Origin of the sequence: Herminiimonas sp. KBW02, assembly GCF_003852535.1 — a bacterium.
In the GTDB taxonomy this organism is placed as follows: Bacteria; Pseudomonadota; Gammaproteobacteria; order Burkholderiales; family Burkholderiaceae_D; genus Oxalicibacterium.
The window spans coordinates 57672-115342 of record NZ_QAJP01000007.1 but is presented as its reverse complement, the minus strand read 5'-3'; the positions used below and the strand labels follow the sequence as shown (position 1 = coordinate 115342).

At 54.6% G+C, this 57671-nt stretch carries 51 protein-coding genes, 1 tRNA gene and 1 other RNA gene (1 of these 53 only partly in view); 15 read left to right on the top strand and 38 right to left on the bottom strand.

What is annotated here, in order from left to right; genetic code table 11:
* The 15 genes from galE to epsL all read right to left on the bottom strand — a co-directional run.
* Positions 1–355, bottom strand: the beginning of a protein-coding gene (gene galE / locus DBR37_RS12560; protein WP_124574827.1) for a UDP-glucose 4-epimerase GalE. The gene continues 677 nt to the left of window position 1, outside the view; the window shows 355 of its 1032 coding nt (coding positions 1–355); its start codon is at positions 353–355; its stop codon lies beyond the left edge, outside the window.
* A 244-nt stretch (positions 356–599) separates the two neighbouring features.
* On the bottom strand, positions 600–1790 hold the full coding sequence (locus tag DBR37_RS12555; protein WP_233588379.1) for a WecB/TagA/CpsF family glycosyltransferase: 1191 nt from the start codon (positions 1788–1790) through the stop codon (positions 600–602).
* Complete coding sequence (locus DBR37_RS12550) at positions 1780–2967, bottom strand: glycosyltransferase family 2 protein (RefSeq protein ID WP_124574826.1); 1188 nt, start codon at positions 2965–2967, stop codon at positions 1780–1782. The genes DBR37_RS12555 and DBR37_RS12550 overlap by 11 nt, the downstream gene beginning before the upstream one ends.
* A complete protein-coding gene (locus tag DBR37_RS12545; RefSeq protein WP_199739110.1) occupies positions 2964–4208 on the bottom strand; it encodes a glycosyltransferase family 4 protein in 1245 nt (414 codons plus the stop codon). Before DBR37_RS12545 ends, DBR37_RS12550 begins: the two co-directional genes overlap by 4 nt.
* 11 nt (positions 4209–4219) lie before the next feature.
* Positions 4220–4807 (bottom strand): serine O-acetyltransferase, encoded by a 588-nt coding sequence (locus DBR37_RS12540; RefSeq protein WP_124574825.1) that lies wholly within the window; start codon positions 4805–4807, stop codon positions 4220–4222.
* Complete coding sequence (locus DBR37_RS12535; protein ID WP_124574824.1) at positions 4807–6234, bottom strand: Atrophin-1 multi-domain protein; 1428 nt, start codon at positions 6232–6234, stop codon at positions 4807–4809. The genes DBR37_RS12540 and DBR37_RS12535 overlap by 1 nt, the downstream gene beginning before the upstream one ends.
* Before the next feature lie 20 nt (positions 6235–6254).
* On the bottom strand, positions 6255–7229 hold the full coding sequence (locus DBR37_RS12530; RefSeq protein WP_124574823.1) for an acyltransferase: 975 nt from the start codon (positions 7227–7229) through the stop codon (positions 6255–6257).
* Positions 7226–8665, bottom strand: a complete 1440-nt coding sequence (locus tag DBR37_RS12525; protein WP_233588368.1) for an O-antigen ligase — start codon at positions 8663–8665, stop codon at positions 7226–7228. Before DBR37_RS12525 ends, DBR37_RS12530 begins: the two co-directional genes overlap by 4 nt.
* 4 nt (positions 8666–8669) lie before the next feature.
* Entirely contained in the window at positions 8670–9746 is a 1077-nt protein-coding gene (locus DBR37_RS12520) for a glycosyltransferase family A protein (RefSeq protein ID WP_124574822.1), read from the bottom strand.
* 12 nt (positions 9747–9758) lie between these two features.
* Positions 9759–10778, bottom strand: a complete 1020-nt coding sequence (locus tag DBR37_RS12515; RefSeq protein ID WP_124574821.1) for a polysaccharide pyruvyl transferase family protein — start codon at positions 10776–10778, stop codon at positions 9759–9761.
* Between the two features lie 16 nt (positions 10779–10794).
* A complete protein-coding gene (gene epsG / locus DBR37_RS12510; RefSeq protein ID WP_199739109.1) occupies positions 10795–11697 on the bottom strand; it encodes a chain length determinant protein tyrosine kinase EpsG in 903 nt (300 codons plus the stop codon).
* A 44-nt stretch (positions 11698–11741) separates the two neighbouring features.
* Positions 11742–13154 (bottom strand): chain length determinant protein EpsF, encoded by a 1413-nt coding sequence (gene epsF / locus DBR37_RS12505; protein WP_124574820.1) that lies wholly within the window; start codon positions 13152–13154, stop codon positions 11742–11744.
* 13 nt (positions 13155–13167) lie between these two features.
* On the bottom strand, positions 13168–13956 hold the full coding sequence (gene epsE / locus DBR37_RS12500) for a polysaccharide export protein EpsE (protein ID WP_124574819.1): 789 nt from the start codon (positions 13954–13956) through the stop codon (positions 13168–13170).
* A 29-nt stretch (positions 13957–13985) separates the two neighbouring features.
* Positions 13986–15389: an undecaprenyl-phosphate glucose phosphotransferase gene (locus DBR37_RS12495; RefSeq protein ID WP_124574818.1), complete on the bottom strand. Its 1404-nt coding sequence runs from the start codon at positions 15387–15389 to the stop codon at positions 13986–13988.
* Complete coding sequence (gene epsL / locus DBR37_RS12490; protein ID WP_233588367.1) at positions 15379–16608, bottom strand: XrtB/PEP-CTERM-associated polysaccharide biosynthesis outer membrane protein EpsL; 1230 nt, start codon at positions 16606–16608, stop codon at positions 15379–15381. Before epsL ends, DBR37_RS12495 begins: the two co-directional genes overlap by 11 nt.
* On the opposite strand from epsL, the gene DBR37_RS12485 reads away from it, so the two are divergent.
* Entirely contained in the window at positions 16598–16969 is a 372-nt protein-coding gene (locus tag DBR37_RS12485) for a hypothetical protein (protein ID WP_124574817.1), read from the top strand. The genes epsL and DBR37_RS12485 overlap by 11 nt on opposite strands.
* Before the next feature lie 329 nt (positions 16970–17298).
* On the opposite strand, the gene DBR37_RS12480 is transcribed toward DBR37_RS12485, so the two are convergent.
* The 6 genes from DBR37_RS12480 to DBR37_RS12455 form a co-directional block, all read right to left on the bottom strand.
* On the bottom strand, positions 17299–17757 hold the full coding sequence (locus tag DBR37_RS12480; protein WP_124574816.1) for an EVE domain-containing protein: 459 nt from the start codon (positions 17755–17757) through the stop codon (positions 17299–17301).
* A 166-nt stretch (positions 17758–17923) separates the two neighbouring features.
* Positions 17924–18102, bottom strand: a non-coding RNA gene (gene ssrS, locus DBR37_RS12475) — 6S RNA.
* Between the two features lie 37 nt (positions 18103–18139).
* A complete protein-coding gene (locus tag DBR37_RS12470; protein WP_124574815.1) occupies positions 18140–18451 on the bottom strand; it encodes a cell division protein ZapA in 312 nt (103 codons plus the stop codon).
* The gene (locus tag DBR37_RS12465) at positions 18448–18663 is read right to left on the bottom strand and encodes a DUF904 domain-containing protein (RefSeq protein WP_124574814.1); all 216 of its coding nucleotides are present in this window, start codon (positions 18661–18663) and stop codon (positions 18448–18450) included. Before DBR37_RS12465 ends, DBR37_RS12470 begins: the two co-directional genes overlap by 4 nt.
* A 161-nt stretch (positions 18664–18824) precedes the next feature.
* On the bottom strand, positions 18825–22094 hold the full coding sequence (locus tag DBR37_RS12460) for an exodeoxyribonuclease V subunit beta (RefSeq protein ID WP_233588366.1): 3270 nt from the start codon (positions 22092–22094) through the stop codon (positions 18825–18827).
* A gap of 35 nt (positions 22095–22129) precedes the next feature.
* Positions 22130–24817, bottom strand: coding sequence for a PD-(D/E)XK nuclease family protein (locus DBR37_RS12455; RefSeq protein WP_124574813.1), 2688 nt, complete (start codon positions 24815–24817; stop codon positions 22130–22132).
* A 286-nt stretch (positions 24818–25103) separates the two neighbouring features.
* Between DBR37_RS12455 and trxA the strand changes: the two genes are divergently transcribed.
* The gene (trxA, locus tag DBR37_RS12450) at positions 25104–25430 is read left to right on the top strand and encodes a thioredoxin TrxA (protein ID WP_012078487.1); all 327 of its coding nucleotides are present in this window, start codon (positions 25104–25106) and stop codon (positions 25428–25430) included.
* Positions 25431–25538: 108 nt separating this feature from the next.
* Positions 25539–26804, top strand: a complete 1266-nt coding sequence (rho, locus tag DBR37_RS12445) for a transcription termination factor Rho (protein WP_124574812.1) — start codon at positions 25539–25541, stop codon at positions 26802–26804.
* Between the two features lie 91 nt (positions 26805–26895).
* On the opposite strand, the gene DBR37_RS12440 is transcribed toward rho, so the two are convergent.
* On the bottom strand, positions 26896–27504 hold the full coding sequence (locus DBR37_RS12440) for a trimeric intracellular cation channel family protein (RefSeq protein ID WP_124574962.1): 609 nt from the start codon (positions 27502–27504) through the stop codon (positions 26896–26898).
* A gap of 207 nt (positions 27505–27711) precedes the next feature.
* Between DBR37_RS12440 and DBR37_RS12435 the strand changes: the two genes are divergently transcribed.
* From DBR37_RS12435 to DBR37_RS12425, 3 genes are all read left to right on the top strand, one after another.
* Positions 27712–27978: a type B 50S ribosomal protein L31 gene (locus DBR37_RS12435; RefSeq protein WP_124574811.1), complete on the top strand. Its 267-nt coding sequence runs from the start codon at positions 27712–27714 to the stop codon at positions 27976–27978.
* Between the two features lie 180 nt (positions 27979–28158).
* A complete protein-coding gene (locus DBR37_RS12430) occupies positions 28159–29898 on the top strand; it encodes a glycosyltransferase family 39 protein (RefSeq protein ID WP_124574810.1) in 1740 nt (579 codons plus the stop codon).
* A gap of 119 nt (positions 29899–30017) precedes the next feature.
* Positions 30018–30102 (top strand) — tRNA-Leu (locus tag DBR37_RS12425).
* A gap of 202 nt (positions 30103–30304) precedes the next feature.
* On the opposite strand, the gene DBR37_RS12420 is transcribed toward DBR37_RS12425, so the two are convergent.
* The 8 genes from DBR37_RS12420 to DBR37_RS12385 form a co-directional block, all read right to left on the bottom strand.
* Positions 30305–30934 carry a hypothetical protein gene (locus DBR37_RS12420; protein WP_124574809.1) on the bottom strand — a complete coding sequence of 210 codons (630 nt, stop codon included), beginning with the start codon at positions 30932–30934 and terminating at the stop codon, positions 30305–30307.
* A gap of 35 nt (positions 30935–30969) precedes the next feature.
* Positions 30970–31278: a hypothetical protein gene (locus tag DBR37_RS12415; RefSeq protein ID WP_124574808.1), complete on the bottom strand. Its 309-nt coding sequence runs from the start codon at positions 31276–31278 to the stop codon at positions 30970–30972.
* A 67-nt stretch (positions 31279–31345) separates the two neighbouring features.
* Positions 31346–33313, bottom strand: coding sequence for a PhoX family phosphatase (locus DBR37_RS12410; RefSeq protein ID WP_124574807.1), 1968 nt, complete (start codon positions 33311–33313; stop codon positions 31346–31348).
* Positions 33314–33321: 8 nt separating this feature from the next.
* The gene (locus tag DBR37_RS12405; protein ID WP_124574806.1) at positions 33322–34122 is read right to left on the bottom strand and encodes an energy transducer TonB; all 801 of its coding nucleotides are present in this window, start codon (positions 34120–34122) and stop codon (positions 33322–33324) included.
* Entirely contained in the window at positions 34119–34562 is a 444-nt protein-coding gene (gene tolR, locus DBR37_RS12400; protein WP_124574805.1) for a protein TolR, read from the bottom strand. Before tolR ends, DBR37_RS12405 begins: the two co-directional genes overlap by 4 nt.
* A gap of 11 nt (positions 34563–34573) precedes the next feature.
* Positions 34574–35287, bottom strand: coding sequence for a protein TolQ (gene tolQ, locus DBR37_RS12395; RefSeq protein ID WP_124574804.1), 714 nt, complete (start codon positions 35285–35287; stop codon positions 34574–34576).
* Positions 35288–35369: 82 nt separating this feature from the next.
* Positions 35370–37358 (bottom strand): phytase, encoded by a 1989-nt coding sequence (locus DBR37_RS12390; RefSeq protein WP_124574803.1) that lies wholly within the window; start codon positions 37356–37358, stop codon positions 35370–35372.
* A gap of 16 nt (positions 37359–37374) precedes the next feature.
* Entirely contained in the window at positions 37375–39822 is a 2448-nt protein-coding gene (locus DBR37_RS12385) for a TonB-dependent receptor (protein ID WP_233588365.1), read from the bottom strand.
* A gap of 248 nt (positions 39823–40070) precedes the next feature.
* On the opposite strand from DBR37_RS12385, the gene DBR37_RS12380 reads away from it, so the two are divergent.
* From DBR37_RS12380 to DBR37_RS12370, 3 genes are read left to right on the top strand one after another with little or no spacing between them, the layout of a single operon-like run.
* Complete coding sequence (locus DBR37_RS12380; protein WP_124574801.1) at positions 40071–40253, top strand: hypothetical protein; 183 nt, start codon at positions 40071–40073, stop codon at positions 40251–40253.
* 35 nt (positions 40254–40288) lie between these two features.
* Positions 40289–41206, top strand: a complete 918-nt coding sequence (locus DBR37_RS12375; RefSeq protein WP_124574800.1) for a GGDEF domain-containing protein — start codon at positions 40289–40291, stop codon at positions 41204–41206.
* A 9-nt stretch (positions 41207–41215) separates the two neighbouring features.
* Positions 41216–42250 (top strand): AraC family transcriptional regulator, encoded by a 1035-nt coding sequence (locus DBR37_RS12370; protein ID WP_124574799.1) that lies wholly within the window; start codon positions 41216–41218, stop codon positions 42248–42250.
* Positions 42251–42323: 73 nt separating this feature from the next.
* On the opposite strand, the gene DBR37_RS12365 is transcribed toward DBR37_RS12370, so the two are convergent.
* The 5 genes from DBR37_RS12365 to DBR37_RS12345 form a co-directional block, all read right to left on the bottom strand.
* Positions 42324–42974, bottom strand: a complete 651-nt coding sequence (locus DBR37_RS12365) for a response regulator (protein WP_124574798.1) — start codon at positions 42972–42974, stop codon at positions 42324–42326.
* Positions 42975–42997: 23 nt separating this feature from the next.
* Positions 42998–43546, bottom strand: a complete 549-nt coding sequence (locus tag DBR37_RS12360; protein WP_124574797.1) for an Hpt domain-containing protein — start codon at positions 43544–43546, stop codon at positions 42998–43000.
* 5 nt (positions 43547–43551) lie between these two features.
* Complete coding sequence (locus tag DBR37_RS12355; RefSeq protein WP_158610249.1) at positions 43552–46191, bottom strand: ATP-binding protein; 2640 nt, start codon at positions 46189–46191, stop codon at positions 43552–43554.
* Positions 46192–46910: 719 nt separating this feature from the next.
* Complete coding sequence (hmpA, locus tag DBR37_RS12350; protein ID WP_124574795.1) at positions 46911–48113, bottom strand: NO-inducible flavohemoprotein; 1203 nt, start codon at positions 48111–48113, stop codon at positions 46911–46913.
* Between the two features lie 86 nt (positions 48114–48199).
* A complete protein-coding gene (locus DBR37_RS12345) occupies positions 48200–48658 on the bottom strand; it encodes an Rrf2 family transcriptional regulator (protein WP_124574794.1) in 459 nt (152 codons plus the stop codon).
* Between the two features lie 165 nt (positions 48659–48823).
* On the opposite strand from DBR37_RS12345, the gene DBR37_RS12340 reads away from it, so the two are divergent.
* Positions 48824–49084, top strand: coding sequence for a hypothetical protein (locus DBR37_RS12340; RefSeq protein WP_124574793.1), 261 nt, complete (start codon positions 48824–48826; stop codon positions 49082–49084).
* Positions 49085–49139: 55 nt separating this feature from the next.
* On the opposite strand, the gene DBR37_RS12335 is transcribed toward DBR37_RS12340, so the two are convergent.
* Positions 49140–49520 carry a YkvA family protein gene (locus DBR37_RS12335; protein ID WP_124574792.1) on the bottom strand — a complete coding sequence of 127 codons (381 nt, stop codon included), beginning with the start codon at positions 49518–49520 and terminating at the stop codon, positions 49140–49142.
* 133 nt (positions 49521–49653) lie between these two features.
* Here DBR37_RS12335 and DBR37_RS12330 point away from each other — a divergent pair, with 133 nt between their 5' ends.
* On the top strand, positions 49654–50571 hold the full coding sequence (locus tag DBR37_RS12330; protein WP_124574791.1) for a 5'-nucleotidase: 918 nt from the start codon (positions 49654–49656) through the stop codon (positions 50569–50571).
* A gap of 199 nt (positions 50572–50770) precedes the next feature.
* Here DBR37_RS12330 and DBR37_RS12325 read toward each other — a convergent pair whose 3' ends face one another.
* Positions 50771–53083, bottom strand: a complete 2313-nt coding sequence (locus DBR37_RS12325; RefSeq protein WP_124574790.1) for an NADP-dependent malic enzyme — start codon at positions 53081–53083, stop codon at positions 50771–50773.
* Positions 53084–53450: 367 nt separating this feature from the next.
* Between DBR37_RS12325 and DBR37_RS12320 the strand changes: the two genes are divergently transcribed.
* The 4 genes from DBR37_RS12320 (at position 53451) to DBR37_RS12305 (ending at position 56777) form a co-directional block, all read left to right on the top strand.
* A complete protein-coding gene (locus tag DBR37_RS12320; protein WP_124574789.1) occupies positions 53451–54656 on the top strand; it encodes an FAD-dependent oxidoreductase in 1206 nt (401 codons plus the stop codon).
* 122 nt (positions 54657–54778) lie between these two features.
* Complete coding sequence (gene thiL, locus DBR37_RS12315) at positions 54779–55747, top strand: thiamine-phosphate kinase (protein ID WP_124574788.1); 969 nt, start codon at positions 54779–54781, stop codon at positions 55745–55747.
* Positions 55744–56268 carry a phosphatidylglycerophosphatase A gene (locus DBR37_RS12310; protein WP_124574787.1) on the top strand — a complete coding sequence of 175 codons (525 nt, stop codon included), beginning with the start codon at positions 55744–55746 and terminating at the stop codon, positions 56266–56268. The genes thiL and DBR37_RS12310 overlap by 4 nt, the downstream gene beginning before the upstream one ends.
* Before the next feature lie 14 nt (positions 56269–56282).
* Positions 56283–56777, top strand: a complete 495-nt coding sequence (locus DBR37_RS12305) for a CinA family protein (RefSeq protein ID WP_124574786.1) — start codon at positions 56283–56285, stop codon at positions 56775–56777.
* Positions 56778–56796: 19 nt separating this feature from the next.
* Here the strand turns inward: DBR37_RS12305 and pyrF are convergent, their stop codons facing one another.
* Positions 56797–57612 (bottom strand): orotidine-5'-phosphate decarboxylase, encoded by an 816-nt coding sequence (gene pyrF, locus DBR37_RS12300; protein WP_124574961.1) that lies wholly within the window; start codon positions 57610–57612, stop codon positions 56797–56799.
* Between the last annotated feature and the right edge of the window lie 59 nt (positions 57613–57671).

Sequence of the window (57671 nt, the reverse complement as noted above, 5' to 3'; positions counted from 1 at the left end):
GACTCTTCACATCATGCCTGGCCATCACCTGGAACAACACCAGACTGCCTTCCACATTATTGTCGTAATAGCGCAGCGGCTCCGCCACCGATTCACCGACTGCTTTCAGTCCGGCGAAATGCACGACGGCATCAAATTCATACGCGGAAAATATTTCATCCATCGCAGAGTAGTCACGCAGGTCTGCTTCGATGAAATCTATCGCGGTACCGGTGATCGTTGCGACGCGATCGAGCACCGACACTTTGCTATTGCAAAGGTTATCGACAACGACGACCTGATACCCTGCATTAATCAGTTCTACACAAGTATGTGAGCCGATGTAACCAGCTCCTCCCGTTACTAATATTTGCATTTCATTTATCCAGTAAGCGGCAAGTTTGCACCCTTACAAAGATAGTCAGATCACCGCAAAGTTCACTATTTAGATAGAAGATTTAACAATAAAGTTAGTTGAAAAATTTACGCGTTTTCAGAGGGAAACTTCATGAAACTGAAATATTTTTTCGCAGAAATGTATCGCGTATTTTTTGCAAAATATGCACGGTAAAAATCATGGATGTACGTAATTTTTACAGCGCCAATTTCTGCAAATTATTTCAGGCAACGACGACGTAAGCAGCTTGCTGTTCACTCACCAGATAGTCAGCACAGTACAAACGCAAAATACGCAACACATCAGGACGCACTCCATGCAAGACGAAATCACGCTGCACTTTGCTTTGGTGGCCATACAGCAATAGCAGCAAGCCTATGCAGGCACTATCAATATGCGTCACGTCAGTAAAGTCGATACGGATGTCGGCAGGCATCATGCTTGCATCTGTAAATACTTTTCGCATTGCTGTCAGGTTGCGTTCATCCCATGCACCGCAGACATGAATACTGATGTGGCTGGCGTGCTGCTGCATCTCTATGCGTGCCGCAAGCAGCGCATCCAGTTCAGGTTTGCGCAGACGCACCATCACCGCACACGGCAACACATGACGCGTCATCAGCCGGAGCAAGGTAAAGCCGTCGTACAAATAACGTCGCCACAAGCTGGGCTCTTCCCATATGCGCCACAACCATTCGCCGCCTATGCGCTGCACCCAGCGCGGTGCACGTACAACAGTACCGGCGACAAAATTCACTACCGCGCCCAGATGACTGATGACAGGGGCATCCAGTGCGGCCAGATTGTGTTCTATCCAGGCCTGCCCTTTCTTTGCACCCAAAGCGACCACCACAAAATCAGCCTGGCTGGCATTAATGCGATTGATGATGGCGGGCGTACTCATCTGCTCTAGGCTGCCAAAACCTGGTGATTCATATCCTGTACATACCAGGCCGGACGCACTGTCATTCAGCTTCTCTGCTGCGGCCGCTGCCACACCATCCGGTCCGCCAAAGAAGTACACGCGCAATTTTTCCGCGCCATCTTTGCGTGTGCGCAGACGTTCAAACAAAGTAGAACCGGCAACCCGTTCAGTGACAGGCAAACCGAGCAGCCTTGCTATCCATACCAGCGGCATGCCGTCTGCCACCGACAAGTCACTACGTATGACGGAATCGCGGAATGCGCCGCCAGCCAGACTGGCCACGGCAAAATTCAGATTGGGGGTCGAGAGAAAGCAACGCTGATACTGATGCGCTGCATCCGATAATTTATCGACCGCCTGGTCAGTGCTGATCACATCGAAAGGCAGTCCGAGTATGCACACCACCTGACGCTGAAAATCAGTCTGCACAGGGTAAGAAGAAATTTGCGTGCCGCTGTAGTCCGGCATCAGTGCCTGATTATTCTGCATCACGTCTGGCCCTTACCCATTCAAGCTGACGGTTCACGAAGAACTTCATGTACAACGGTAACTTCCAGCACGCATAGCCCAATGCCGAAAATAAATCCTTCAGGCTCAACACTTGTTGGCCAAAGCGTTGCCACGACAGCAGTATCGCCAGCGTCAATGCCGCCAGTAATACACCGGCCAATACCAGCGGCGTAGCGTAATCAAAGACCAGGAAATTCAGCGCAGTCATGGCAAACACTGCGCACGCCAGCAGCGTCAGCAAAGCCAGCGGCGGTACGCACATATCCAGCGCCATCGCAAACAGCGCACGATTGCGCTCGCGTATGCCCTGCCACAGCAAAGGCAAGCCTTCATGCATGATCATGCCCATATGCCCATGCTCCCAGCGCGTGCGTTGCATGCGCGCGGCTTCATCGCTGCTCGGGAAGTAACTGACCACGCAGGCTTCCGGACAAAATACCGGTGCCGCCTGCGCCCGCGCCAGCTCTACGCCCAGTTTCATGTCTTCCGCCAGGTGACCGTTCGCCAGCGACGCCTGCGCTATCAACGGCCACGGAAAGGCCATGCCGGTACCCATCAACTGACACGGCAAACCCAGATGATGGAAACCCAGTGCACGCACCTTGTTCTTCACTATCCAGGCAAACTCGGCAATACGTATCTTCAGACCGGCACCGCGTGGTGCGCGCATCAGATCCAGCGCTTGCACCGGTCTTTGCGTTTCCAGCGCAGTACAAGCCAGGTGTGTGATCGAGCCAGCTTTTACGCGACAATCGGCATCTATGATGATCAAGACCTCCGGCGGACTCAGCGCCAGTTGCCGCACGCCAGCATCCAGCGCATAGCCTTTGCCGCGCGCCGATAAATCATCGCGCTCCAATACCGGTGCACCAGCCGCCAATGCCTGTTCTGCGGTGTCATCATCGCAGTTATCAGCAACAACCAGAATGCGGTCACCCTCACGCAACTGCGCACGTATCCCGGCCACGGTCGCGGCTATGCCTTGTGCTTCATTGTGCGCTGGCACCAGTACCGCGACTTCCGGACGCCGTCCGCCGGGTATAGCGGCCACGGATTTCTTTGCCGTCGCCGCCAGTACCTGCAGCAGGAGCACGGCAACCGGCACCAGCAAGGCCAGTACCACCAGCAACAAAATGATCTGGAATAGAGTCATCATGGTTTACCTCCCAGCAGCCAGCGATCACCTTGCGACACTTGATAGAACAGGGCAATCAGCTTGGCCGCTTCCCGGTCGATGTCGTGACGGGCCAGCACACGGGTACGCGCACGAGAACCCATGCGTGCCAGTTCATCATGCGGTGTATTCAGGCAACGCTCCATCGCCAGTGCCAGCTCATCGACCGAACCCGGCGGATACAACCAGCCGTTTTCACCTTCGATCACCAGCTCCGGTATCCCGGCTATCCATGTCGTCAGCACCGGACGCTGTACCGACATCGCTTCCATAATCACTACCGGCAAACCCTCAGCAAAACTCGCCATCACCAGTGCACGCGCCGCCAGCAGCTCCTGCCTGACCTGCTCGCTGCTGATCCAGCCGGTAATCCTTACCTGCGCACCCAGACCATGTTTTTCAATCAGTGCTTCGACCTCGGGGCGCATCTCACCATCCCCTGCCAGCACCAGTTCAAAATCTATACCCTTGGCCGCCAGTCGCGCTGCCGCTTCTATCAGGATTTGCTGGCCCTTCTGTTCACATAAACGTCCGACGCAAACAAAGCGTGGCTTCTCGACGACCTGTGTCGCACCTATGCGATAGAAGTCAGGATCGACGCCACAATGCACGATGTGCATCTTGGCCCAGTGTGTATAGGCGACGCTGCGATACAACTGACTGCGACAGAAAGAACTGACAGCAGCGACAAAGGTAGCGCGGCGCAGCTTTTCCCCGAGGCCGATGAACTCGGCCTTATCGAATTCTTCCGAGCCATGTATGGTCAGGCTGTACGGTACGCCAGTCAGTTCGCTCGCCAGCATTGCTACCTCGGCAGAATTGGTACCGAAGTGCGCATGCAGATGCGTCACACCTTCCCGCTTCAGCCACAAGGCTACCTGGCATGCCTCCGCCAGATATATCAAGTGGTAAGGCAAGGAACGGTCGGCGCGTTTGCTCATCTGCCAGGCCAGGCGCAAACCGTGAAACAGGCGCGTCGGCGTAGAGGTAGCAACCGACAACACCGAGCGTAGCAAGCCGGACAAACCGTTTTTCAATACATAGCGCGTGCGATCACGTTCAGTGAAATCCTCGGCATCGACCAGATCACCATCCCAGCCGCGCATCGCTATCCTTTGCACATTCATGCCCTGACGTTCCAGCGCTAATATTTCCCGCCGGATAAAGCTGTGGCTCACCTTCGGGTATTGATTAATCAGGTAGGCAACACGTATCGCGTTCACTTCATATCCTTTCAGCGCTCCGTAGCGGAACGCATAATCCTCGACACATCTTCTTGTATATTTTTTTGCAGACTATCTGCTTCCGTCTGTCCGACTATTCGCGCCGGCACACCGACCGCCGTTGCACCATCCGGCACATCGCACAAGACCACCGACAGCGCACCGATGCGGCAACCATTCCCGATGCGCACCGCGCCCAGCACTTGTGCATACGCACCAAACTCGACGTCGTCACCGATCACCGGCACCGCACCGTCGGCCACGCGATTACCTATGGTCACGCCCTGGCGCAAAGTGCAGTTGCGACCTATCTGCGCTTCCGGGTGTACAAAGATGCCGCCGAAATGCCAGATGCGCAGACCGCCGCCTATCACTGCCGACTTCGGCAGGCTGATGCCGACCATGGTTTCCACCAGGCGGAACCACGGCCAGTACACAGCCGTCAGCACACGCTTCATGCGCCCCGGTGCGCGGTTATCTATGCGTCGCCCCAGGCGATAAGTCCACACGGCCCAGATCGATTGCTCTTTCAGGAACGGGCGTCGCATGTCATATCGCTGCACATCTGCTGACCAGTCGCTATCCATCATTCGTTTCATTAATCCATTTGCAGTAATTCACCACTCACCGTAGACACGGTGCCGACACCACTGGTCGCATACACGGTCACAATCGCGCGCGGATCAGGCCATGCAAAGGTCTTGCCTTCGCCGTTCGTCAACTCGCCGCTATCGAAGTAAAGCGGGTTGCCGGATGGGTGGCGTACTTGCAGGCGCAATTTGCCACCGCCAGTGGTCCGCGCAGTAACGCGGTAGTTCTTTCCTGCCTGTGGCAAGGCCCAGTTCACCGGATGCAAACCACGCGATGAATAATTGACTTGTGTCACCGCCTGCGCGTTGGCAGGAAACACCACCGCCTGTTGCCAGGTATCGAAATCCCCCAGGCTGGCACCCGATTGCAATTGCCACGGGCCACGCATGGACAGGAGATTCATTTGCTTTTGCAGAACGACAGGCTGCCCATTCCCATCCAGCCAGCCTTGCGCTGACACCACCGGACGCAGTGCCACGCGCATGCGTTCCAGATCATTGGCTACGTTGTTGTCCCAGCCGCCTTTATGCAAATCGAAACCGGCACCGTTTTCCACATAGATAAAGAAAGGCGTACCGAAGTTACGATCAACCACATAAGCGCCGTAGGTCTTCAGCGTCTCCGCGACTTTGCGCAGATCAGGATTGCTGATCTTGCTGGTGTCATAGGAAGACGGCAGCATCAGCAAGGCACCTTCCGGTATCTTTCCTGTGTTGCGCGTGGCGGCATCGGTATCTGCCGAAGTCGCCGGGAATACATAAGTCGGTTGCGACGATAACCCGTCGAAGGTCAGCGACATGGCCAGCGCGTGGCGATACATCACATCGCCGTCCTTCACTTCATGCTTGCGTATCAGGCCACCCGCAGTCGCCACTCCGGCCGCGCGCGCACCCTGGAAGTAATGCGCCGGATCACCCCAGCCGCGACCGTTCAGTTTGGTCCATGCATACTGCGCCGCGACCCACTTGCCATCGACCTTTTTCAATTGCCAGAATGAGTGAACGATGCCGGTCGCCGGATCAACGATATCGGCATGACCATCACTGGCGCTGGCAGCCACTACATCCGCAGGCCAGCGCGGGATAGTCACGTCATGGAAAGCAGATGCATCCGGGTCCCACAGGCCTTGCGTCTTCGGCAAACCGCTTACCGTGACAGGCTGATCCCCTGCTTTCGCGAGGAACACACCAGTAGACCACTCACCACCAGCAACGCCAGGTGCATAGGTGGACTTCGGGATCACGAAGTCGCCCAGCACCGGCTGCACCGGACGACTATTCCACGGTGAGCTGGCGGCAAACGGCTTTTGATACGTCCCCCAGCCACTCTGCGCTGCCGCATGCATGGGCGCGCCTGTCAGCAGCAATGCGCCACACAAAGCCAGTGCAGTCGCAATACTGTTTTTGGTACCGACATCAGGGTGGGAAATAGGCATATCCGGGTTCTCCATATTATTTAAGCTGTTTTAAATTTGTTGGCCATCATCTTGCCGCGCGCTATCCACCAGTGTTCAAAGTAGAAGGTAGAGATATGCGCAAGGACGAACAGCACCGCGAACAGCAAGGGCCGCTTCAGGTATTTGACGATCACATCACCGCTACCGAGCCAGGTATGCGCCAGCAGCGGATGGATCACGTACAACGCATAGGAGATAGTCGCCAGGTAAACCAGCACGCGACGGTTCAGCAGGGTGGCGAGCGTGCTGGCCGGATTGACGATGGTGCTGCCGACCAGCAGCGCCGCCAGATACGGACGCAGGTAATTCAGCGCTGCGCCCTGCTCATGGCAGGACACCAGCAACAACAGCAGCAATGGCCATTGCGGAATTTTTTTCAGCCACGCCAGCACACGCAAATCACTGCGGTGCTGTACCAGCAAGGCCAAAGTACAACCGGCCAGGATTTCATCCATGCGGTAATAGCTGATGCTGGATGCATACACGCCATCCGTTACGCGCAAGCCGGTGAAGAACAAAGCCAGCAAAGGAAGCAGCAACAGGCTGCGCACTCCAAACAAGGCAAACAGCAAGGCGATGCCCAGATAAAACTGCATCTCCAGGCACAAACTCCAGATGTGTTCAGTCAGCGTCACCAGATGCACTGGCGGCAAGTTTGCGTAAAAGAAGAAATGCGACAGCCAGGTATCCGCCGACGCACCAGCCAGCGTCAATGCCAGCGCCAGATACAACCATGCGAGCGGCAGGATGCGGAAGAAGCGACGCACCAGAAAATCCGACACCGGCGGGTCCTTCAGCAGGAAGGAAGTAATCAGGAAACCGGACAGCGTAAAGAACAAAGACATACCGAGCAGCCCAAACATCGCATTCATCTGCAATACCTTGGGTCCCATAGGCAGCAAGTGCGCTGCCAGTACACACAGGATGCTGACGCCGCGCCAGCCATCCAGCACTTCCAGACGCGGGCCGCTCATCGCGCACCTTCTTTAGTAGTGGGCAAGGCCCCGCTGATAGTCGCCAGTGCGCAGCCGGCACCGATGACAAACCAAAAGTACCAGTTAAAGACCAGATAGCCGAACATATTGTCCGAGGACGACACCACCAGATACACAATCACGATAGCAATCGTGATGAAGGACGCCAGCCGGTCTGTCCTGAACAAGGCTTTCAGCACCAGCACCATGCGTGCATACAGGAAGAGATAAGCACCCAAGCCGAGCACACCTGCATCAAAGAACCATTGCACATAGACATTGTGCGCACCCCAGTTCATCTTGTTTGCAGCCGGAAAAAAAGTCTGTGAAAAGTAACGGAAAGCATCGACGCCGTAGCCGGACAGATAATGGCTGGGGCGCATCCACTGCAGGCCGCTCTCCCAGATCGACAAACGCCAGGCAAACGAATTCAGCTTCGCATAGCCGACTGCTTCGGTACCGCTACCCAGATCCAGCAAGCGATCACGGATCTCCGGCACCAGCAAAGCCACCACCGGCAACAGCATCAGGTACAGCAGATAACGTCGTTCAAACAGCAAGGCATAGCCGACAAAGACAAACAGACAGGCAATCCACGCACTACGGGTCTGCGTCAGCACCAGCAAAGCCAGCAGGTAAAAGAAGTACAGCGTCACCACCACCCGCATGGTGCCACTCATAGGCATGGCCTTATCCTTCAGAGTGAACAGGATCAGCGGGATCACCAGCGTCAGGTAAAAGGCGAAGATATTCGGATGGGTAAACGTTGATTGCAGGCGGAAGCCTTCCGCCCCGCCGCTGGCACCGTGCAAGGCAACATCGACCACTGCATACAGCGCAGGCAAGACCGAGGACCACAACACCAATCGTACGCAATAGCGGAAATCCTGCGCCGAGCGCACGAAGTAAAAAGCACTCACGAACATCGCGAAATAAGACAACAGCGTCAGGTAAGTGCGGATCGCGTCACCCTTCTCCGGCGAGATCACGACACCGAACAGCGCTGCCAGCAGGAACGGCAACCACGACCAGACCATCTTCTTCGGCAATTGCTGCGGCCGCTCCATCACCAGCATGCAGGCCAGCAGGATCACACACAGATTGATGACACCACCGAGCCCGGTGGTATAGCCGCCTATCGAGAAACGAGTGGATTCCAGCACCACATCACCGACCGAGCGAAACACGATAATCAGCGTCAGCAAGGCCATACGGTTAAACAGCAGCAGAAAACCAAACAGCAGGAAGGCAGGCAAGGCTGCCAGTCGCGCCAGCTTGTAATCCATCACTTCCGCATAAAACGGTACGACGATCCCGGCCAGCAGCGCCAGCACGATCACGCCCAGTACTGTATGCGCCTGCCCCTGATTCGGCAGCCAGCGCATGTGTACTTTGCCACCAGCTGCAGTGGCCTGATATGGAATGTCGGTAGGCATGGAATTAAGCAGCCAGTTCCCCGGCCACACTCATGCTGCCCTTGCCAGGGAAACGACGGATCAGCCAGGAACGGATGGCATTCCATTCACCAGTCTCAGGTGCATTGCGCGACTGGAACTGGAAATAGCGCCACAGCAAGGCCGCATCCTGCCGCGTCGATGCCGCTTTACGGAAGATCAGTTCGCGTTCCAGCTCTTCCGACGCACCGAGTCCGCGGCGCAAGGTATACGCCATCTGCGCGAACTCATCGGAAAAATCGGTCCGGCCATTCACATCAAACAAAATACCGCCGTGATTGCAGAAAGGCGCCGGATCGAAGTAAGGCAGGTCATGCATGATGCAGAAGGAGCGCGTCAGGTAACGCGAGATATCCAGCGACACCTCGACCTGTTCGCGGAAGCGCGTCGCGCTGACATTGCTGCCGTGCCAGCGATACTGGATCAGCTGTGACGGCACATTGGTGCACTTGCCGAGTATCGCCAGCTGGCCGAACATGAAGTAATCCTCAGCCAGGCTATTCACCTGCAAACGCTTGTCGGCAGGCATCACCTTCAGGAAATCCGAGCCGTAACGCACACCCAGTTTTTGTACCGCAGCGAAATCCATCATGGCAGCCGGATGCGTAATCGGATTGCGGAAGAAGCTGGCGGCTGCCACACGCTGACGACCGATCGGCATCTTGATATTGCCGCCGACTTCACCTGCACCATTGATCACCGACGATTGCCCGCTGATAGCGACACAGTCCGGTTGCCGTTTGAAAGCGGCCAGCACGATCTCCATACGATCGACGAAGCAGACATCATCGGCATCATGCCGCATCACATATTTGCAATCGCTGATCTCGAGGCCGCAATTCAGCAAGCCAGCCAGGCCTTCGGCTTGCGGGAAGCTATGTACTTCTATGCGCGGATCGCGTCGGTGGTAGTCCTCGGCCAGCTCCAGGCTGCCATCGGTAGAACCGTGGTCCAGCACCAGCACGCGCCAATCCCTGAAAGTCTGCATGCAGATACTGTCCAGCGATGCCGCCAGGTAGTCGATGCCGTTCTTCACCGGCAGTAAAACATCTATCGTCGCCAAAATAATTCTCCCTTAAATGATGGCCGCCAACTGCGCGACATCTGCGATTCGTGTTGTCCGTGGCTGTGTGGGTTGCGTCTGTGCCTGCTCCAGCGTCACCAGCTCACTGCGCTGCGTCCAGGCCGCGACATAGCGGGAATTCTTTCCATAGCTGTTATCGAGCACGATGTTGGGGCGATTCAGCAGGCAAGCGAGGATGTGGCCGTGCAGGCGATCCGTCACGATGAACTCATGCCGCGCAAACAAGCGCGCCGCATCCTTGACTAGCCGTGCCGAGTAAGCGATCCACAGACGCACCAGGATGCGATTCGCGATGCGTCCCATACCACGGCGATAGAAACCTCCAAGGCCACGACGGAACAGGTTGATACGTTCTTCCCGCTCACCGACGAATTCCGGCCAGTCGGTGAGAGTTTCTATATTCAGCTCGCTCATATCGGCATGCGCACCACCTTCATCATCGACGCGACTAATGCGCAAACCATGTTGTGACGGACGCTTGTTCCCAGACCGCAGCGGATAGAGCTGATGCGCCATATCCGGCAACAGATACACGTGATCGCTGAAGGCTTGCGCCATCTGCAGCGACACTTCATCCCGTACACAGATGTGTACATCCGGATGACTGCGGAATACTTCTGCGGAAGCAGCCTGCTCGACAGCTGAAGAGAAATGCAGCGATTGCGGCAGCACAATGATGCGATTGCGCGAATGCGACATGACGATGTCTTCCCGCAACTGCTGGAAGCATGGATACAGGTCACCGAAATTGCCGCCGCCGTGGAATACGATCACATCACCTTCATCTATCCACTCCGGGTCATAAGCGTCGTAAGGTGCGATCAGCTTGGGACGCAGACCGTGCTTGCGGAAGAAAGCCAGCGTGCCGTGCATGATCAGCAAGTCGCCTACATTGCCGTGCGTAGGGATATCGACATAGTGGAAAGGCGCATCACCTATCAACTCCAGCAATACTTCGTGCTGCTGCATCAATTCCTTACATAGCTGTTTGTGATTCTTCGGGCTCGCCATGTCATCTCATCTAAATTTAGTATTCATTCATAACGGCGCCGACCACCAGCACGCCGCTATGCTTCATCGAATCGACCAGATTGCCAATCGCACCGACATGACTTTTGTCCTTGCGTGCGACGACCAGCGCCGCACCGGCACGTGCCGCCGCAGTCTGGCCATCGGCATAGTCGTAATCCGGCGGGGTATCAATCAGGATCACATCGAACTCAGTGCTGAAGTCGCGCAGCATTTGCGGGAAGGCACCGCGCCCCAGCAACTCCTGCGGATTCGGCGGCAACACGCCGCTCGGCAAGACCGACAAATCCATCAGGGCTTCTATGCGCTGCACATCAGTGGCGGCATTACGGCCGGACAGGATGCCGGACAAGCCGCTGCGGTTTTCTATGCCAAATAATTTATGCTGGCGCGGTCTGCGCATATCCGCATCGATCAGCAGCGTGCGTTGACCCAGCTGCGAGAAAAGTACCGCCAGGTTGGCCGCGATATAGCTGCGGCCATCACCACGCTCGGCGCTGGTAATCGCCAATGCAGAACGTTGCGCACCAGAACCAAACCAGCGCATCACCAGTTGACTACGCAAGGCACGCAACGCTTCGACCTGCTTGCTGAACGGATCATAGGCAGCGATGACTTCTTCACTGACGCTGCTTTCGCCGCGACGCAAATAGGGATAGGCGAACTGGCTGGACAGCGCGAAATCGATATCGGCAGCTGTCAACAAACCCAGCGCGACGCCGGTTTCACCAAAGCGCTGCCGGTGTATATGCTGCTCGCGCAGGATGCGTTCGGTGTCGCCGACGCTAAGACGACCACTCTTGACCAGGATGCTGCCCATCTGGTTGGCTGCGCTCAATGGACGTGTCTCGCGATACTGCAAGGTGGCGGCATCCTGGATCTGCGTTGCGTTTCTGATCATGATGTTTCCTATCTAAAATGTGCGCTGTGCTGTCGCTTGTGGCTTCAGGCAGCTATCGCAGGACCGGCCGATCCTGCAGGGCCCAGGCGCGGAGGATTTCTCTTGCCCAGCTTTTTTGTTTTTTCGATCACGCCTATCAGCGGCAAATCGAAGATGCGCGTCAGGTCTTCCGGCGAACGCACGCGGTGATCCAGCAATTCCATCGCAATCGCCGCACCCACACCCAGCATCAGGCCAACCACCAGTGCGACCAGCAGATTGAGCATGAGACGCGGGCTGGCCGGGCTGCGCGGTGCCGTTGCCGCCGTCAGCACCGAGATATCGGATTGCGTGGACTGGCCTTCCAGGCTGGTCTGGGTCAGGCGTTGCGAAGCGGTCTCGTACGCCTTCTTCGCGTTTTCCATTTCATTCGCCAGCACACTCAATTCATCGCGTGCACCATTCAGTGCCAGCACCTTTTTCTTTTGTGCATCCAGTGCCGCACGGATTTCCGCTTCACGTTGCTGCGCGATCCTTGCGTTGTTCACGACCCCGCTGGAAGCCAGTCCTATCTGCTGATTCAGGTTGGCGCGCAATTGATCCACTTCCGATTTGGCGGCGATGTATTGCGGATGGTTGATATTGAGTTTCTTCGACGTATCGGCGAACTTGGCTTCGGCTTCCGACAAACGTGACTTCAGCGTCTGTATCAAAGGATTGGACAGGACATCCGGCGAATCCCCGGCATTGCGCTTGACCTGCTGCTGGCGTGAAGTGGCATCCATCGCCTGCCCTTGCGCTACCACCAGCTGACTCGACAATTCATTCAGGCGGGAGGTTTCCACATCCAGCTTATTATCGCTGCTGAAGATATTGTTCTTTTGCTGGTAAGCCGACATGCGGTTTTGCGCATCTTCAAAGCGGTCACGCAAGACTTTGATTTGCTCATTGATGTAGCCGCTGGCTTTTTGTGCCGGAGCGACTTTCAGGTCGACGCTGACTTGCTGATAAGCCGCCGCAAAGGCGTTCGCTACTTTCGCCACGTAATCGGCATCGTCACCCTTGAAGCTGATATTCAGCACGCTGCTTTCACGCGCCGGCTCCACCGTCAGGCTGCTGCGCAAGCCATCGGCCAGCCAGTCCTGTATCGTGCCGTGGCCCGGATCCAGCCGTGCGTAGCGTTCCTTGACGGCAGGACTATCAGCCAGCTTCAGATCGTCGATGACTTTCATTGCGACCACTTTGCTGTTGACGATATCGACCTGGGTCGGCATGTAACCCGGCGTCAGTTGTGCCGGCACGTTCAGGCCGGTGACCGGATCGACACCCTTGTTATTCAACACCAGTGCCGTCGTTGCCTTGTAGGTCTTGGACATCACCAGGCTGACCACGAAGGCGGACGCCAGCGTCAGCGCCAGCAGCAGCACGATGATTTTGTAACGCGCACGCAAGGTGCGCAGGATTTGGCTGATAGTCATAGTCGTGCCCCGCTCAGAACAGGCTTTCTTTTACATAGACGATGTCGTCCGGCTTGAGTAAATCGTCATGTTTGACGCTGATGATTTGCAGTACGCCATTGGCATCGCGCCGCTTGATGCGTACGCCGCGTTCCGTACCGCGTGCGCTCAGGCCGCCACCGGTGGACAGCGCCTGCAGCACCATCATGTTGCGTTCCAGCTTGTAGGAACCCGGCTTCTGTACTTCGCCGTAGATATAGAAGCGCGGCGCACGTTCGACGAATATCTGGTCACCTGCCACCAGCTCGCGGTTCTTGCTCGGATCACCGGAACGCACCAGTTCCAGCAGGTCTATGCTTTCCTTGCTGGTTTTGCCGTCACGGGTATGCGTAAGGATTACGGTATCGGCCGCTTCTTCATTCGCACCGCCCGCCATCGCCAGCACATCGGTCAGGCTGCGCTTGCCGTCAACCGGGTAACGCCCGGGCTTGTTAACCTGCCCCAGCACCGATACCTGCTGGCTCTGCATCTCGGTCACCATCAGGTTGACTTGCGGATTGCGGATGAAACCGCCTTTATCCAACAGGTCAGCAATTTTCTTTTCCGCCTGGTTGGATGAGAGACCGCCGACTTTTACTTCACCGACCAGCGGGAATGAAATGCTGCCCGCTTCGCTGACACGTGTTTCCACCGTCAGGTCGCTGTTACCGAAGACGGTGATCTTTACCACGTCACCTGCACCCAGCGGTACATCGGCGGCCTGTACCCAGCTGCCTACGGTAATCATCAGAATCGCCAACATTGCTTGTCTTATTTTTTTCATGCTTCACTCCATTTGCTTCGTATTCGGTATCAATAAGCGTTGTCACGCATCAGCACGACCTTGAAGGTGCGCAGGATGATCCACAGGTCGAGTGCCAGCGACCAGCGCTTGAGGTAGTCGAGGTCATAGGCGATGCGCGCTTCCATCTTGTCCAGCGTGTCGGTCTCGCCGCGCAAACCATTCACCTGGGCCCAGCCGGTGATGCCGGGGCGCACCTTGTGCCGCAGCATGTAACCCTTGATTTGTTTGCGATACAGCTCGTTGTGCGCGACCGCATGCGGACGCGGCCCGACTATGCTCATGCGACCCTGCAGGACATTGAAGAATTGCGGCAATTCATCGAGCGAGGTCTTGCGCAGGAAGGCACCTATGCGCGTGATGCGCTGGTCGTCCTTGGTTGCCTGCACCACCCGTGCACCGTCTTCGCATACCGTCATCGAGCGGAATTTGTAGACGATAATTTCTTCACCATCGAGGCCGTAGCGGCGCTGGCGGAAGATCACCGGCCCCGGCGAGGTGACCTTGATCGCGATTGCGATGCCCAGCATGACCGGCAACAGCATGAGCTGGATGATCGAGGCCAGCACGATGTCGCTGCCACGCTTGATCATGCTGTTAATACCTGTGAACGGCGACTCACAAATCGCCACCACCGGCAAACCGGCCACGCTGTCGAAGCGCGCCTGGATCAGATCAAAGACATAGATATCCGGCAGAAAGTAGATCGAAGCTGTGGTGTCCTGCAATTCATTGAGCAACTTGCGTATGCGCGGCTGCGCCGAGATAGGCTGGCTGATGAAGATGGTGTTGATATTGTTTTGCCGCACATAGGCCGGGATATCGGACATGCTGCCAAGCAAAGGCACTCGCTGATCATCCGGCTGGCGCGAGACATCCCTGTCATCAAAGAAGCCGCTGACTTCCATGCGCAGATCAGGATTTTCATCTACACGCTCGGCCAGCTTCACGCTCAGTTCATTGACACCGACCAGTACCACCGAGCGTATGCCGGTGCGACGCAAGCCGGAGCTCGCTTTTTGCAGGACGATCTGGCCCAGCAATAGCAGTGGCGGCGTCAGCAGCAGCCAGATGATAATTTCCTGCTGGGTAAACAGGGACGACAAACCAGCCACATAGCCAAAGAACAGCAGAAGTACCGCCACCAGGCTCCAGGCCAGCAAGATCGCCTTGAGTTTGCTGAGGAAATTATTCGATGCCGCATCACGCCACGGATCGCTCCAGCTGAATACGGTCGAGCAGATAAAGAAGGTCAGTATCGCCAGCACCACATGCTGCGCGCTGAAGCCATGCCCTATCAGCACGCTCATCAGATAGAGCAAGCCGATCGCAATCAGCGGATCGAGCAGGCGACGATAGAAATTCCGCGCGGGTATATCCGCCGGATATTTGATTTGGCTGATGTCAGAATTCATAGCGTGTACTGATATGAGCACCATCGGTACTGTAAGACGCCGATGGAATATTCGAATCCAGGGTGGTACGGAATACCGCCGCGCGTATGCGCCAGTGCGAGGTCGGCTTGTACGTCACGCCAAGCAAGGCATTGCGATAGTCGTCCGAGCGATTCAGCGGCTCCAGTCCCTGTATCACCGACACGCCGTTGTAGCTGCGCTTCTCTGCCATCACCAGGCCATCGACACTGATCTTGCTGGTCGCATCCCAGGTCGACGCCAGGCTCAGACCCTGGTTGCGTGCATAGTTGGCGGCCAGGTTGTCGGTCGCGCCCAGCTCACGCCAGGCAGCCAGTGAGACCGCTGTCTTGTTAGTCGCCTTCCAGTAAGCGGTGAGACGTGCACTCGGCACATTGGAATCACGTTGCGGATTGATTGCATATTCACGCTTGGCGTAGCCGCCGAGGAATTGCAGCATGGTCTTGCCGGTGACTTGCCAGTCAACCTTGGCCTTCACTTCATTCTGCGTATACGAGTTGATGTCGGCAAAGGTGTAATCACCTTCTATATGCCGCAAGACCACACCAACCTTGTTGCCGCTGCGCGCCAGGTAATCGACACCGACATCGGTGATGTCCAGCGTACGTTCAGATGGCTTCTGCACTTCGAGGTCATAGCCGAGGTCGTAATGGCTGTACGCCGCATTCAATGCCCAGCTCGGATGGAAGCGCCACGAGCCGTCGACATAGGTCTTGGTCTGCGTTTGTATACTGCGCTGCATGCTGCGATAGTCATCGAACGAGGTCAGGCCTTGCATGTAATTCACGCCGGCGTTCCCCGAGAACTGATTGCCGAGCGCCCACTTCCAGTTGGCGGTAAGGTCTTTGCCAGTGTTATTGAATTGATTGAAGTGATCGTAGTCGGCACGATAGACCGAGGCATCGGCGGTCAGTTTCTGTCGCCCGATGTCTTTATCCATGCGTATGCCCACTGCGGCACGCATCCAGCGATCAGATAACTGCGCCCCGCTCTGCCGCGCAATATCAGACTGGCGCAACAGATTGGCATCGTAATAAATGCCGTAGCTGGCATACGGCGTGAAGGTATCGCCAGTCACCGGATCTGCAGCAAGTACCGGCAGGCTGGCCATCGTCGCGAGCAGCAGCACGGATGATCGCAGACGAGCCTGGCGGCGGCGCGCAAGCACTGCGCGCTCATGCATCACAAGTATGTTCATCATTATTTTCCCAGCACCTGAGCTGCGTGCACCTGGTTCATTGCATCAGCAGCAAGGCATGCACCAAAGTCATCGATGCTGTGTGTGTATGAAGTCAACGACACCATCATTTTTCCCACCATTCTTAAATAAGGCTCCGATGAAGGAAGCAAACATGCACACAGATGAAAAGCGCGACCAAGAAATTTTTATTTCAAATTGCGCCCGAACAAAATTTTCTGCGGCAATAAATTCGTGTCATTTTGTCTATACAAAGAGCTGGTTAAGAGATGGTGCTCATGATTTAGTTCCACGTCGTGCGCGCGGAAAAATAAGAGATATTCGTCTCCTGAATTCAGAAAAAATAATGAAAGGAAACGGATGATGTCCGTGTGTAAGGACAGGAGGAATGTGTTTGTAAAAATTACGCGCAATGCTGGTACATCTTGCGCGGTCAACGCATGTAACTGCTTAAAAAACAGGCAGATTAGTGTGTTTGAATTTTTTACCGTATAAGGACATGCGAAAAATTACATGCGCACTGTCATCAAATATTCATAAAAATGTTAAATATTTTTTGTAACAGAGGCGTATTTCATCTCCAATAATTTTCCATGGCAGAAAATTTATCGAAGCGAAATCCAGGGAAAAAGAAGCAAAGATACGCAGGCAATATTCCGCCTGCACAAGATGAAGAGAATTAACTACGCCGGATCAGCCCAATTGCTTACAGATGAAATTCCATTCATCAGTGGTGACAGGCGTAATCGACAGGCGACTGCCGCGTTGCAGGAGCACCATTCCGCTCAACTCCGGCATGGCGCGCATTTCGGCCAGCGACAGCAGGCGGGTCTTTTTCTTGATACGGACGTCGACCATCATCCAGCGCGGTGTTTCCTGCGTCGCTTTCGGATCGTAGTAATGGCTGTCCGGTTCAAACTGGGTATGGTCGGGATAGGCGGTGCTGGCAACTTCGGCCAGACCAACGATGCCGGGCTCGGCGCAACTGGAGTGATAGAACAGGACGCCGTCGCCGACCTGCATGGTGTCGCGCATGAAGTTGCGCGCCTGGTAGTTACGCACGCCGGTCCATGCCACGGTTCTTTTGGGAGCGGACCAGGCATCATCGATGCTGACTTCGCTCGGTTCGGATTTCATAAGCCAATAGCGCATAAGCTGTTTGCCTGAAAAGTTAAATATACCGGCGGATTATAAAACCAAAGATGGAACCGGATCGTCCGGTGATTTTGCAGCAGATGTCCGCTCTTGTCCCGCCCTTGTCCAGAAACGGCAGCGGAAATAAAAAACGGCTGCATTTGCATGCAACCGTTTCAGTATTCAAGTCCCGCCTGTGCCGCTTTGCCGGCATCCTGAACCAAAAGGTTCAAGTTGGCCACAGTTAGTTCAACTTCGGGTTCATCGGACTAGCGACGCGCACTCCCATCGAACAAAATTCCGCAGCCGCTGCGCATAAATGGTTCAAGGATTTTATGGCAATGGCGAACACGGCAGGAGCGCTTAGTTTACTCCAATCGCAGGACAAGGAAAAGAAATCTTAGAAAAGATTTTCTTGTGGCGCCAATGCCGTATCCAGCGTTTCGTGCATTGCAGCGATTTTTTGCTTGACCTCGGCCATCGACATCTCGGACAAGGGGCCACTCGGCGATTTGGTCGCCAAAAGCTCTGCAGCAATTCCGAGCGCAGCCATGACGGCGATACGGTCATTACCCTTCAACTTGCCAGCGTCGCGGATGGCCGACATCTTGCCGTCCAGATACGCAACCGCTTCCTGCAGCGCGCCTTCTTCGCCTTCCTTGCAAGCCAGTTTATAAGGCTGCCCCATGATGGATACATCGAGCTGGATCATGCGGTCTCCTCATCTTGTTCTTGTGCAGGGATTTTTGCGAGCAGTGCAGCAACGCGTTCGTGCGCTTCCTGCATGCGGCGCGTCAACTCGGCATTCTCGGCCGCCAGGGCAGCCGATTTGATGCGCAAATCCGCATTTTCGCTACGTAGCGATTGAGTCAGATCAGCCAGCTGGCTGATCTTTGCAGAAAGATTGTGAAAGTCTGTAATCATCTCGCCACTATAGTAGTGCAGAGGAATGACCGTCAATAGATAGCGCTATCGGGCGTCGGTTTTCCGCTGCGAGGTTTAAATTTATCGATTAGCGGTCAGCGATAGGACAAGCTCGCTTGCCAAAATTACACGCCGCGCAATACACACATGCGCGGCATGCGTCATATTACCTCAGTCAGATTGCCATCCACCGTGATCAGCGCAGTACGTATCTTCAGGCCGGGGAAAACATCCTGTGCTGCAATGCGATAACGGGCCAGCTGCGCAGTGTACGCCGCCCGCTCGCTGTCGAACAGATTGCGTTTGTAGTCCAGGATCCACAACTCATCGTCAAACATCACCACCCGGTCAAAACGTGCAATCCCGCTAGTGCTGACGATTTCCATCTCATTACGCGCAAAACGATGCTGTGACGGATCAAAGAAGCGACTGAGTTCGGCTTGTCCCAATATCGCTTCAGCCTGCACCCGCACCACTTCCGCCATCTCGCGCGTGCAGGACAACCATTTCGCCAGCGCCGCTGCGTCATAAATCTGTATCGGCCAGTGCTGGGTCAGACGTTCCATCAGTGCATGCAGGACGATGCCTTCTTCGATTTCTGCGCTGCTGAACGCTGCCGGCAATTCAGTCTGCTCCAGCGGCATGGCGGGCGGACTGAATATCGCCAGCTGGAATTCCTGCTCCAGCGCGACATCACACACTTGCTCTTGCTGCTCCGGCTCGACCTGCTGCGCTCCCCGGAAACGCGCATACCAGCAGCCCTCGGCCACACCGCTCTCTGAACCACTACGTGCGTCCGCCACGCCGCTCACGATTAATAGCTTCTTCGCGCGCGTGGTCGCTACATATAAGAGGTTCCAGTCTTCCTGTGTTTTCAGCTGTTCTTCTTCTGCGAACAGATAATCGCGCGCCGCACCACGCTCGGCCTGGCGCCCGAATACCGAAAAGTGATTCGGCGCATCGGCTTCCTGCTTCCATTCGCACAGCACGCCGTAATCATCACGCGCCGGATCACTATGATTCGCGTCCAGCAACACCACGATGTCGGCTTCCAGCCCTTTCGCGCCGTGGATAGTCAGGATGCGCACCGCATCCAGCGCAGCGTCGATATCCGCTTCGTCCGGTGCATCGCTTTCAGCCGATTTTTGCAGGCGACGCAAAGCATCGATGAATTTAGGCAAGCTCGGATAACGTCCGGCATCCAGGTTCAGTGCCAGTTCGGTAAAGGCTTCGATATTGCCCAGCACTTGCCCGCGTACCAGCGGCGATGCGGATAGTGCGTAGCGTGCGACCACATCACCTTCATGCAGGATGCGGTCGAGCAAATCATGCACCGGCAAACGCGCAGCCAGTTCCAGCCATTTCTCCAATAGCTGCACTGCGCGCTGCAATGTCGGTGTATTCAGTTCGGCCTGATGCAAACGGCTCCACCATGTTTTCTCACTGCGCAAGGCCAGCGCGATCAGATCGTTATCGGTCGCGCCCATGATAGGTGACTTGAGCACATGCGCCAGCGCCAGATTGTCATGCGGCGTAATCAGGAAAGTCAGCAAGGCGATCAGATCAGCGACTTCCAGCGATTCCAGCAAACCACCGCGTCTATCCGATGCAAACGGAATACCCGCTTCGCGCAACGCGCGTTCGTAGGCGCCCAGATGGGTACGCTTCTTGACCAGCAACATCACATCCGACCACTGCGCACCCGGGGTCAGGGTGCGCGCCCGCAGGATGGCTTGCGCTACTGCACGCCCTTCTTCCAGGCGACGCGCATCTTCCTCTTCCTCGCGCGGCTCGGTCAATGGATCACGCATCATGGCTGGCGACCAGACGACTTTCTCACTCTTTTCCTGCTGCACCAGTGGCAATTGCCACACCGCGCCCTCATTACCCGAGAGCGTAGTCTGTGGCGTATAAATAGGATTGCCGCGGAAGCTATCGTTCAGAACGTCAACGATGCTGCGTGCATTACGACGCGTCTGGTTGGTGCGCAGGAAGTCTGCACCTTGCGCCACCAGCACTGTGCGCGCCGCCGAAAATACGCGCGGCTCGGCACGACGGAAGCGATAAATCGATTGCTTGGGATCGCCGACCACAAACATGCTGGGCTTGTCGCTATCGTCGCCATAAGCGTTGAGCCAGGCCTGGACGATGCTCCACTGCAGCGGGTTGGTATCCTGGAATTCATCCAGCAACACATGTTTGTAACGTGCGTCGAGACGGCTCTGCAAATAAGCGGCGTGCTCTTCATTCGTTAACAGGCGATAAGCCTGCCATTCCAGATCGGCGAAATCGAATACCCGCTGCTCGGCTTTAACCGCCTGGTAAATCTCAAGGTATGCCGCACCCACTGTAAACAGGGAGCGATTTAACGCGATGACTTTCGGCTCCATGCTGCGACGCAGGATCTTCTTCAGCGCTTCGCCCAATCGATCAAACTCCAGCTCAAATGCTAATAGTCCGTTCTCCCCTAAATTTTCATTTACTGTTTTTACAAAGTTATTAGTGGAACCATTCCTTCTGAATTTTCCCTTATCGTCAAAGAACTCATTAGCTAAAGAAGTAAAATTTTCCAAGCTGGCGCCACCGGAAATTGCACTTTCAATTGCCGTAGCTCTTTTTTGATTCGCGACACCGCCATGACCGAGTAAGTAAGCAATCCGAAGGAAACTCTCTACAGTATTTTCATCCGACCACAAGGATAGGCGTGCGTCGGTCACGCCATCGGCACCGCAGAGTTCTTCCAGCCATTGCAGCGGTTCACCGCCCTGTACCGACGCCCACCATTCGGCGCGCTTGGCGATAAATGAATTCAATAAGTTGCGCGTGCTGAAGTCGCCGACCTGTCCATATAAATCGATCAGTACTTCCTTGACGTGCTGCTGATCTTTTTCATTCACTTCCTGCATGAAGCGACTGTAAGCATCCGATAACAACTCACCGGTCGATTCGGTCAGGCTGTAGCCATGCGGCACACCGGAGGCCAAAGGTGCGATCTGTATCAGGCGTGCGAACCAGCTATGGAAAGTGTCTATCGACAAGGCCTGCGGGCTGCGCAAAACCTTTTCATACAATGCACGCGCCTGCGGCAAAATCTCGGCCAGTGCATGTTCGGGAATGCCACGTTCGCGCAGCAAGGCCAGTACTTCTGCATCCGGCTTCAGCGTCAGCTCGTGCAGCAATTGCATCAGGCGTTCACGCATCTCTTGCGCTGCCTTGCGCGTAAAGGTAATCGCGAGGATGGCGGCGGGCTCGGTACCTGCCAGTAACAAACGCAGTACACGCGCTACCAGCAACCAGGTCTTGCCGCTACCGGCACAGGCTTCCACCACCACTGAACGCGCAGGATCACAGGCACGCGCGACGAAGTGGGCAGCATCCGCCTGCTCGCCATTGATTTCATAAGCACGCGGCACCATGTGCGGCTCCGACATAGATACATCCCGCGTCATGTCATCCGGCCCGCGCATTACCATGCTCCCTTGCGGCATAGTCCACGCACATCACAGTACTGGCATACCGATTCCGGGCCAGTCGCAGGCAAAGGCGCATCATGCGCAATCGCACGCATGCTGTTGACGATTTGCGTACTCAAAGTCTGCTGCCAATTGTCATAGTCGGGTGATTCCACTTCCTTGATCTTGTCCTTGCTGGCTTCCAGCGGGATATACAGCGCGTTTGCCAGCGGCACATCCGACAGCAAACCGTAGAACGGCAATTGATGGTCTTCACCGTGCTTGAGTTTTTCCCGCAGCGCATTCTGGTTGGTACTCTTGTAATCCAGCACCGCACGTTCGCCGGCTTCATTCTCATCCATGCGATCGACCCGACCGTGCAGGATGATTTCGCCATCATCCCAACGCAATACTTTTTCAAACTTCTCTTCGCCCAGCACAAAATGCCAGCCTTGCGCTTCGCGCTCGCTTAACCATTCCAGATAAGCGGGCATCGCTTTTTGCCAGCGCGCGTAATAACCCAGTGCGGCAGCACTTTTATCCAGTGCCAGATTGAATACCTGGTCTGTGATCTCTTGCAGCAAAGCGGCACGCTCGGACTTTGCAACTTCGTGCAAGCGCGTATGGAAGATCGCGAGGATTTGATGCAGCCAGTCACCGTAATCGCGCTTCTCCGGCATATCCGATAACTCATCGAGTCCGGACAAACCCAGCATGCGCGTGGCAAAGAATTGATATGGGCAAGCAACCAGGCTGTTATAGCCACTGGCGGAAAGCTTTTGCGGGCGCAAGACGGCAGCATGTGGCGCCGGCATGCTCAGCGGCGCCGGTATCAGGCCGCGTGGTGCGATCTCGACTCGATGCGTTGCGACTTCCGGCAAACCAGCGCGCGCCAGACTCAGCTGCAAGCGCTCTATCCACGGGCTGACGGGATTCGGTTCGCCGTTCTTATGCGCCTGCCATGACATCACAACCAGCGCATTCGACGACAGCAACTCCGTCACATCACGCAACTGCTGGCGTTGTCTGCTTTCACGTGTTGCCAGGCCCAGTTCACGCCGCACCACATTCGCGAAGAACAAGGTTTCGCTCGGTTGCGATGGCAAATGCTCGGCATCGGCCCCGACCAGCAAGACCGCATCGAAGCTACGCAAACGCGCACCGTTCAACGGCAGCATCACGACGCGACGGTCGCGGTTCAATTGCACATAGGCGGTTGCTTCCAGCTGCAGATTCAGGAAGGCGCGCCATTCGGCAAATGAAAAGATATGCCCGACTGCGGCGCAGTCCTGTTCTATATCCTGTAACAACTGCAGCACTTGCGCACCAGCGCCGTCCGCCTGCAAGGCAGCACGCATGCCAAGTGCGTCCAGCGTTTGCTGGCTGGCGGTGATCCAGTCGCACAAGGTTTTACCTTTGCTGAAACCGGTCGCCTGTTGTGCCAGCAGCTTCACCATATTCTGCGCCGCAGGAATCGCCGTCAGCGCGTCGCCGACCGCATCCCAGCCGCCGAGCACATTGGCACGACGCAAAGCGAGCTCACTCGCCATGACCAGATCGGCTTTATTGTCAGTATTAGAAAAGACAAACGGCGACTTCAGGAAATCCAGCAAGGCGATGGTTTCGGCACGCGCTGCCACCAGTTCCAGCCACGACGCCAGCGCCGCAGCAGCGCGCGTAGTTGATAGCTTCCAGCCGGTTTCATCAGCCACGATCACTTGTGCACGTTCCAGCAGCGCACGAATGCGACGTGCGACTACGCGATCCTGCGCGACGATGGCGATATTCGTTTTGCCCTGTTGCAGCCAGTCCAGTATGGTTTGTGCACCGGCTTTGGCTTCTGCTTCCAGGTTGTGCGCGGCATATAAAGACAAGCCCGCTGGCGTTGCCAATGGCAATGCGTCACTTGCGAGAGCCTCTTCATCCACCAGCAACTCGGGCCAGGCAGCAGCATAGGTACTATTAATATGTTGCGCATGCCAGTCCAGCGTGATCGCAACCACAGGCCGGTTCACCTGATAAGCGTCGAGGAAAGCCTGCTCCAGCGCATCGGCTGCTACCGGACTGATCCAGAACAATGGCAATTGCGCCTGCCCGGCAATACGCATCATTTGCGCAAAGCGGTGCACGATCGCATCGCTGGCATCCAGCTGGCTTTTCCAGATGGTCCACACCAGCTGCGTTTCATCTGACAACAAATTGCGCGCCACCGGTGACAATTGCTCCAGCGCTGCTTGCCAGCGTGCATCGGCGACATCAGTTGACACCTGCAACTCAGGCAGCATGGCTTGCGTCAATTCATCTGATAGCGCGAGCAGGATTTCCGCCAGTGGCAATAAATCAGTATTGCGGCGCGCACTAAAGAGCTTCTTCAGCCATGCATGCTGGCGCAGATCCGCATACAGCGACATCAGTCGTTCGCTGGGTGCAGTGGCACTGGCACCGGTTTGCGGAGGTAACAACCGTATATATTCACCCAGCGAGGTAATCGTCGGCGGAATGAAAGCCCCGCCCAGTTGCCGTCCCAGCGCACTCTTTAATAGTTGTATATGCGCGAAAGTCGAGACCACTACCCGTAATGAAGATAAATCCCGCTGTACTGATGGCTGCGCCTCCGCCAGCGCATCACTTTGCAACAATGCGCTTGCGGCATCGTCCCAAAAGGCAGCGGAAGGTGGAATTAATACAGTGCGAGGCAGCATCAGGGGCTCAGTTGAAGAAATCAATGGAATTAGTAGCGACAGACTATCCGGTTTTGCATTTTATGCGACACGCGTGAAATTTTTCGAGCAATGCCCCACTTTTTATAAAATAGGTTATGATTTGCCCAGACCCCGCCTGATCACCTCTGGTTACACCTTCAAAACTTGAATTAAATCGCAACGTCTCCATCTGAGCTTCAGTAAGCGGAGTCGCTGCAGGCAAATACCAATTGGCAGGTGATGCCCAGGCGCAGATTTATCCTTTTCCCCTCAGACTGAGGCAAACATGAGCGAAAACATCAAACATATTACCGATGCATCTTTTGATACAGACGTATTGAAATCCGACAAACCTGTTCTGGTCGACTTCTGGGCAGAGTGGTGCGGTCCGTGCAAAATGATTGCACCTATCCTGGAAGATGTTGCAAAAGAGTACGCAGGCAAAATCCAGATCACGAAAATGGACGTTGACGCCAATCAGGCGATTCCGGCCAAATTCGGTATCCGCGGCATTCCTACACTGATCTTGTTCAAGAACGGTGCACCAGCTGCGCAAAAAGTAGGCGCACTGGCCAAAGGTCAATTGACCGCCTTCATCGATAGCAACATCTGAAATAATTAAAAAAGGCAGCGATGCGCCCGCATCGCTGCATGATTACCAACTTCACCGCGTCGTTCCCTCCCCCACCTTTTTATCTCCCATCCTGGGAAACTCAAACATATGCATTTATCTGAATTAAAGGCGTTACACGTCTCCGCACTGCTAGAAATGGCAATTAGCCTGGACATCGACAACGCTGCGCGCTTGCGCAAACAAGAACTGATGTTCGCGATTCTCAAGAAACGCGCGAAATCAGGAGAACAAATTTTTGGCGATGGCGCCCTCGAAGTATTGCCTGATGGCTTTGGCTTCCTGCGCTCGCCCGACGCCAGCTACATGGCGTCCACAGACGACATCTACATTTCGCCTTCGCAAATCCGCCGCTTCAATCTGCACACCGGCGATTCAATCGAAGGTGAAGTCCGCACACCGAAAGACGGTGAACGCTACTTTGCACTGGTCAAGGTAGACAAGGTCAACGGCGAATCGCCGGAAGCTTCGAAACACCGCATCCTGTTTGAAAATCTGACGCCGCTGCACCCGAACAAGCCATTGCTGCTTGAACGCGATATGCGTGGCGAAGAAAACATCACCGGCCGCATCATCGACCTGATCGCACCTATCGGTAAAGGTCAGCGCGGCTTGCTGGTTGCATCGCCTAAATCCGGTAAATCCGTGATGCTGCAACACATTGCACACGCGATCACCACCAATCACCCTGAAGCAGTCATGATCGTGTTGCTGATCGACGAACGTCCGGAAGAAGTGACCGAGATGCAGCGTTCGGTCCGCGGCGAAGTCGTGGCATCGACCTTCGATGAACCAGCGACACGTCACGTACAAGTTGCTGAAATGGTGCTGGAAAAAGCCAAGCGCCTGGTCGAAATGAAAAAAGACGTCGTGATTCTGCTCGACTCTATCACTCGTCTGGCACGCGCCTACAACACCGTGATCCCTGCTTCCGGCAAGGTACTGACCGGTGGTGTCGATGCGAATGCATTGCAACGTCCTAAGCGCTTCTTCGGTGCGGCACGTAATGTCGAAGAAGGCGGCTCGCTGACCATCATCGCAACCGCGCTGATCGAAACCGGCAGCCGTATGGATGACGTGATCTACGAAGAATTCAAAGGTACCGGCAACATGGAGGTCCATCTCGAACGCCGTCTGGCCGAGAAGCGCGTCTACCCTGCCATCAACCTGAACAAATCCGGCACCCGCCGCGAAGAGTTGCTGATCAAACCGGATCAACTGCAAAAAATCTGGGTCTTGCGCAAACTGTTGTACGGCATGGACGAGATCGAAGCGATGGAGTTCATCCTCGACAAGATGAAGGCGACCAAAAACAACGCCGAATTCTTCGACATGATGCGTCGCGGCAATTCCTGATCCTGCATCTGCTTTTCAGCTTGTATTCGGCTGAAAACAAAAAGCCCGCTTTCACTACAAATGAAAGCGGGCTTTTTTATTGGTCTTTGCTTTATCCGGGCAAACGCCAGTTCCGTCGCACTGCCAACAGACGTAACACCGACGTCACCAGGATGCTGGCGATCAGCGCCACAGCCGACGTCATATTCAGCCACTCCAGCAACAAATACACAGTACAGCCGAGCAATGAACAGGTCGCGTACAACTGCTCACGGCGGAACACCATCGGTATCTGGTTACACAAGACATCGCGCAACACACCACCGAAAATACCGGTCGTTACACCCATCATCACGCAGATAAATACAGGCATCTGCGCTTCCATCGCCAGCGAAGTACCGACCGCACTGAACAAACCAAGACCAAGGGCATCGGCCACGACTATCGTCTTTTCAGCGACGGCAGAACGTAAATGCGGCAAAAACGGCCCGGCCAACAGAGCCAGGACAAAGACCAGGATTGCGTATTCCTGATGCTCGACCCAAAACAGCGGCCGTCGGTCCAGCAGCATATCGCGCAGGGTACCGCCGCCAAAAGCTGTCACAAAGGCAACAATAAATACCCCGACCAAATCCATATCCTTACGCCGTGCCTCGACAAAGCCGGAGCAGGCAAATGCAATGATGCCGCAGGCTTCCACCACCTGCAGCAACGTACTCATGCCACTTTGCAAACCTATTGTCACAGAGTCTCCTTTTATTCTTAGTGCCGAACTGTAACACCGCTGTTGCCAAATCTATCGCAAACCCATGATTTCATTGTATAATCTCCGGCTCGTTCCAACCCAGGCAAGTGATCGACAATCGGGTCAAGAAGCTGTGCGACCGACGAAGTGACGATTGGCTACCAAACTAACCAAGGCAGAAAAATGAAAGAAGGCATACACCCAGAATATCGCGAAGTCGTGTTTCAAGACATGTCTAACGATTTCAAATTCATTACCCGTTCGACCATTCAAACTCGTGAAACCATCGAATTTGAAGGCGCTACATACCCACTGATCAAGATCGAGGTTTCGTCGGAATCGCATCCGTTCTACACCGGCAAACACAAAATCGTTGATACCGCAGGTCGCGTGGACAAATTCCGCAAGAAATTCGGTTCCGTCGGTTCCAAAACAAGCGTGGCAGAATAATTCGTCACCGCGTTTTAAAAAGGCAGCTACGGCTGCCTTTTTTATTATTGCATCAGGCCCCATGTGCCTTTCGGTGTGTCGGAAACCGTTCTTTTCACTCTATACGGATCAATCCGCTGCACTGATACAGAATTTTTGCGGCACAATAACGCCGGATCAAATAAAAATAATTTCCCCTTCATGAAGCCAGTCCGCCTGCCCGCCTCCGCTACACTCGCACTCCCGCGCTGGGCCTTGTTCGCACTGTGTCTGCTGTACATCCTGCCCGGCCTGATAGGCCGTGACCCGTGGAAACCGGACGACGCGGCCGGCTTTGGCATCATGTGGACCATGGCCACCGGCACACTGGCCGACTGGTTATCACCGAATATCGTCGGCCTAGCGATGCCGGAAGAAGGTCCGCTGGCGTTCTGGTTCGGCGCCATCTGCATCAAATTATTCGGCTGGCTGGTCGGCGCGCCCATGGCTGCGCGCATCGCACCTATCTGCTTCTTCCTGCTCGGCTCCAGCGCGGTCTGGTACACCACCTACCTGCTGGGTCGCCGCACTGAAGCACAACCGCTCAAGCTTGCCTTCGGCGGACAACCTGAACCGAAAGACTTCGGCCGCACCCTGGCTGACGGCGCACTGCTGATCTACCTCGGCTGCCTCGGCTTGCTGGTACACAGCCACGGCACCACCTCGGAAGCACTGCAGGTTTCGCTGGTCGCCTACGCGCTGTATGCCACCACCCGCCTGTTTGAAGAACACACCATACGTCGTGCAGTCGTGCTTGGTAGCGCACTCGGCTTGCTGGCCCTGACCCGCGGCTGGGTCACACCATTTGCCTTATGGATAGGCATCATCGTGCTCGCCGCAATCCGCGAACGCGCATTATTGCCACGCCTGATACTGGTTACCCTGCCACTGGCCGCCGCCATCACTGGCGCGTGGATATGGGCGAGTCAACAAGTGCAACCATACGGCAGCTCGCCGATAGATGCGTGGATGGCCTGGAACTACCACCTGGTTGACGCACCATCCTGGTCTACCCTGCAATACTTCCTGAAGAATGCGATCTGGTTTGCATGGCCGGCCTGGCCGTTCGCGATCTGGGCGGTGTATGCCTGGCGTCGCCAGCACGCAGCCTTGCACATCACGCTGCCGCTGACTTTCTTTGCCGCACTTCTGGTGCTGGCACTGCTCAACTCGCATGGTGAAGAAGCCAGCCTGTTGCCACTGTTGCCTATGCTCGCGATCCTGGCTGCCTTTGGCTTGCCGACCATGAAGCGTGGCGCCATCAATGCGGTGGACTGGTTCTCGGTGATGATGCTGACCACTTGCGCAGCCTTCATCTGGATAGGCTGGATCGCCAAGCAAACCGGCTGGCCGGCACAACTGGCGAAGAACGCATTCAAGATCGCACCGGGCTTCAAACCTGAATTCAACCTCTTCATCCTGCTGGTTGCCGCTGCGGCGTCCGCCGGCTGGATCTGGATCGTCTACTGGCGCGTCTCGCGTCGCCCGTCGGTCTTATGGCGCGCCGTCGTACTCTCGTCCGGTGGCATCATCCTGTGCTGGTTGCTGCTGATGACACTGTGGCTGCCATGGGGTAACTACATCAAGAGCTATGTCAGCGTCGCGCAGCAGATCGATGCGGCATTGCCGACGGTCAAACGTTGTGTTGCCTCGAATGTGGGCCCGGCCCAGCGCGCTTCGTTCGCCTACTTCGGCAAGATAGAATTCGCGCAATTCGGCGAAAAGAACTGCGACTACCTGCTGCTGCAGGACAACCATCGCGGCAACGATGCGGCACAGTCCATCACCCGTTCCAGCCAGCAATGGCAACTGGTCTGGCACGGCCGTCGTCCGGCTGATCGTGACGAACGCTTCCGCCTGTATCGCCGCGTCTACAATGCCCCGGCCGCAACCCCACAGTAATGTCGCAGTAGTGTCGATTCGCTATCGATTTTGTAAAAATTTTGCGTACAGGCAGCATATTCGAGCACGATGAGTCTTGCTCAAATCCGGCAAATCGAGCATAATGCTCAGCTTGCGTTGCCGAGATGGCGGAATAGGTAGACGCACGGGACTCAAAATCCCGCGCCGCAAGGCGTGCCGGTTCGATTCCGGCTCTCGGCACCATAATTGAATACGCACCCAACTGGGTGCGTTTTTCATTTCAGATCAAGAACTTAAGGTACTGCTCAGTGCCTGCTTCCAGTTACACCTAACGACTAAAGAACTAGCATCAGCGCTAGGCCGCACTAATTATCCAGCCCCTGACACTGGAAACAGCTCGCCGCGTGTAACTAATGGCATGGCTCATGCCAGGCATAAAAAAATACTACGAGACAGAGCTAGATCTCAACTGCTCCAGGCCCATTTCAAAATTGTACTCGGCCAATTCCAAATGCTTATTTGCTTCATGCGACTCTTGTTTAAGAAAATTTGAAATATCCCTGTCGGCACTCAAACTGGGATCAGCAGATCCGATTCGTATCTGCGCATTCTCCAAAATTTCAGTAGCAGTCCGCAATTGTTGAATACTGAGCGCAATCGAACTGGAACCAAGTTCGTACAAAGGAATGGTTGCAACACTCCCTTTCCCGTACCCAAGCTTGGATTCCAAATCAATTGTATGAGCATTAATCGTTGTCCCAAAACTAAATAAATAACTAATATTCTTCACCATAAGCATATGGTTTCGAACTATTTGATCGACAACTTCTATTTGCTTCTTCAAAACACGATTTTCCGCATCTATTACAAGTTGCCGTCCATGTTCGCGCTGTCTTCTAAGAATGAAAAATGCTGTCCAAATGGAAAAAATCGAACCTATCGCTTGAACCCAAGCGGCCCAAGTATTTTTATCCAAACCGAAAAAATTACCAATTCTGTAGATCACAAGAAACGCTACGCCTGACAAAAGCACTCCAGCGAACCAATTCGATTTATCTCGCCAGTCTATTTTCATTCTTCTCCCCTATTTTTGGCAGGGATCGTACCATGCTATTTGAGCGCTGCAACCGCGAACGCTGCAAGGGAAATCAACATGGCCAGGAATGCCCATCGTGCCGACAGCTTTGCCGATTTCGCAGCATCTTCGGTAGCTGCGACCTCACGCACACGAAGTTCGCGATCAAAGTTGGCTTGATCAGCATTCACTTTTTGTTCTTCCAATCGCAACCATTCATTAGCAAGTGCAATCGACCGGACATCATTACCGAAAATCCCAACTGATATACATGCACGCAAGCGGTCTACCCCACCATTGGCTTGCACCCACGCATCCACGTCTTCTATTTGGCGAAAAGACATAATCCCCTGACTCTTTGAAGGAATCCTAACATGAGCAACCTACAACACTGCCTACTCAGCTCCACTCTCACGCAGCCCCAATCACCCCGCCATCATTCCGCGTAATCAACACCGTCGTCGACCGCGGCCGTGTCTTGCCATCACTAGCCGGATAGCTGATACCCGGATGCTGGACATTGATCCACATCGCCCTACCGTCAGGACTCCAGCTCATACCCGTCAACTCACAGCCACGCGGGCCGACCAGGAAGCGCCGAACTTCACCCGTTACCGTATCGGCACACAAGAGTTGATTGCAACCCATGGCCTGCATTTCCTGCGCGTCATCGTCATAGTCGGTCTGTATCCACAGTCGGCCATCCTTATCAAACGCCAGTCCATCCGGTGATGAAAAAATATCGCCGTTGATATTACCGACCAGGTTGGGTGACAACGGCTTGCCGTTCGCATCCTTGCTGTCAGCTCGCTCACCTGCCAGCAAGAAGATAGCCCACTTGAAGTCCACTGCCGCAGGATCATCACCTGCCTCGCGGAAGCGTACGATCTGCCCATGCAAATTCTGTGGCCGTGGATTCGCCGCATCTACCGCCACTTTCTTGCCGCGTTCATTATTATTGGTGAGCGTCACAAACACTTCGCGCGTGACCGGATGCACCGCTGCCCACTCCGGTCTGTCCATCGGCGTGGCACCAACGAAGTCTGCCGCAGTGCGTGCGTTCAGCAAGATGTCTTCCTGGCTGGCAAATCCGTTCTGTACCGTCAGTCCGTTTGCACCATGCACCAATGCCTGCCAGCGTCCGCTGCCATCAGCAGCCAGTTTGGCGACGTACAAGATGCCGCTGTCCAGCAGATTGCGATTGGCCTGCGGATTACGCGCATCGTAACGACCATGCGGAACGAATTTGTAGATGTATTCGCCGCGCGTATCGTCGCCAGAATAAAAAGCCATACGTCCATCATCTGCCAGCGATAAGGTGGCGCACTCGCGGCAGAAGCGGCCGAACGCTGTGCGCTTGACCGGTTTGCTGTGCGGATCGAAGGGATCAATTTCCACCACCCAGCCGAAGCGATGTGGCTCGTTGACGTAACCGCCATGCTCCTTGCCAGCATCCGGCGTTGCATCAAAACGTGGATCGGCGGTTTCCCACTGGTAGTTTTTGCTGGCGCTGGTAGAGATGCCATAGCGCTTGTGCGAGATACGCTGTGCGTAATCCTGTGTGTCGCGATTGACGAAATAGTTGTGCCAGTTTTCTTCGCAGGTCAGGTAAGTGCCCCATGGAGTAAATCCATTTGCGCAGTTATTGATCGTGCCCAGCACTTCAGTACCACTCGGGTCAGCTACGGTTTTCATCGCGGCGTGTCCGGCCAACGGACCGCTGATACGCATGGGCGTCAAAGCTGAAATACGACGATTAAACCTGGATGGAAACACCCGTTGCCATGTGCCGCTCGCATCCTTCTGCACTTCGATCACACTGACGCCGTGTGCTGCCTGTTCCTTGCGCACTTCATGCAATGGTCGCTTGCCATCCCTTTTGCTCATGCCGTTCGGATGCAAGGTCGGATTGACGTACTCATGATTCATCACGAGCAAGCCATGGCTATTCGGATGCTCGGGAAAAGGAAAGAAGTGCATGCCATCGTGATTCTCACCAGCCTGCAGCAACTGTGCACGCCAGTCATCACTGGCGTCGGCCTGCCACGGTGTGGCGGCGCGCTCGACTGCATCGCCCCATGAGAAAAAAGCGCGCGCCGTGTAACCCTCTGCCACCACTACCCTGTCAAATGCCTGCTCCATTTGCGGCGGAACACCGTGGAATCCGATCAGCGGCGCGCTCGTATTCGTAGACGCTGTACTGCATGCACTTAAGCCGCCGCCGAGAAAACCGAAGGCTGCGATACCGATCCCGCCTTTTAACAGGCGTCGACGTCCGCCATCCAGCAGTTGATCTAGCGACGGATTATTTCCAGGATTGATGACGATATCGTCATGCGCTTCCATGCTGTCATGGAAGTCATTGAATGCTTGTTTCATGCGTGGGCTTAGTTGGCGGATGCAGCGGCTTGCTGTTCTATCCGGTATTGAAAGGTGTTCTTCACATTGGGTACGACCACGGCTTTTCCGTCGACGATACGTGGCTCATAGCGGAAGCCTTTGGCCGCTTCCAGTGAAGGACGGATGAAGAGTGGATGACACTCGCCCGCAACCTGTGGCTGCTCCACCCGGCCAGCCGTGTTGACCGTGTAGCTGACGGTGCAGGTACCTTCCAGCCCCTGATCGAGTGCACGTTGCGGATAAGCGGGCGCACGTTTATCTATCGGCAGGTACTGGCGACTGGCGGCCAGCCGTGCAACCTCCTGTCGTGCTCCTTCTGCATGGGCATCGCGCTGGCGTTGTTCTTCCGCCTGACGTGCCTCTGCATCCCTGCGCGCTGCCTGGCGCTGCATTTCCTCGTTACGTTGCTGCTCTGCGTAGTCAGGGACATTCGGTTTAGGGACTATTTCCCGCGGCTTTTCTTCCGGCTTTTTTTCTACCCGTTTGCGTGCCAGTTCTGCTGGTGATTCTGCCGGTACAGGAGTTGGCTGCTTCTGCAGCGGCGGCGCACTGGCAGGCACGACCTTCATCGCGTCCGACGCAGGTGCAGGCAACGCGATCATGGAAACCTTGATGCTGTTCAGCGGCACCAGTTTGCTTTCTTGGGTATGCCAGTTCACCAGCAGCATGGCACCCAGGAATACATGCAAACCCAGCGTCAGACCTATTGCCAGACTGCGGTCAGCACGTATCCGGCCAAAAGCAGGCAGCGAGATGGATGGATGTACGGGCAAGGCCATCGCACTCATTGCGGTGCCTCGGTAATCAGGCCCAGATTGGTCACACCACCGCGCTGCAAGGCAGCGATGCCGGCAATCACAGTGGCGTAATCCGCCGACTTGTCAGCGCGTACCAGTACTTTGGTATCACCATGCTCGGCTATGATGCGGCCGACTTTGCTCGCCATTTCATCTATATCGACCGCACTGTCGCTGCGACTGGTGGTATCAATATCCGTGCCGACGTTCCAGTAATAGTTGCCATTAGCCTGCACCGACAAGGTCAGGATTTTTTGTTTCTCATTGGTGGCGATCGCTTCATTTGCCACCTTCGGCAAATCCAGTTGCACCCCCTGCAGCAGCATAGGCGTTGTCACCATGAAGATCACCAGCAATACCAGCATGACGTCGATATAAGGCACCACATTCATTTCTGCTTTAGGGCCGTATTTGGTTTGCGGTTTGCGCATGTTTATACTCCTCAGGCCGCCAGTGCTTCCACCGGCTTGCGCGCAATGTGCATCAGGCGATGCAGGCGTGTCTGCAGTTCATTGCCAAAGTTGTAGTAACGCGCAGCCAGTGCCGCAGCACGTGCGCTGAAACGGTTGTAGGCGATGACGGCAGGAATCGCGGCGAACAGACCGATAGCGGTAGCTATCAGTGCTTCTGCAATACCCGGCGCTACCGTTGATAAGGTCGCCTGCTGCACCTCGGATAAACCGATGAAGGAATTCATGATGCCCCATACGGTGCCAAAGAGGCCGATGTACGGGCTGACCGAACCGATGGTTGCCAACAGCGACAAACCGTGTTCCAGACGCGCTTCCTGTTCGCCGATGCTGACCAGACTGGCGCGCTCTACACCTTCACGCACGATGTCGCCGGTGATGCCTGGCTCGTTACGGAATTGCAGGTATTCGTGATAACCGGCGACAAAAATGGTTTGCAAACCACCGTGCTCGTGCGCCGATTTTTTGCTGTCGTTATATAAATGATGCAGGTCCGCCGTTGCGCGGAAGCTGGATTGAAACTCAGCCACTTCTGCTTCCTCGCGCTTGAGCGCGACGGAACGCAAGACGATCAGATACCAACTGAGGACAGACGCTGCGACCAGTATGAGCATGACCGCTTGTACCAGCAGGCTGGCGTCGCTGATCAATCCCCATATCGTCATTTTTTCCATTGCATTGTGCATGCTTACTCCTGATTGCCGCTCCACCAGTGAAGGCGGAGCAGCCTATTAAATGACATTCATGTTGCCGCTTGATGACAAACGCTTATTCAAGTCCCAATGCGTCTGCGACGGCAGACCACGGCACGTACTTGTAGTTTTGCTTGCCTTCCGGCATGCGTTTACGCCCGTCCTGCACCACCAGCATGCCCTGCTTCCAGATGCCTCCGAGGTTGGCAGAGACCACTTCCAGTCCGTCTGTTTCCGAGACGCCATCTATTCCAGCCTTGGCATTGAGGCCGATCCGGAATGCACCGCGTACGGCGTACGGCGCCTGGCCGTCAAGCACCACATAGCTGTCGTTGCCCTGACTGGAAATGACCAGATAGGTATGACGTGCACCGCGATAAAAGCCCAGGCCTTCTATGTCGGCATGTGCAACCTCGCCTACACCAATGACCCTGGTCATCGCAGTCGGTGCTTCTGCACGTGCATCCAGTGCCCACACCGCCACATCTTCTTCACCGACAAACAGTTGTTGTCCGTGATCATCGGCGACGCATCCTTCCGGTTGCGTTGCCACCTTGAACTGACGCACCAGGCGGCTTTGCACCTTGCCGTTCAATGAAGTCAGGCGATATTGCATGAAGCTGCCATCTTTACCGTTAGCAATGGCATCGATGTTGCCTTGCGCATCCTTGAACATGCAGATGCCGTAGATATCCTTGAGCCCGGTCGGGTACTGGCCGAGTTCAGATACTTGTCCGCTGCTGCGATCTATCGCAAACACATGCAAACTGTCGTGATCGCGATTGCTGGCTACCGCGAGGTCGATGAGTTTCCCCTTGTGCATGAAGCCGGAACGGACATCGACGTTGTTCAGGCGACCTACGCGCAAGTCCTGCAATTTACGCCCCTTCATGTCGTACACCAGCAAGCCACCCTGTTTGTCAGTACCGAACACACGGCTGCGGGCAGCGTCGGTCGGGTGCACCCAAATCGCCGGATCATCGGCCGCATCGCCCAGGCTAGGCACCAGATCGGTCTGTACCTGTGCCTGCAGTATTGGCAAGCGCTTCACTGCTTGCGGCGCAGCAGGCAACCAGTCAAGCACACCGCGGTGCAAGCCGCGCTCGTCCTGAACCAGTACATCGATCTGTTTGCCGCTGACACGGACACTCAGTTGCTCCGGTTCATCGAAAGAATTCAAGGCAATTGCAGGAAGTGTGCGCCAGGTATTTTTCTTATCGCGGGCATAACGATGCAGCATCGCTTTATCCGCATCCAGCAGCAACACACCACCCGGCACTACCGCCATACCCGCGGCAGAACCGGCGATATCGCCCATAGGCTGACGCAGGCCGACCGGATAGCGCGCCAGCTCTGCTTCCGGATGTGCGTCGTAGGCCCACAGTCCGACCTTTTCTTCGTTCACGTACATCAGGCCTGCTGCATCATCGACCGCGCACGTCGAACTTTCCGGCGGCAAGCTCATGCGACGTATGCGTTGCGGAGTCGCCAGCGGTACTGCCTTGCTGGCGACCAGCCATTGCTCGCCCAGGCCTTCTTCACCAACCAGGAATACAAATGCATTGCTGGCTTCATCCTGATACAGGCATACACCATCAATCTTGAAATCACGGCGCGGTATATATTGCCGTGGCGTCCAGCCCTTTTGATTACTGAGGCGGCTGGTGATCATGGCTTGCTGACGATCCGCATCGACCGCTGCCAGCAACAGTCCATTGCCGTCAGCCCGATGATCGGTACTGCCGAAAGTACCCGTCAATGTGTCCAGCGTTTCGCCCTGTTTATTCAGCAGCAAAATGCCTTTCTTCTTGCTGACCACCAGGCGATCTGCTCCGGGGATGATATTTTGCGGCGCCAGTAACTGCGCCATTTCTGTCTTGAGGCCAGTATCGACCGCGCTCATGCTCAGCGCCAGCGGCGTAACTACCGCCGCCGCAGGCTTGACTGACACGACTGCACTTGAGGTGCTTGCTGCAGCCGATTTGGGTGCATGCTGGCAAGCTGACAGCGTCAGCAGGCAGGCGAGCGCCAGCCCGCCCTTCAGCAAAGGTGTTGAAATATGCATGTATGGTTCTTTCAAATCAGAAGTCGGTCAGCGTCAGCGCGATACGGTAGGTAGGACCGTACTGTTCATACTGCGTATTCAAGCTCTTGCGACCCATGTAGACGTAGTAAGACTCGTCGGTGATGTTTTGCGCCATGAAAGTGAGCTTGACCTTGGGTGTGATGTAGTAAGCGATACTCAGATCGACGAAGGTCTGTGCATCGGCATAGCTGTCACGCGCCGGATTATCGATAGCCGCCACTTCCGCCAGATAGCTGGACTTGTAGTTGGCAGAGATGCGCATGCTGAGCTTTTTATCTTCCCATCCCAGCATCAGATTACCCACGCGACTGGACTGGCTAGGCAAATCGATGGTGCGCGATTGACCCAGGCCGTCGATCACAGCACGCGAACGGCTGAATGTGGCATTGGCGCCGACCAGTACGTTGTTCCAGGGCTTAGGCAGCCAATCCAGTTTTTGCGAATAGGCGAGTTCCACGCCCGACAACTTTGCTTTGTCACCATTGGCGTAGGTAACCGCTTCACGGAAGCTGGCCCAGCGACCGGTACCAGCGAGGTCAGAGCGATAGACAAAGTTGTCGATGTCCTTGTGGAAGGCGAAGGCAGACAGCACACCGGCACGCCCCATATAGTGTTCGATACCGACGTCGATGTTCTTGGACTTGAGCGGATTCAGATTGGGATTACCGAAGCTCGCTTCATCGTTATCAATCAAGAAACCAGGAGACAGTGCTTCAAATGTCGGACGCACCACGGTACTGGTCCATGCACCGCGCAACTTGGTGTTTTGGTTCAGCTGATAACTCGCATGCAAACCCGGCAACCAGTTGTGATAACTCTTGCGGGTATAGCTCGCTTCATAGTTACCGTCATTCAGGCCGGTGCCGCTGGCTGTGAAGCGGGTACCTTCGTAACGCAGGCCGGCAATCAGGCGCAGCTTGTCGATGTCTATGGTGTTCATGACATATGCCGAATTGATGTTTTCAGTCATACGGAAATCGTTGATGCGCGATTTCTCTTCATCGTAGGCCGCATTTTTATCCAGACCGCCGATCAGGTTGCGGATCGCAGGGTCACTGATAGCAGGACCGAACTGGCCTAGCTGATAGTTGACGTTGCCGCCGACATAGCTGCCCATGCCATCCGGAGCGGCGCCGAAGTTGTCATAGTTCCAGACATTCGTATCCGTCTTCTTTTCGCGACGGCTGATCTTGCCGCCAAATTTGACTTCGGAAGCGTAACCCTGGATGTCGTACTGGCGCGCCAGGTTGAGTCTGACGTTTTTCTCGGTGTCGGTCGATTTCTTGGACTCCATCTCCACTTCTTTCAAAGTGTATTGCGAAGGATCATAGAAGCCACCAGATGCCGTTAATACCGGGCGCATGGAATTGACATAACCAACGCCTGAAAAATTTCCATTGCCTTCAAAAACTGCGCCTGCAATGCCAAACGGCTGGTTCTCGGTCGCACGGCTGAAGCCAAACTGACCGTCTACCTTCCACAAACCGATGGTGCGATCACCGCCCAGTGAGTACGACTGTATGGTCTGCGTATCCTTGCGGCTCTTGAGCTCGCGATAGCCTTCTGCATCACCGGTCTCGCCCGGCAGTTGCGCGCTGTCAAATTTCGCACCGGCGGCATTGCGCTGCTCAGTATCAGCAAAGCGGCTGTATAGCGTGCGCAGGTAAAGATTGGTGTTTTCATCCGGCTTGTAGTCGAAGTTCAGACCCAGGCCCAGGCGTTCACGGGTAATTTCATAACGACGCTGCTCGGCTTCTTCCAGTCGTGGTGCGCCCGGATTCGTCAAATCCCATTTGCCGCCGGTTTCAACGTTATCGGATGCAAACTTGCGCTTCTGCCAGCTCAGTGCTGCAGCTACACCAAAGTTCTTAGTGCCGCCGACATCAAAACGATTACTGAATGCGCCAGAGATTTTCGGGCTGTTGTGTCCGGAATTGGTATCGTGACTGCCTTCCGTCGACAGCGTGTAAAACAGACCTTTATGATCAAAAGCAGAAAGGCTGCGTACATTCACGGTACCGCCCAATGAATTCGCGTCCATATCCGGCGTCAGGGTTTTGACTGCAGAGATCGACTGGATCAGTTCGCTCGGCAATACGTCGAGCGCCACTGCGCGGCGGCTGCTTTCCGGCGACGGCACCAGCGTGCCATTGATGGTGACGCTATTCAGGTCTGGTGCGATGCCGCGTATGCTGACGAAGCGACCTTCTCCCTGATCACGCTCCACGGACACACCCGGAATACGTTGCAACGCTTCTGCGGCGTTATCATCCGGCAACTGACCGATTGCATCTGCATGTACCACGCTTTCAATGCTGTCCGAATTACGTTGTTCTCTCAATGCCTTGTCGATACGCGCCGCCTGCCCCACGACATCGACATACTCAACCGCGCCGTCCTGTGCGAACGACATGGTTGAAAAACTGGTGATTGCCAATGCCATCAGACTTAATTTGAAACCTGCTCTGAAAGCTATTGTTGATTCCCTGCATGCATACATGTGCCACTCCCCTTGATCGGCTATCTTGCATTTCGTCCCACACGGGACACCGGGCCGAATCTTGACTGCACTTCATGACAGTTAGATGACACGCATGCCGCGAACATGGCTAAAACAGCGTTACGAGGCTGGTTTCAGGGTGAAAGTGAGCTGATTTGACTGTCACGGATTACATCCGCAAACAAACTCATATGGCCACTATGCAAATGATGCAGGATGAAAAATACGCCCACGGCCAGAGGGGGCAGGCGCTGCCGCAACTGATCGCAGTTTCCGCAACGCAAATAAATATGAATAAAAAAAGAAATCTGCGCTGCGCTGATTTGACCCACACAAAACTTCGTTGTCACAGAACTGCAATGTTTGACGTTTAGCATGAGCGCATTCAATACGAACCAGCGCTTACTTCATGCTCTCCAGACCCATTACCAACAATCGCACCCTGACACTCACAGGCCTGGCCATATGCGCCGCTGCAGGTTTATATCTTTACCTGATGGCGGGAGACGTGAAGCCCTGGGCGCTTATAGACTGGATGGACGTATGCGCCGAAGGCGGCACTGCCTTGTTTGCATTGTTATGGCTGGCGCTGCTCCTGACCAGTCGCCCGTCAGGTCGCGTCACGCATTTGCTTGCCGTCGGCTTGTGCTGCTTTATTTTTTCGTGGTGGATGGATGTACTGGATGAATTTATCGTCATTCCTCCCACCGTGCACTGGGACAACCTCCTGGAAAACCTTCCTATCCCTATCGGCCTGGTCATCCTGAGCATAGGCATCTATCAGTGGCATCGTGAAGAACTGGCGATACGGCGACAGATGACCAAACGCGAACGCGTGTTTCGGGATGAGCGCCTGTTTGACAAACTTACGCCTCTCGGCGGCGCCGCTTATCTGCGCGAACAAGTTAAAATGGCGCTGGCGGAATCGAGCAACAGCACGCGTCCGCTGTCGCTGGTCGCGATCGATATCAATGATTTTCATCTGATCAATCGTCGCTTTGGCCCGCTCGAAGGTGACAAGGTATTGCAGGCTGTCACGCAGCTGTTGTTGTTGAATTTGCGCGATCAGGATTTACTCTGCCGCCTGGCCGGCGATCGCTTTATCGCGATCCTGCCTGACACATCGCTGGCATCGGCCAGACAGATCGCCGAAGAATTGCGGGCTGCAGTCGCCAGCCTCGCGTATAAAACCGCATCCGCAGGCGAACGCATCTGGCTGAACGCAAGCACAGGATGCACACTGGCAGACAATGAAGACTCAGAGACATTGATCAAACGCGTCAATATAGATCTGACGCACGCACGCCAACCCGCCGGTATTGCCTGAGAACGTTCCGTGGCTATCAAGGGCGAATGGTACGAGTGCGACACCAGCTTCATCGCTGCGCACCATCAACCGGCAATCCTGCTGGATCTGGGTATTTCACGCGAGGTGGACAGTCATCTCCTGTTGCGCGGAACGCAATTATTCGTGGACGACATCCTGACCGGAAAGAAACGCATATCGCCATTGCAGTTCCGCACCCTCATTGCCAACACGCAAAAACATCTGGCTGCGGATGACACCAGCTTTCTTTATGGCGAACGCCTGTTGCCTGGCTACTATGGTGATGTCAGCCAGGTACTGCATCAATCAGAAAACCTGGGAAAGGCTATCCAGCACCTGTGTGACTCACATGCACTGCTATCGCCGTTGCTGACTCCGCGCATGATCCAAAGTAATACACATCTGCATATCTACTGGCTGGATAGTTGCGGCGCGGGCGATACACTGACCTTCCTGGTCGAAGCCAGCATGATGGCAGTCTCGTCGATGACGCACTGGTTATCCGGCGAACGCATGCCATGGCGCTTCAGCTGCACGTATGCACAGCCGTCTTACATAGAGCAATACTGGGTGCATATGAATGAAGAAGTTTCATTCGATCAGCAACTCAATATGATGAGCCTGCCGCTTTCCTGCCTGGATCGCCCCTGGCCCGGCGCCTCCGCCATCGCCCTGCGCGCTGCACAGGTAGGCAGCCAGCTACAGATGGATACACTGGACGCACGAGAGAGCTTCCTCAGCATGCTGTACAACCATCTGCGTCAACATATTCGTCAACCACTCAATCTGGATAGCGTAGCTGAGGCATTTGGTATGAGCCCGGCATCATTCAAACGCAAGCTGCAAAAGCACGATACCCACTTTCAGGAACAACTCGACCTGGCACGCATGCACGTTGCACTCTACCTGTACGAAGTCAGAGGCTACAACAATCAGGATGTAGCGCACTACCTGCGCTTCAATGACCTCAACAACTTCCGCCGTTCATTCAAGCGCTGGACCGGCGTCACGCCGGGTGAGATGCTCGCAGCCGGGTATCGTTAGATCCAGGCAGAGAAATATAGCGCCTGAAAACGACAGCATCATTCATGTTCACGGAACAGATGCTCGTCGACAATCACTGGAACAATCCCGTTTCCAGACAAAACGCAATCAACTCCTGATCCGTCTTCACGTTCAGCTTATGCATGGCGGCGATTTTTTGTCCGCTGACAGTCTTGATGCTGCGGTTCAGATGTAACGCTACCTGCATAATAGGCTTGCCCTGAATGAAGTAGCGCAAGACTTCAAACTCCTTCGGCGAGAGGCTGTTAATCCGCTCACCAACGAATTTCGTGCGTTCGTTAGCCTTGCTGTCCTTCTGAAAACTGGGTGGAAAGTACTTACGTCCGAGACGCAGTATATGCAGGGCCGCGATGAACTCCGCCGGATCGTCGCTTTTCCTGACCACTGCATACACTCCTGCATCGTATAGCGCAGAGATGATCATGGGATTGGACATCATCGTCACAATCAATATCTTCGTTTGTGGAAAATGTCGTATCAGATATTTGATCAGGCGTATGCCGTCACCATAAATATCGTCACCCGGCATCGAATAGTCGGTAATGAGTATATCGGTCAGGTTCTCCCGTGCCAGTGCAATCAGTGCACTGGAACTGGATACGGCGCCGGCGAGCTCAAAACTGGCATCCTTCTCCACCAGGTCACGCAAGCCCATCAGAATCAATGGATGATCATCCGCAATAATGACGCTTTGTTTTCTCATAAAGTAATCACCTACTATAGTTATCAAATAGTTTGTTGCCACCGAATCACACGCATCAAATCACGCGCCAGTTCGGCAATCTGCCTTTCCAGATCATCGTCAAGGCCACGCAATCTCCCCTCTTTCCCCAACAGCTCACATCGTTCAGCGAGCTCAGTCAAACCAACCGCCGCCAACGCACCGTGCATACGGTGCAACATACTCATTACCGCCCTCACACGCGCCTCATCGAGTGCCTGATTCAGAATGCCCAGGTCTTCTTCCATGGTCTGTACAAAGACCTCGCGATATTTGGCTGGTATCTGCACCATGTCTTGCGTCCGGCCGCCATCGTCATCGATATCGTTCCCCACGTCCTGCGCCGCATTTCGCTCGTGCGCATCCCTTTTACGCATGTAAAAAATGACATAAACGAGTCCTGCCAACAGTACTAACAAGATGACGATGCCAAGAAGCAGCCACAACTTGTTATCGACGAAATACTCATACGAAATCAATTGAGCTGCAGTGTGTCTGCTGCTTTCATTGATCGCATTGAGCGTCAGGCTTTGGTCAGAATGGGTCGTCACCATATTCCTCAATGTATGCTCTGCAGCCCGTCCTCCAGGGCCGCGATAGATAGAGGTTTGGTCAGGACCATATTCATGCCTGCGGCTCGACAGCGTTGCTCATCCTCAGGGATTGCGTTGGCAGTAATGCCAAAGATGGGTTTCTGATATCCCTGCTTGCGCAGACGGGCGGTAAGCTCATAGCCATCCACCAGCGGCATATTCACATCCGTCAGAATGATGTCGAACTCCATCACGTCCGGCCTGTCGAGCGCTTCGCGTCCGTTCCCGGAAAACTCAACCTTGCAGCCCAGATAAGTCAGTTGTTCTTTCAGGATCATTCGATTAATCGGGTTATCTTCCACCGTCAGGATGCTCAGGTTCAGCGCGGTGGTCCGCGCTTTGATTTTTACCGGCTCTGCCGCGTCGTGATAACGCTGTGCCCTGCCGATGGCCTTTGCAATAGAACGCACGCTGTAGGATTGAACCTGCAGAGACTTGCTTTTGGTTTCATCATCCAGCGATGAGGCCGACAATCTCGCTACGATGCGTGGGCCTTTCCATGCGGCATCCATTAGTTTTTTAAGCGAAACGATATCCAGCAGGATCGACTGTCCGTCGTCCTGTTGCTGCTTCTGGTCATAGCAATGGGCACTGGCACCCCATAAGGCAAGCCAGTCACATATGTTTTGCGACAAGGAGCCGTATTCGGAGTGCGCATAAACTTTCACGCCCGAGAGCACCGGATTGTCTTGTGTTACCGCGTCTTTATTAACGGGCAGAGATATAGTCAAAGAAAAAATACTCCCTGCGCCAGGTTCGCTCGTGGCATTCATGGTTCCGTCCATCATTTGCGCGAATCGCCTGCAAATAGATAAACCCAGGCCCGTACCGTTTTTCAGCAATGCATCGCGCTCAACCTGATAGAAAGGCTCGAATATATGAACCAGATCTGTCGGTTCTATACCTTGCCCTGTGTCTTCTACGTGTACGGACAGCGTCACCATTTCCTTCGTGGCGCTCAACAACTCCGACCTGACAACAACTTGCCCCGTCTCCGTAAACTTGATGGCATTGTTCATCAGGTTGTTGAGTATCTGCTTGATGCGTATTACGTCGCCGGTCAGCGCATCAGGAATACGAGGATCGGGAAGGCTGTATATATCCAGAGCCTTGCGTTCGGCACGCGCAGCATAAGTAGCCACTACTTCTTCTATCAGCGCCAACGGTGAGAATGGCGCCATATCCAGCTTCACCTGACCCGCTTCTATGCTCGAGATATCGAGCGTATCGCTCACGACATTCAGCAAAATAGATGATGACTGCTGCATCGCCTGCAGATACATCCTTTGCTGATTCGTGACTGCGGTCAGGGAAAACAACTCCAGCGCGCCCAGCATCCCATACAAAGGTGTACGCAGTTCATGGCTCATGGTCGTAAGAAAAACTGTCTTGGCCGTATTTGCCTCGTCAGCAGTGATCTTCGCCTGCAACAATGAAGTTTCGATACGTTTATGCGCAGTGATATCGATGAAGGCACATAACAAAACCTCCTCGCCCCGGTAACGCGTAGGCGCGATCGTCAGATAGACCTTGCGCCCGCCACGCAAAGTCATTTCCCTGTCCTTATCAGTGTAAGGATTGGTCAGCACCCTGGCCTGCCAGGCGCCCTCGCCCGCAAACCAGCTACGTGTCAGTTCATTCGCCAGTGCCACGCTGCCATTCGCACGCCGCAGCACGCATAAGGCAACCGGTGCAGTTTCTATCATGGTCTGGCTAAATGAAGCCATGTCCAGTAAGGCATCGTATTGCTTGATGGCAGGAATAATCAGGCGATCACGGATGTGGCGCATGCCGAAGAATACTGCCGCGATGAGTAAGGCGCACAGCCCCAGCGCAAGCTGAATTGCCAATCTTCCGTCATAGAGTAAGTGACCTATCGGTATGTAATAAACCAGGTTCCAGCCAGCTTCTCCGACTCTCTTGTTGAGTGCCATGTAGTCAGGCCAGAAATCATTCCCATACAAACCAAATGCATCTTCCTTAAAGTTTTGTCTCAAACGTCCCGGCATTTCTGATTCGGGCACACTTTGCAGTACCGTGTTCTCATTCTGATCCAGCAAGACATAACTGCTGCCATGAATACTCGAAAAATCTATGCCGGTATCTATACTGTGCAACTCGAGGCCCAGCCAGCCGGCTGCGGGCTGGCTGGGATCAAGCAGACTGAATATATAAAGGCTGTCACGCATCTTGCCGGAGACATCCAGCCAGATCATCTTCTGCGACAACTGCTCGTCACTTGCATGCTCTACCTTCGTTAACTCCCGCGCAATCACTTCTGCTTGCCGTGGACTGACAATTGCAGACACACTTTCGACAGGCCATATGGATGTGGCCTTCTTGCGCTGCTTTGGCAGGAAATGAATCAAACGGGTATGTGCCGAACTGATCGCATCCAGGTCACGCTCAGTAAGAAACAAGGTCCAGCTATTTGCCGGGCTTTCCGCAGGCAATGGGATCGCAGTCAAACCGCTACGCCGCACATCTTTGTAGCTATGCGGAGCAGACAGGGATGCAGACTGGCGGATGGCAGAATTTCTGAGTGAGCGCAAAAGTTCTTCGCGTTGATCGAAGTAGATTTGCGCGCTGTATGCGGCGGCATTCATCTGCCGCCTGTGGACAGATACCAGCTTACTGAAGTGCCAGTAAAGAAAGAGTACCGTACCGGCAACGATGCAAAGCAATAACGCCAACGCCAAGAATTTCAGGAGCATCGCTGGTGCACCCGGCGCCAACGATGGATCAAAACTACTCCTTTTTTCGCCCTTATTTATCATTGAGATTAGTCTAGGGAGAATGAACTATACGTGTACCAAGATTAGTCTCGATCGGATACTTCGCGCTAGCTCACAGAGAATCATCGTTCCATTATTTATTTAATCGTTATATCTTTTACATTTCCTTTGCTATATACAGATGCCAATCAGATATCACCAACATAAAACTGCAAACAATCTTCACACACCGCCTACCCAAGGCATTTGTTGATGACACATATCTATGCGCAGCGCGTACATGTGCACACTCACTACCGTGATACAGCGCCGGTATTTTTTAAATCAAGGAGAAGCTGTATCAACAATCTCTTGCAAAGACATTGCAAGAGTGGCGATCGCAGAAGGAAGGAAAATTTGAGGTGTAGCGGTATGCGACGTAAGCGCTGGCCTGAGGTATGCAACAAGTCATGCAAATGAATTTTGCCAGCCGTTTCGGATTTGCCATAGTCATAAAACGACAAAGCCAGCGGGGCTAGCGCTGGCTTTGTCTATCGTGAGCACCATCCGGCACGCTGGAGCGCGCACTGGATGACGTCAGATAACTGTCATCAGATCAAGTGATCCAGCATATCCGGACCAAACACTTCACGATGCAGGTTCTTTACCGGCACGCCGGATGCCACCAGATCTGCCCATTGCGTTTGCATGAACGGTAAAGGACCGCACATATAAACTTTAGTCGTGGCGACATCCCACTGCGGCAGTTTTTTCAGTTGCATACGACCCGGCAAGGCATGCGCGCTGCTTTCTGCCGCATCATCTTCCTCATAAAAAGTCACGCTTTGCAGATTCGGCATCAGCGCTGCAGCCTTGGCGATATCTGCACGATGCGGGTGATGACTTGCGTTGCGCGCAGCATGTGCAAAAATCACGCGTCGTTGCGGAGCGACGTAAGCAATACGATTCAACGCCGAGATCATAGGCGTGATACCAACACCCGCCGACAACAGGACGATAGGTTCCTGGCTATCGGTGTCTGGTGTGAAGTCGCCGAAAGGCTTACTCACGGACAGCACGCTGCCTGCCTGCACATTGTCATGCAACCAGTTGGAAACCATGCCGGCTGGTGTTTCCTGGCCCGCGACTTCGCGCTTGACCGAAATACGCAAGTGACGATAATCCGGCGCATCCGACAAACTGTATTGACGCAATTGACGCAAGCCATTCGGTAAGTGCACGGCAACGCTGACATACTGGCCAGGGCGGAACGAAGGCGAAGTGCTGCCATCCTTGGGGACCAGAGTGAACGATTTAACCTGTTCGCTTTCCTGTTCGACCGCAATGACATTCATCTCAAACAAATCGCCTGGGCTCACACCAGCAGCAGCATAGAGACGACTCTCTTCATCGATCAGGGCCTGCGCCAGAATACCGTAGGCTTCCGCCCACGCGGCAATGAGCTCCGGCGTTGCTGCATCGCCCAGTACCTGCTTGATCGCTCCGAGCAAGTGCTCGCCGACGATCGGGTAATGTGCTGCAGTAACGCCCAGCGAGACATGCTTGTGTACGATGCGCGAGATTACAGGTGCCAACGCGGAAGGATTGTCGATATTCGCGGCATACGCAAATACGGCAGAAGCCAGCGATTGTTGTTGCGCACCGCTGGCCTGGTTGCCTGCATTAAAAATATTGTGCAGCTGCGGATGAGAGATAAACAAGTTCTTGTAGAAGGCCTTGGTGATGGCCAGACCATGTTCACGCAAGACCGGAACACTGGCGTCGATATAAGGGCGGGATGCAGCAGACAACATAAACACTCCTATGATGCATTTAAAATGCAACTTTAAACTTATTAAAAAGGGCCCGTTCCAGGCCCGACCAAAGCAACTATTTCAACTTATACGACAGCAGCACGATCCATCAGGAAATTGCGATGCATCCTGACAATGTGTTCACCCGTGTTACCGGTAACGATATCAGCCAGCGTGTATTCATCCATTGCGTTGTAGAAAGCATCTACACCCAACTTCAACGCATTGCGCAAACGGCAATCACCAGAAAGACGGCAACCTATACCTTCGCAATCAATCGCTTCATCGTCGCCTTCCAGCACACGCAGCACACTACCGATATGCAAGGTATCCGGACTGGCCGCAAGGCTGATGCCACCATTACGTCCGCGTACTGCATCGATCCAGCCGATTCTTGCCAACATACCAACAACTTTGACCAGATGGTTATGCGGTACATCAAACTGTGACGCGACCTCTGCCACGGTAACCGACGGGCTACGCGATTCCCGTGCCAAATACATCAGCACTCGCAATCCTATATCCGAAAACCGGGTTAATTTCATCAGCTATCGCTCTCCAGTGAACATCATTCTATTTAATATGCATATTTAACGCAACATATTTGATTTCCAACCCAGCATTCCTTGCGGCAGCGCAGCAGCGAAAAGCGCTCAACAGCAAATATACGGATGCTAGAATGCAGACACATCTGTCATTAGGGAAACATCATGTTGCTAGGCTTTATTGGGCTCTTCATCGTGTACGCGTTATCGCACTACTGGATCACCATAGAAAAGCGCGATTTCTTCGCGACCGTCCTGGTCATCGCCCTGCCCTTCGTCGGCGTCTACTACCTGGGCTGGATGGCACTATTGTACTGTCTTCTGGCAGCCTACCTCGGCACCAAAGCCGGCCTGAAGAAACTGCATCGTACCCGTACCCTGCGCGTTTCGTTTTACGAAGACGGCGAAGACAAACCACAACAATAACTTCCTCAGTGAGAACGGCACTTGTCGTTCTCACTTCATTCCCGCACCTGGCTGCTTACTGCATCAGCCAGCGCCAGCATAAATAAGCTAGCAAACACCATACCAGGATGATCAGTGCGCCGCCTATGTAGCTCCTGGGCCTGCGCGCGTATTTGCTAATCCATTCCTCTGCCTGCACCCGACATTGCTGTACTACTTGTGGAGGTAGCAGACGCAGTGCCAGCCAGATCAAGCCAGGCACCAGCAAGACATCGTCCAGGTAGCCGAGCACGGGAATGAAATCAGGGATCAGGTCTATCGGACTCAGCGCATAGGCTACCGCGATCACACACACCGCTTTCGCCATGAACGGCGTATCCGGATGTTTACGGGCGAACCATAAAACGATGATATCGCTCTTGATGCGTCGCGCCCATTTCCTGATCGTTGCAAACATTGCGCTCTCTGGTGAAGGTTCGGCAGGTGTAGAGCGCCGGAATGTTTATAATGATCCCGACTTAAACCCGCAAAGTAATGCGGCAATTATGCCCTTTGCACATCATTCCTGATACCCGGAAGAAAAGCCCTACATGCCTGTTTCACTTGATCGCCTGCTGGTCGTCGGAATTTCATCACGTGCCCTATTCGACCTCGAGGTTGAGGAAGCCATCTTTCGCACCCAGGGCCTGGAAGCCTATCGCCAGCACCAGCTCGACAATGAGGGAGAAATCCTCAAGCTGGGCGCCGGCTTTGCCCTGGTGCGCGCATTGCTGAAACTCAATGCGCTGGCACCGGATCAACGCTTCGTCGAAGTCGTCATTATGTCGCGCAACTCGACCGAGACTTCGATGCGCATCTTCAACTCGATCAAGCACTACGATCTCGACATCACACGGGCAGTGCTGTCCGGTGGCGCATCACTCGCACCTTATCTGCATGCCTTCAACGTCAGCCTGTTCCTGTCGCTGCATGAAGACGATGTACAGGCGGCGATAGATTCCGGGACTGCTGCGGCCCTGCTGTATCAGAAACCGGCGAATGCCTACGAAGAACTGGATCAGATCCGTATCGCCTTCGACGGCGATGCCGTCATCTTCTCCGACGAGTCGGAACGTATTTACCAGACCCAGGGCATAGAGGCTTTTGAAAACCACGAGCGCGAAAACGCATTGAAGCCTTTACCGGAAGGCCCGTTTGCCCGTCTGCTCAAAGCGCTGTCCTTCATCCAGAACAGCTTCAAGAACTCGGCGGCACACAAAGCGCCAATACGCACCGCTTTGGTGACTGCACGCTCATCACCAGCGCATGAACGCGTCATCCGCACCTTGCGCGCATGGGACGTCACCATCGATGAAACCTTCTTCATGGGTGGTGTTTCCAAATCGGATGTATTGGCCGCATTCAAACCGCATATGTTCTTTGATGATCAGCCGGGACATTGCGATCGGGCTTCGCCGTTGGTGCAGACGGGGCGTGTGCCTTTGAAGGCTGAGGTTAAGGATAGTTAATTATTGTCTGGTCTGATTTGGATTGCCCTGTGTTAATGGTGTGTTTTCTTCGATCAGACTTGGGTTGCCGGGGGTGGCCCGGCAACGCACTTCTCCACGAAGAGAGAACCAAGCCAGCAACATAAAAACGAAAACCAACCCACCAATAAAAAAAGCCGCTCTGCCTAAGGCAAGAGCGGCTTTTTTATAAAGTTACAGCTTAACGTTCAGCCACCGAATCCGCCACACACAAAGCCGTCATATTCACGATACGACGCACAGTAGCCGACGGCGTCAAAATATGAACAGGCTTCTCACAACCCAGCAAGATAGGCCCAATCGCAACGCCATTACCGACAGTAGTCTTCAACAAGTTGTAGGTGATATTAGCCGCATCGATGTTAGGCAAGATCAGCAGATTGGCATCACCTTTCAGGGTCGAATCCGGCATCGCCGTTTTCAGCTGTGCTGAATTCAATGCGAGATCACCATGCATCTCACCATCGATTTCCAGTTCTGGCGCACGCTCGCGTACCAGCTGCAAAGTCTTGCGCATTTTTTGCGCGGACTCGCTGTTGCTGGAACCGAAGTTAGAGTGCGACAACAGTGCAGCACGCGGCGCCAGGCCAAAGCGACGCATTTCTTCTGCCGCCAGGATCGTGATTTCCGCCAGTTCTTCCGCAGTCGGATTTTCATTGACGTGCGTATCGACGATGAACAATTGACGATCCGACAGGATCAGGCAATTCATCGCTGCATACACATTCACGCCTGCACGTTTGCCCAGCACCTGATCCACATAATGCAGGTGCAGGTCATTGGTACCGAAGGTGCCGCAAATCATGCCGTCTGCATATTTCTTGTGGATGGCCATCGCACCGATCAAGGTGTGACGACGACGCATTTCCAGCTTCGCGTATTGTTCGGTCACACCTTTGCGCATGGTCATCGCCAGGTAGGTTTGCCAGAAGTCGCGATAGCGATCATCGTGCTCCGGATTGATGATGGTGAAATCAACATCCGGTTTGATACGCAAACCAAAGCGCTCTATACGTTGCGCCAGCACTGCAGGGCGACCGATCAGGATAGGTCGCGCCAGTTTTTCATCGACCACGACCTGTACCGCACGCAATACGCGCTCTTCTTCCGCTTCCGCATACACGATGCGTTTCAGCTCCGGCGGCGTCGCCTTGGCGATCTGGAAGATAGGCTTCATGAAGGTGCCGCTGCGATACACGAATTGCTGCAGGCGATCCGCATAGGCATCCATGTCGGTGATAGGACGTGCTGCCACGCCACACTCTGCCGCCGCTTTCGCCACCGCCATTGCGATCTTGATCATCAGGCGCGGATCGAATGGCATCGGAATGATGTAATCCGGGCCGAAGCTCAGATTGTGGATGCCGTAGGTGGTGGCCACGATGTCCGATTGCTCGGCTTGCGCCAGTTGTGCAATCGCATGCACCGCTGCGATTTCCATTTCACGTGTAATCGTGGTGGCACCGCAATCCAGTGCGCCGCGGAAGATGTACGGGAAGCACAGGACGTTGTTAACCTGGTTCGGGAAATCGGAGCGACCGGTTGCGATGACTGCATCATCACGTACTGCACGGATTTCGTCCGGCAGGATTTCGGGCGTCGGATTCGCCAGCGCGAGGATGACAGGACGCTTGGCCATCGCAGCAACCATCGCCGGCTTCAATACGCCGCCAGCCGACAGGCCGAGGAAGATGTCCGCATCAACGATGACTTCACCCAGGGTACGGGCATCGGTTTTTTGTGCGAATTTTTCCTTGTCCGGATCCATCAATTCGACGCGGCCCTGATACACAACGCCAGCCAGATCAGTGACGAAAATATTTTCGCGCGGGAAGCCGAGGTCTACCATCAGATCCAGGCAAGCAAGTGCCGCAGCACCGGCGCCGGAGACTACCAGTTTCGTTTTCTTGACGTCCTTGCCGACCACTTTCAGGCCGTTCAGTATGGCGGCTGCCACAATGATCGCGGTACCGTGCTGATCGTCATGGAAGACCGGAATCTTCATCCGTTCGCGCAAGGTACGCTCGATGTAGAAACATTCAGGCGCTTTGATATCTTCGAGGTTGATACCGCCGAAAGTCGGTTCCAGCGATGCAATGATGTCGCACAGCTTGTCCGGATCGGTTTCATTGATTTCGATATCGAAGACGTCGATACCGGCAAATTTCTTGAACAGTACGCCCTTGCCTTCCATCACCGGCTTGGCGGCAGCAGGACCGATATTGCCCAGGCCCAGCACGGCAGTACCGTTGGTAATAACGGCGACCAGATTGCCGCGTGCAGTGTAGCGATAAGAGTCGGCCGGATTAACGGCGATTTCTTCGCAAGCGACTGCCACACCTGGCGTATAAGCCAGAGCCAGATCGCGCTGATTGGTTACTTGTTTGGTGGGAGTGACGCTGATTTTTCCGGGGGTCGGAAACTCGTGATACTCGAGTGCGGCTTGACGTAACTGCAGGCGGAGTTCTTCTTTTTTATCGGTATTCGAATCCATAATCTAAGCTGCCATCCTTTATTTTAAGCACATGGAAGCATTTCATTCTAGCAGAGCCGTGACGCAGTATTTTTGTTTTTATACGGGTTTCTACGGAGCGTTGTCGATCAGAAAGAAGAGTACAAATGAGCACGATTTGATCAATATTGTTTGCAACTATCAACTTTTAACGGATCTTCAAAAATGACAAATATAAGCAATAAGTACTCAATAAGAACTGAATAATAATGCCCCCTGAATTACTGCAAATTAAATGCAGCTTTAAATTTGGCTTTTGAGTAAACTCACTGGTGGTAGATAGCAATTGCAATATCGAGTACTGTCACGCATCACATTTGCAGCAAATTTTTTATACAGAAGGATGAATATGAAACCGATCATCATTATCGGAGCAGGACTGGCTGGTTACACCGTTGCACGCGAATTCCGCAAACTGGATAAAACCACTCCCTTAATCGTGATCACCGCCGACAGCGGCGGCTTCTACTCCAAGCCTATGCTGTCGAATGCCTTTGCCCACGGCAAACAAGCAGAACAAATGATTACGCACAGCGCGACGCAAATGGCCGAGCAACTGAATGCGACCATCCAGGCCAATACCCGTGTCACCGCCATCGATGCCGCGGCAAAAACCGTCAGCACCGACGCCGGCGTGTTTGAGTATGAAAAACTGGTATTGGCAAATGGTGCACAGGCGATACACCTGGGCCTGAAAGGCGAAGCCGCCAATCAGGTACTGTCAGTCAATCACGTCGATGACTATGCGAAGTTCCGTACACATATCAACTCGCCCAAAAATGCGCAGCCAGTACGCGTCACCATCCTCGGCGCCGGCCTGATCGGCTGTGAATTCGCCGATGACCTGGCAGGTGCGGGGCACTCCGTGACACTGGTCGATCCTAGTTCACGTCCGTTGGCAGCACTGGCGGCACCCGCCTTGTCCGCCAAGCTGGAAACTGCACTGAAAGCACGTGGCGTTAGCTTCCATCTGAACACGGTCGCGGAGAGCGTCGCTCATGGCGACAATGAATTGCACGTCAAGCTGGCTGACGGCACCACGGTCGTGGCTGATGTCGTATTGTCTGCGGTCGGCTTGCGCCCCGACCTGCGCCTGGCACAGGCAGCACAGCTCAAAACCAATCGCGGCACCATTATTGATACGTACGGCCAGACCAGCGCAGCAGATATCTACGCGCTCGGCGATTGTGCCGAATACACATCGCTGACTGACGGCAGCACACATACCCTGCCCTACATCACTCCTATCATGACGGCAGGTCGCGCCATCGCCAAAACATTGACAGGTGAAGCAACCGTGATCGACCTGAAGCCGTCGCCAGTGCTGATCAAGACTCCTAGCTACCCGCTGGCATTGATCCCGCCGGCACCGCATATCGTCGCTGGCGGAAGCTGGCAGGATGAAACCACGGAAACCGGTCGTTGCATCAGCCGCTTCTATGATGCACAGGGCGTACTCGCCGGCTTTGGCGTATCGCCGCATGACAATGCGATCCGGCAACAACTGCTGGCTGGCCTGGGCTTGCCTGCCAACTCTGTAGCCGCAGCCAGCTAATTAAGCCCTGCTCCAGATAAGAGCGCAGCCTCCCATCCAGGGAGCTGCGCTTTTTTCATGGTTACAGCAAATCAAATGCACTCGTGTGCGAAGAGCGGCACTGCATTCTGTACAATTACAGCATGTTGTCCGAATTCGATCTCATTGCGCGCTACTTCGTGCGCCCCGGCCACCCCAAAAACCGAGCCACGCTGGGTATAGGGGATGATTGCGCTTTGCTGGCGCAGCAAGACGGCATGCAAATGGCCATCTCTTCCGACATGCTGGTGGAAGGGCGCCACTTCTTTGCCGGTGCAGATCCGCGCAAGCTAGGCCATAAATCACTGGCCGTGAATCTGTCCGATCTGGCGGCGATGGGGGCCGAACCGGTCGCCTTCACGCTTGCGTTCTCGCTGCCTGGTGCTGAAGAAAACTGGCTGGCTGAATTTTCATGCGGCTTGTTCGAGCTGGCAGATGCACACAGCTGTGAACTGATAGGTGGGGATACCACCAAAGGCCCGCTGAATATCTGCATTACCGTATTTGGCAAAACTCCGACCGGTGAAGCCTTGCGCCGCGATACGGCACAGGCAGGCGACGATATCTGGGTTTCCGGCGCGCTGGGTGATGCACGCCTGGCACTCGGCGCGCTGTACAAGGAATATGAACTGGACGCTAAAGTCCTGAACAAAGCCGAAGGTCGCCTGCACACACCGCAACCGCGTGTCGCGCTCGGTCTGGCATTGCGCGGCATCGCGCACTCGGCACTCGATGTTTCCGACGGCCTGATTGGTGACCTGGGCCATATCCTGAAAAAATCCGGCGTCGGCGCCACGCTGCACGTGGATGATTTACCCGCCGGTTCCATGCTGCAAAAGCAAGCGCTGGACATGCGCCGTCGCTTTACGCTGGCAGGGGGCGACGATTACGAGTTGTGCTTTACCGCACCGGTCTCGAAACGCGAAACAGTGCTGGGTGCTGCGCTGGCCGCCGATACGGTAGTGACACGCATAGGCAGCATAGAGGCTGCTTCCGGCTTGCGCCTGCTGGATCAGGCGGGTCGGCCGCTGGATCTCAATATCTCATCCTTCGACCACTTCGCTTCCCCATGAACGCATCCGAACCCGGCATCGCAAACAAAACCGTCAAATCCAATTCCAGCTTCATGCTGGCGCATCCGGCCCACATCATTGCGCAAGGCTTCGGCAGCGGCTTGTCGAAAATCATGCCGGGGACCTTCGGCACCTTGTTCGGCTGGCTCTCATTCAATGTATTAAGCGCACGCTGGCCGCAGTTCTTTACGCCGTCGAACTGGTGGCTGGTGATCATAGGCGGCTTTGTACTCGGCGTCTGGGCTTGCGCCAAAACCGGACGGGACCTGGGCGTCTCCGATCACGGCAGCATGGTGTGGGATGAAGTCATTGCGTTCTGGCTGGTGCTGCTCTTCATTACGCCTGCCAGTTTGTGGATGCAGTTCTACGCCTTCCTCTGCTTCCGTTTTTTTGACATGGTGAAGCCGCCGCCTATCGCTTATTTCGATAAGCGCTTCAAAGGTGGTTTCGGCGTCATGTTCGACGACATCGTGGCGGCGTTTTTCACGTTGCTGGTCTTTGCGATCTGGCGCTCTTTCTAAGACAGGAAACTGGCATGCAAAACCTGATAGAACTGGCAGCCCTGGTCGGGCAACGTTTGAAAGAACGCGGGCTGATGCTGGCGACCGCTGAGTCGTGCACCGGCGGCGGCGTGGCGCAGGCAATTACCGAAATTGCCGGTTCATCGGAATGGTTTGAATGCGGCTTCGTGACTTATTCGAATGAAGCCAAGATCGCCATGCTGAAAGTGCCGGAAGAAGTGCTGGCACGTCATGGCGCAGTCAGCAATGAAACTGCACAAGCGATGGCACAGGGAGCGCTAGCGAATAGCCGCGCCACAATCGCACTCTCCACTACCGGCATCGCCGGACCCGGCGGCGGCGTTCCCGGCAAGCCGGTCGGCATGGTGTGCTTTGGCTGGGCCTGGGGTGAAGAAGTACAGGTAGATCACATGCTATTCAGCGGTGATCGCCAGGCAGTACGCGAACAAAGCGTTGAGCATGCCTTGCAGGGCCTGCTCAACTTTGTTGCGACAAATACAGCTAAGTAAAAAGCTTAAGCGAAACAGCTTAAGCGCTGTAACGATTGATGGCGTCACGCGTGTCGAGCGCAACCTGACGCGCAGCCTGCGCAAATGTCTCATCCGCCTTCGCATAGAGGATGGCACGCGATGAGTTAATCATCATGCCGGTACCATTCGCGGTACGCCCGGCTTCCACCGTCGCCTTGATGTCACCACCCTGCGCACCTATGCCTGGAATCAGCAAAGGCATATCACCTACCAGCGAACGCACCTGCGCCAACTCATTCGGGAAGGTCGCACCAACCACCAATGCACACTGGCCGTTGGTATTCCATTTATCAGCGACCAGATGGGCCACGTGCTGGTACAAAGGCTTACCGTCTACATTCAGGAATTGCAAATCTGAACCGCCTGCGTTCGAGGTACGGCACAACACGATTACGCCGCGATCCGGACGCTCGAGGTAGGGCTGTACCGAATCAAAGCCCATATACGGGTTCACCGTCACGGCATCCGCGCCATAGCGATCAAACGCTTCACGCGCATATTGCTCGGCAGTCGCACCGATATCGCCACGCTTGGCATCCAGCACGATAGGGATATGCGGATAGTGTTCACGCAGGTAGCTGCAGATGTCTTCCAACTGGTCTTCCGCGCGCAAGGCTGCAAAATAGGCAATTTGCGGCTTGAAGGAGCAAGCGGTATCTGCCGTTGCATCGATGATTTCTTTGCAAAATGTCAGGATGGCATCAGGTTTACCCTGCAAATGGGCCGGAAATTTGGCCAAATCGGGGTCCAAACCTATGCAAAGTTGAGTTTTCTGGCTTTGCCAGACGGCGGATAATTTTTCGATGAAGGTCACGGCGGTATCTTTCTGTTTCAAACAATCCGTATTGTAACGCGCCATGTTATCGTGCCGGC

Excerpts from the sequence above, each read along its gene's own strand:
- DBR37_RS12555 (WP_233588379.1), bottom strand. The coding sequence starts at position 1,790 with ATGCAGAATAATCAGGCACTGATGCCGGACTACAGCGGCACGCAAATT.
- DBR37_RS12550 (WP_124574826.1), bottom strand. The coding sequence starts at position 2,967 with ATGATGACTCTATTCCAGATCATTTTGTTGCTGGTGGTACTGGCCTTG.
- DBR37_RS12540 (WP_124574825.1), bottom strand. The coding sequence starts at position 4,807 with ATGAAACGAATGATGGATAGCGACTGGTCAGCAGATGTGCAGCGATAT.
- DBR37_RS12535 (WP_124574824.1), bottom strand. The coding sequence starts at position 6,234 with ATGCCTATTTCCCACCCTGATGTCGGTACCAAAAACAGTATTGCGACT.
- DBR37_RS12530 (WP_124574823.1), bottom strand. The coding sequence starts at position 7,229 with ATGAGCGGCCCGCGTCTGGAAGTGCTGGATGGCTGGCGCGGCGTCAGC.
- DBR37_RS12525 (WP_233588368.1), bottom strand. The coding sequence starts at position 8,665 with ATGCCTACCGACATTCCATATCAGGCCACTGCAGCTGGTGGCAAAGTA.
- DBR37_RS12515 (WP_124574821.1), bottom strand. The coding sequence starts at position 10,778 with ATGGCGAGCCCGAAGAATCACAAACAGCTATGTAAGGAATTGATGCAG.
- epsG (WP_199739109.1), bottom strand. The coding sequence starts at position 11,697 with ATGATCAGAAACGCAACGCAGATCCAGGATGCCGCCACCTTGCAGTAT.
- epsF (WP_124574820.1), bottom strand. The coding sequence starts at position 13,154 with ATGACTATCAGCCAAATCCTGCGCACCTTGCGTGCGCGTTACAAAATC.
- epsE (WP_124574819.1), bottom strand. The coding sequence starts at position 13,956 with ATGAAAAAAATAAGACAAGCAATGTTGGCGATTCTGATGATTACCGTA.
- DBR37_RS12495 (WP_124574818.1), bottom strand. The coding sequence starts at position 15,389 with ATGAATTCTGACATCAGCCAAATCAAATATCCGGCGGATATACCCGCG.
- DBR37_RS12485 (WP_124574817.1), top strand. The coding sequence starts at position 16,598 with ATGTTCATCATTATTTTCCCAGCACCTGAGCTGCGTGCACCTGGTTCA.
- epsL (WP_233588367.1), bottom strand. The coding sequence starts at position 16,608 with ATGATGAACATACTTGTGATGCATGAGCGCGCAGTGCTTGCGCGCCGC.
- DBR37_RS12480 (WP_124574816.1), bottom strand. The coding sequence starts at position 17,757 with ATGCGCTATTGGCTTATGAAATCCGAACCGAGCGAAGTCAGCATCGAT.
- DBR37_RS12470 (WP_124574815.1), bottom strand. The coding sequence starts at position 18,451 with ATGATCCAGCTCGATGTATCCATCATGGGGCAGCCTTATAAACTGGCT.
- DBR37_RS12465 (WP_124574814.1), bottom strand. The coding sequence starts at position 18,663 with ATGATTACAGACTTTCACAATCTTTCTGCAAAGATCAGCCAGCTGGCT.
- DBR37_RS12460 (WP_233588366.1), bottom strand. The coding sequence starts at position 22,094 with ATGTCGGAGCCGCACATGGTGCCGCGTGCTTATGAAATCAATGGCGAG.
- DBR37_RS12455 (WP_124574813.1), bottom strand. The coding sequence starts at position 24,817 with ATGCTGCCTCGCACTGTATTAATTCCACCTTCCGCTGCCTTTTGGGAC.
- trxA (WP_012078487.1), top strand. The coding sequence starts at position 25,104 with ATGAGCGAAAACATCAAACATATTACCGATGCATCTTTTGATACAGAC.
- rho (WP_124574812.1), top strand. The coding sequence starts at position 25,539 with ATGCATTTATCTGAATTAAAGGCGTTACACGTCTCCGCACTGCTAGAA.
- DBR37_RS12440 (WP_124574962.1), bottom strand. The coding sequence starts at position 27,504 with ATGAGTACGTTGCTGCAGGTGGTGGAAGCCTGCGGCATCATTGCATTT.
- DBR37_RS12435 (WP_124574811.1), top strand. The coding sequence starts at position 27,712 with ATGAAAGAAGGCATACACCCAGAATATCGCGAAGTCGTGTTTCAAGAC.
- DBR37_RS12430 (WP_124574810.1), top strand. The coding sequence starts at position 28,159 with ATGAAGCCAGTCCGCCTGCCCGCCTCCGCTACACTCGCACTCCCGCGC.
- DBR37_RS12420 (WP_124574809.1), bottom strand. The coding sequence starts at position 30,934 with ATGAAAATAGACTGGCGAGATAAATCGAATTGGTTCGCTGGAGTGCTT.
- DBR37_RS12415 (WP_124574808.1), bottom strand. The coding sequence starts at position 31,278 with ATGTCTTTTCGCCAAATAGAAGACGTGGATGCGTGGGTGCAAGCCAAT.
- DBR37_RS12410 (WP_124574807.1), bottom strand. The coding sequence starts at position 33,313 with ATGAAACAAGCATTCAATGACTTCCATGACAGCATGGAAGCGCATGAC.
- DBR37_RS12405 (WP_124574806.1), bottom strand. The coding sequence starts at position 34,122 with ATGAGTGCGATGGCCTTGCCCGTACATCCATCCATCTCGCTGCCTGCT.
- tolR (WP_124574805.1), bottom strand. The coding sequence starts at position 34,562 with ATGCGCAAACCGCAAACCAAATACGGCCCTAAAGCAGAAATGAATGTG.
- tolQ (WP_124574804.1), bottom strand. The coding sequence starts at position 35,287 with ATGCACAATGCAATGGAAAAAATGACGATATGGGGATTGATCAGCGAC.
- DBR37_RS12390 (WP_124574803.1), bottom strand. The coding sequence starts at position 37,358 with ATGCATATTTCAACACCTTTGCTGAAGGGCGGGCTGGCGCTCGCCTGC.
- DBR37_RS12385 (WP_233588365.1), bottom strand. The coding sequence starts at position 39,822 with ATGGCATTGGCAATCACCAGTTTTTCAACCATGTCGTTCGCACAGGAC.
- DBR37_RS12380 (WP_124574801.1), top strand. The coding sequence starts at position 40,071 with ATGGCCACTATGCAAATGATGCAGGATGAAAAATACGCCCACGGCCAG.
- DBR37_RS12375 (WP_124574800.1), top strand. The coding sequence starts at position 40,289 with ATGCTCTCCAGACCCATTACCAACAATCGCACCCTGACACTCACAGGC.
- DBR37_RS12365 (WP_124574798.1), bottom strand. The coding sequence starts at position 42,974 with ATGAGAAAACAAAGCGTCATTATTGCGGATGATCATCCATTGATTCTG.
- DBR37_RS12360 (WP_124574797.1), bottom strand. The coding sequence starts at position 43,546 with ATGGTGACGACCCATTCTGACCAAAGCCTGACGCTCAATGCGATCAAT.
- DBR37_RS12355 (WP_158610249.1), bottom strand. The coding sequence starts at position 46,191 with ATGAATGCCGCCGCATACAGCGCGCAAATCTACTTCGATCAACGCGAA.
- hmpA (WP_124574795.1), bottom strand. The coding sequence starts at position 48,113 with ATGTTGTCTGCTGCATCCCGCCCTTATATCGACGCCAGTGTTCCGGTC.
- DBR37_RS12345 (WP_124574794.1), bottom strand. The coding sequence starts at position 48,658 with ATGAAATTAACCCGGTTTTCGGATATAGGATTGCGAGTGCTGATGTAT.
- DBR37_RS12340 (WP_124574793.1), top strand. The coding sequence starts at position 48,824 with ATGTTGCTAGGCTTTATTGGGCTCTTCATCGTGTACGCGTTATCGCAC.
- DBR37_RS12335 (WP_124574792.1), bottom strand. The coding sequence starts at position 49,520 with ATGTTTGCAACGATCAGGAAATGGGCGCGACGCATCAAGAGCGATATC.
- DBR37_RS12330 (WP_124574791.1), top strand. The coding sequence starts at position 49,654 with ATGCCTGTTTCACTTGATCGCCTGCTGGTCGTCGGAATTTCATCACGT.
- DBR37_RS12325 (WP_124574790.1), bottom strand. The coding sequence starts at position 53,083 with ATGGATTCGAATACCGATAAAAAAGAAGAACTCCGCCTGCAGTTACGT.
- DBR37_RS12320 (WP_124574789.1), top strand. The coding sequence starts at position 53,451 with ATGAAACCGATCATCATTATCGGAGCAGGACTGGCTGGTTACACCGTT.
- thiL (WP_124574788.1), top strand. The coding sequence starts at position 54,779 with ATGTTGTCCGAATTCGATCTCATTGCGCGCTACTTCGTGCGCCCCGGC.
- DBR37_RS12310 (WP_124574787.1), top strand. The coding sequence starts at position 55,744 with ATGAACGCATCCGAACCCGGCATCGCAAACAAAACCGTCAAATCCAAT.
- DBR37_RS12305 (WP_124574786.1), top strand. The coding sequence starts at position 56,283 with ATGCAAAACCTGATAGAACTGGCAGCCCTGGTCGGGCAACGTTTGAAA.